This window comes from Marinibactrum halimedae, assembly GCF_021234875.1.
In the GTDB taxonomy this organism is placed as follows: domain Bacteria; phylum Pseudomonadota; class Gammaproteobacteria; order Pseudomonadales; family Cellvibrionaceae; genus Marinibactrum; species Marinibactrum halimedae.
The window spans coordinates 1-57,671 of the sequence record NZ_JAJQVM010000031.1; the positions used below are offsets into that span (position 1 = coordinate 1).

The 57,671-nt window shown below is 43.9% G+C and carries 40 protein-coding genes and 1 pseudogene; 17 read left to right on the top strand and 24 right to left on the bottom strand.

Features of this window, described 5'->3' with window-relative positions; all coding sequences use genetic code 11:
* On the top strand, positions 1-111 hold a 111-nt coding region (locus tag LU351_RS16200; RefSeq protein WP_269783501.1), incomplete at its 5' end, for a transposase domain-containing protein.
* 5 nt (positions 112-116) lie between these two features.
* Positions 117-419: a hypothetical protein gene (locus tag LU351_RS16205; protein WP_232595135.1), complete on the top strand. Its 303-nt coding sequence runs from the start codon at positions 117-119 to the stop codon at positions 417-419.
* 208 nt (positions 420-627) lie between these two features.
* Here the strand turns inward: LU351_RS16205 and LU351_RS16210 are convergent, their stop codons facing one another.
* From LU351_RS16210 to LU351_RS16235, 7 genes and pseudogenes are all read right to left on the bottom strand, one after another.
* Positions 628-1,695 (bottom strand): energy transducer TonB, encoded by a 1,068-nt coding sequence (locus LU351_RS16210; RefSeq protein ID WP_232595136.1) that lies wholly within the window; start codon positions 1,693-1,695, stop codon positions 628-630.
* Positions 1,696-1,947: pseudogene (locus tag LU351_RS21070) on the bottom strand (hypothetical protein); the annotation flags it as partial.
* Positions 1,948-2,128: 181 nt separating this feature from the next.
* Positions 2,129-2,650, bottom strand: coding sequence for a GNAT family N-acetyltransferase (locus LU351_RS16215; protein ID WP_232595137.1), 522 nt, complete (start codon positions 2,648-2,650; stop codon positions 2,129-2,131).
* A gap of 24 nt (positions 2,651-2,674) precedes the next feature.
* Entirely contained in the window at positions 2,675-3,316 is a 642-nt protein-coding gene (locus LU351_RS16220; RefSeq protein ID WP_232595138.1) for a PqiC family protein, read from the bottom strand.
* A 73-nt stretch (positions 3,317-3,389) separates the two neighbouring features.
* On the bottom strand, positions 3,390-5,144 hold the full coding sequence (gene pqiB, locus LU351_RS16225) for an intermembrane transport protein PqiB (RefSeq protein ID WP_232595139.1): 1,755 nt from the start codon (positions 5,142-5,144) through the stop codon (positions 3,390-3,392).
* Positions 5,145-5,250: 106 nt separating this feature from the next.
* On the bottom strand, positions 5,251-6,393 hold the full coding sequence (locus LU351_RS16230; protein WP_232595140.1) for a paraquat-inducible protein A: 1,143 nt from the start codon (positions 6,391-6,393) through the stop codon (positions 5,251-5,253).
* Positions 6,394-6,560: 167 nt separating this feature from the next.
* Positions 6,561-7,016, bottom strand: coding sequence for a potassium channel family protein (locus LU351_RS16235; protein ID WP_232595141.1), 456 nt, complete (start codon positions 7,014-7,016; stop codon positions 6,561-6,563).
* A gap of 1,425 nt (positions 7,017-8,441) precedes the next feature.
* On the opposite strand from LU351_RS16235, the gene LU351_RS20790 reads away from it, so the two are divergent.
* Positions 8,442-10,532, top strand: coding sequence for a S8 family serine peptidase (locus tag LU351_RS20790; RefSeq protein WP_269783500.1), 2,091 nt, complete (start codon positions 8,442-8,444; stop codon positions 10,530-10,532).
* Positions 10,533-10,624: 92 nt separating this feature from the next.
* Here the strand turns inward: LU351_RS20790 and LU351_RS16255 are convergent, their stop codons facing one another.
* Entirely contained in the window at positions 10,625-13,762 is a 3,138-nt protein-coding gene (locus LU351_RS16255) for a DUF5011 domain-containing protein (protein WP_232595142.1), read from the bottom strand.
* A 920-nt stretch (positions 13,763-14,682) separates the two neighbouring features.
* On the opposite strand from LU351_RS16255, the gene LU351_RS16260 reads away from it, so the two are divergent.
* On the top strand, positions 14,683-17,244 hold the full coding sequence (locus LU351_RS16260; RefSeq protein WP_232595143.1) for a protein kinase domain-containing protein: 2,562 nt from the start codon (positions 14,683-14,685) through the stop codon (positions 17,242-17,244).
* 127 nt (positions 17,245-17,371) lie between these two features.
* On the opposite strand, the gene LU351_RS16265 is transcribed toward LU351_RS16260, so the two are convergent.
* The 3 genes from LU351_RS16265 to LU351_RS16275 form a co-directional block, all read right to left on the bottom strand.
* Positions 17,372-19,048 carry a hypothetical protein gene (locus tag LU351_RS16265; protein WP_232595144.1) on the bottom strand — a complete coding sequence of 559 codons (1,677 nt, stop codon included), beginning with the start codon at positions 19,046-19,048 and terminating at the stop codon, positions 17,372-17,374.
* A 561-nt stretch (positions 19,049-19,609) separates the two neighbouring features.
* Positions 19,610-20,530: an FHA domain-containing protein gene (locus LU351_RS16270; protein ID WP_232595145.1), complete on the bottom strand. Its 921-nt coding sequence runs from the start codon at positions 20,528-20,530 to the stop codon at positions 19,610-19,612.
* A 41-nt stretch (positions 20,531-20,571) separates the two neighbouring features.
* Positions 20,572-21,747: a coiled-coil domain-containing protein gene (locus LU351_RS16275; RefSeq protein WP_232595146.1), complete on the bottom strand. Its 1,176-nt coding sequence runs from the start codon at positions 21,745-21,747 to the stop codon at positions 20,572-20,574.
* A 330-nt stretch (positions 21,748-22,077) separates the two neighbouring features.
* Here LU351_RS16275 and LU351_RS16280 point away from each other — a divergent pair, with 330 nt between their 5' ends.
* Positions 22,078-23,973, top strand: a complete 1,896-nt coding sequence (locus LU351_RS16280) for a hypothetical protein (RefSeq protein WP_232595147.1) — start codon at positions 22,078-22,080, stop codon at positions 23,971-23,973.
* 148 nt (positions 23,974-24,121) lie between these two features.
* Here the strand turns inward: LU351_RS16280 and modA are convergent, their stop codons facing one another.
* The 7 genes from modA to LU351_RS16315 form a co-directional block, all read right to left on the bottom strand.
* The gene (gene modA / locus LU351_RS16285) at positions 24,122-24,832 is read right to left on the bottom strand and encodes a molybdate ABC transporter substrate-binding protein (protein ID WP_232595148.1); all 711 of its coding nucleotides are present in this window, start codon (positions 24,830-24,832) and stop codon (positions 24,122-24,124) included.
* A gap of 97 nt (positions 24,833-24,929) precedes the next feature.
* Positions 24,930-26,252 carry a hypothetical protein gene (locus tag LU351_RS16290; protein WP_232595149.1) on the bottom strand — a complete coding sequence of 441 codons (1,323 nt, stop codon included), beginning with the start codon at positions 26,250-26,252 and terminating at the stop codon, positions 24,930-24,932.
* The gene (locus LU351_RS16295; RefSeq protein WP_232595150.1) at positions 26,252-27,007 is read right to left on the bottom strand and encodes an OmpA/MotB family protein; all 756 of its coding nucleotides are present in this window, start codon (positions 27,005-27,007) and stop codon (positions 26,252-26,254) included. Before LU351_RS16295 ends, LU351_RS16290 begins: the two co-directional genes overlap by 1 nt.
* Positions 27,007-28,350: a MotA/TolQ/ExbB proton channel family protein gene (locus tag LU351_RS16300; protein WP_232595151.1), complete on the bottom strand. Its 1,344-nt coding sequence runs from the start codon at positions 28,348-28,350 to the stop codon at positions 27,007-27,009. Before LU351_RS16300 ends, LU351_RS16295 begins: the two co-directional genes overlap by 1 nt.
* Positions 28,351-28,468: 118 nt before the next feature.
* Positions 28,469-29,704, bottom strand: a complete 1,236-nt coding sequence (locus LU351_RS16305) for a class I SAM-dependent methyltransferase (RefSeq protein WP_232595152.1) — start codon at positions 29,702-29,704, stop codon at positions 28,469-28,471.
* A gap of 92 nt (positions 29,705-29,796) precedes the next feature.
* Positions 29,797-30,420, bottom strand: a complete 624-nt coding sequence (locus LU351_RS16310) for a bactofilin family protein (RefSeq protein WP_232595153.1) — start codon at positions 30,418-30,420, stop codon at positions 29,797-29,799.
* A 335-nt stretch (positions 30,421-30,755) separates the two neighbouring features.
* Positions 30,756-31,079: a hypothetical protein gene (locus LU351_RS16315; protein ID WP_232595154.1), complete on the bottom strand. Its 324-nt coding sequence runs from the start codon at positions 31,077-31,079 to the stop codon at positions 30,756-30,758.
* A 502-nt stretch (positions 31,080-31,581) separates the two neighbouring features.
* On the opposite strand from LU351_RS16315, the gene LU351_RS16320 reads away from it, so the two are divergent.
* The 9 genes from LU351_RS16320 (at position 31,582) to LU351_RS16360 (ending at position 44,299) form a co-directional block, all read left to right on the top strand.
* Complete coding sequence (locus LU351_RS16320) at positions 31,582-31,950, top strand: DUF3012 domain-containing protein (protein WP_232595155.1); 369 nt, start codon at positions 31,582-31,584, stop codon at positions 31,948-31,950.
* Between the two features lie 69 nt (positions 31,951-32,019).
* On the top strand, positions 32,020-33,681 hold the full coding sequence (locus LU351_RS16325) for a Wadjet anti-phage system protein JetA family protein (protein WP_232595156.1): 1,662 nt from the start codon (positions 32,020-32,022) through the stop codon (positions 33,679-33,681).
* A gap of 78 nt (positions 33,682-33,759) precedes the next feature.
* A complete protein-coding gene (locus LU351_RS16330) occupies positions 33,760-34,497 on the top strand; it encodes a DUF4194 domain-containing protein (RefSeq protein WP_232595157.1) in 738 nt (245 codons plus the stop codon).
* Entirely contained in the window at positions 34,497-38,144 is a 3,648-nt protein-coding gene (locus LU351_RS16335; protein WP_232595158.1) for an ATP-binding protein, read from the top strand. Before LU351_RS16330 ends, LU351_RS16335 begins: the two co-directional genes overlap by 1 nt.
* Before the next feature lie 150 nt (positions 38,145-38,294).
* Complete coding sequence (locus LU351_RS16340) at positions 38,295-39,086, top strand: lipoprotein intramolecular transacylase Lit (protein WP_232595159.1); 792 nt, start codon at positions 38,295-38,297, stop codon at positions 39,084-39,086.
* Between the two features lie 251 nt (positions 39,087-39,337).
* On the top strand, positions 39,338-40,393 hold the full coding sequence (locus LU351_RS16345) for an agmatine deiminase family protein (protein WP_232595160.1): 1,056 nt from the start codon (positions 39,338-39,340) through the stop codon (positions 40,391-40,393).
* 155 nt (positions 40,394-40,548) lie between these two features.
* Positions 40,549-41,046 (top strand): NADAR family protein, encoded by a 498-nt coding sequence (locus LU351_RS16350; RefSeq protein WP_232595161.1) that lies wholly within the window; start codon positions 40,549-40,551, stop codon positions 41,044-41,046.
* Positions 41,046-41,564, top strand: a complete 519-nt coding sequence (locus LU351_RS16355) for an imm11 family protein (protein ID WP_232595162.1) — start codon at positions 41,046-41,048, stop codon at positions 41,562-41,564. Before LU351_RS16350 ends, LU351_RS16355 begins: the two co-directional genes overlap by 1 nt.
* A gap of 59 nt (positions 41,565-41,623) precedes the next feature.
* Positions 41,624-44,299, top strand: coding sequence for a KAP family P-loop NTPase fold protein (locus tag LU351_RS16360; RefSeq protein WP_232595163.1), 2,676 nt, complete (start codon positions 41,624-41,626; stop codon positions 44,297-44,299).
* 157 nt (positions 44,300-44,456) lie between these two features.
* On the opposite strand, the gene LU351_RS16365 is transcribed toward LU351_RS16360, so the two are convergent.
* A complete protein-coding gene (locus LU351_RS16365) occupies positions 44,457-45,986 on the bottom strand; it encodes a glycoside hydrolase family 26 protein (RefSeq protein ID WP_232595164.1) in 1,530 nt (509 codons plus the stop codon).
* Between the two features lie 428 nt (positions 45,987-46,414).
* Positions 46,415-47,581: a cation:proton antiporter domain-containing protein gene (locus tag LU351_RS16370; protein ID WP_232595165.1), complete on the bottom strand. Its 1,167-nt coding sequence runs from the start codon at positions 47,579-47,581 to the stop codon at positions 46,415-46,417.
* Between the two features lie 85 nt (positions 47,582-47,666).
* On the opposite strand from LU351_RS16370, the gene LU351_RS16375 reads away from it, so the two are divergent.
* Both LU351_RS16375 and LU351_RS16380 read left to right on the top strand, forming a co-directional pair.
* On the top strand, positions 47,667-47,810 hold the full coding sequence (locus tag LU351_RS16375; protein ID WP_232595166.1) for a hypothetical protein: 144 nt from the start codon (positions 47,667-47,669) through the stop codon (positions 47,808-47,810).
* A 222-nt stretch (positions 47,811-48,032) separates the two neighbouring features.
* Positions 48,033-50,327, top strand: coding sequence for a hypothetical protein (locus tag LU351_RS16380; RefSeq protein WP_232595167.1), 2,295 nt, complete (start codon positions 48,033-48,035; stop codon positions 50,325-50,327).
* Positions 50,328-50,522: 195 nt separating this feature from the next.
* On the opposite strand, the gene LU351_RS16385 is transcribed toward LU351_RS16380, so the two are convergent.
* From LU351_RS16385 to LU351_RS16395, 3 genes are all read right to left on the bottom strand, one after another.
* Complete coding sequence (locus LU351_RS16385) at positions 50,523-51,044, bottom strand: DUF934 domain-containing protein (protein ID WP_232595168.1); 522 nt, start codon at positions 51,042-51,044, stop codon at positions 50,523-50,525.
* Positions 51,028-52,689, bottom strand: a complete 1,662-nt coding sequence (locus tag LU351_RS16390) for a nitrite/sulfite reductase (protein WP_232595169.1) — start codon at positions 52,687-52,689, stop codon at positions 51,028-51,030. Before LU351_RS16390 ends, LU351_RS16385 begins: the two co-directional genes overlap by 17 nt.
* 1,202 nt (positions 52,690-53,891) lie before the next feature.
* Positions 53,892-54,149 (bottom strand): DUF2970 domain-containing protein, encoded by a 258-nt coding sequence (locus LU351_RS16395; protein ID WP_232595170.1) that lies wholly within the window; start codon positions 54,147-54,149, stop codon positions 53,892-53,894.
* Positions 54,150-54,796: 647 nt separating this feature from the next.
* Between LU351_RS16395 and LU351_RS16400 the strand changes: the two genes are divergently transcribed.
* The gene (locus LU351_RS16400; RefSeq protein ID WP_232595171.1) at positions 54,797-56,521 is read left to right on the top strand and encodes a di-heme-cytochrome C peroxidase; all 1,725 of its coding nucleotides are present in this window, start codon (positions 54,797-54,799) and stop codon (positions 56,519-56,521) included.
* Between the two features lie 267 nt (positions 56,522-56,788).
* On the opposite strand, the gene LU351_RS16405 is transcribed toward LU351_RS16400, so the two are convergent.
* Positions 56,789-57,490 (bottom strand): fumarylacetoacetate hydrolase family protein, encoded by a 702-nt coding sequence (locus LU351_RS16405; protein ID WP_232595172.1) that lies wholly within the window; start codon positions 57,488-57,490, stop codon positions 56,789-56,791.
* Positions 57,491-57,671 lie beyond the last annotated feature (181 nt).

The following is a 57,671-nucleotide window of genomic DNA, read 5'->3' on the forward strand; positions in this document are numbered from 1 at the left end:
GCCAATGGGCTCAACCCTTACGAATATTTGCAGAACATTTTTAAAGAACTGCCCAATGCCAATGATGTTGAGCAGGTGGAGGCTTTGTTGCCTTGGAATATCAAGGTGTAATTGGTTTGGCGTTTACAAACTTTTTATGGGACTCGGTTTCCTTCGGGAGAGTGGTCGCTATTGATCTCGATACACATGAAACCGAAGTGATTGCCAGTGGCGTGGGCATTTATTACCATTTAGTGGATATTCCTGATGTTGGACCAGCCTTCAGTTTGTTGAAGTTTGGCCCTGCGTTAAGCTACCCGTTTTTGTCGCCAAATTGGGGAGTGGGTATTCAATCTACCGGTACGTATGCGAAGCGTAAGATGAATAAACGAGCGATTTTCCCGCCGTATTCCGTTGGGTTTATGGCTTATCAGTATTAGTCTTATTTTGGGAGCTGAAGATGTTGGTTAGAACATATTTTGCGTAATGGAATTTAGGCTATAAAAAAGGGGCAATTTCACCCCTTTTTTATTCTGGTTTTACCATTGGCGCATTAATAATAAGAGCCACGATAAGGTTCTTGATGTTCATACAATGAAAGCCTTTCTGTTACAAGAGGGATTTCCCAATTCTGTTTTTTAGCTATCTTTAATGCTTTTTTCTGCCATTTGATGGCTTTTTGAAATTACCGAGTTCTGCATAAGTTGCGGCCTTTGTTTCGGCGATACGTAGATCATCGTAAAAATATTCAGATTTTTCGTTAAGAAGTTCTAAGGCTTCTTCGCCATTTCTCAGCCCGTCTAGTGGAGAGGTGGCCAGCTCCCACGCCAGGAGTAACTTTGCTGAATAATGACCAGATTGAGCCGCATTACGAAGCCACCCTAATGCCGTAGTGGATTTCCTTGTAACCTCATCATCACTAAGGAGAGATGATTGGGCAAGGCTTTTTTGGGCAGGCGCAAAACCACTGACGGCCGCTGCAGTAATCCATTTGTTGCCACTGATTGTATCTACTTTGCATCCACGCCCCCCTATCATATTCTTGCCTAATTGGTGTTGGGCATGTGGAAGGCCTTGTTGAGCGGACTGAAGCAGCCAGTGGTTCATGTTTTTATATTCTAAATCGACGTCTTTTAAGTAACCTCTAAATCTGCGAGCAGAAAACATCTCTTCGGCATATCGATATTGTGCAATAGCGTCACCTGACTGAGCAGAACTTTTCAGGTCATTTAAATTGGAGATGAGTTTGTTTTTAAAGTTGCTATTGATTTCGGCGCCACTAATTACAAAAGTACTAATGAATGGGTGTCCGTATATGGGCTTTTGATTTTGAGTAGGTTTGAATAAGCTTTTTTGTAAAGCTCGTATGCTTTCTCTAGTAAAGTTTCTTGAGAAAGCTTGCTTAACTTCTATTTCACGCGGATATCCTTCAGGTGAAATGGTAATCTCTACGACCGTATACCCCATATGGCCTTCTTTAAGTTCTTTTTTGGGGTATTCTGGTATCACTTTTTTTATTGGTCGATGCTCAGGTCGTGACTCTTTGTCTGTAAGAGGTTTGGGTATTAATGCGCTATTGATACCCTTAATGCTATAAAGCGGATTGAGCTCAGTATACAAAGACTCAGCCAGTTGTTTTTGCTGAGTGCTCAAATGATTGAACACAATGGCTATTCGTTTATCTTCATTTTTTACACCTTCGTTAGCAATACGCATTAACACATAAGCTCTAACAGGGTCTTGCTCTACGCCTTCACCTCGAAAATACATAATGCCTAAATTGAATAAAGACGCTCGATCTCCAATGGCGGCGAGTGCTTCAAAGGCCGTTTTGGCTTCTTTGTAGTTTCCTGCTTGGTAGAGGGACAACGCCTTATTAAAATTAGCGTGTGCGGAAGAAACGAAGATAATGTGTATAAGTAGTATGATTATTAGCTTAAAAGGCTGTGATTTGAATGGTTTTTTCATTGCGAGTACATAACAGGTGGTGAGTTGAATTTAAGACTAATCTAATGCCACTTTTTATCGCACCGCCTCTATAAGCTAGGAGAGGCTAGAGTAGAGAAATACTGCCACTTTGGGGTGGTGCTACTATAAATGATGATTAGTTGTTGTCTTGTATTTTAAGTCAAAATTTAACCCTTAAAATTTACGATAAAGTTTTATTGATCCAAATATGAGGGCCAATATCTTCAATATTGAAAATAGTGTTGTCCAGATCATATCCACACTTTTTGTAAAAATCTTGCGCAACTGTTCGAGCATTTGCCCACAAATATTCCGCGCCAAATTGACGAGCATGGTGTTCGGCTGCTTGTAATAACTTTCTACCTAAACCTAAATGCCGGTATTCTGGATCGGTTGCCATGGCACGTATTCGAAAACAACGTGTTGAGCTAATTTTTTCATGTTCCTGGGAAAAAATAGAAACAATGCCGATAACATTGTTGTTGAGTAATGCCCCAAAGTGAAAGGTTGTAGGCTCATCATCACCGGGGAAAACACATTCCGATTCTGGTTGCCCAGGCCGAAGAACGGTGCTGCGTAATGAGAGTGTTTCGTATGCCTCAATCCGGCGTATTTCAACGGTTTCTTTTTGGTTGTTTTCTTTATGATTGTTTTGCTCCGATTCGTTAAGAGATACGCTTGTGTTGTCAGTTGAGGAAATCATTTTAAAGCTTTTCCTTACGTTACATTATAAAGGTGAAGGCGATGGTTTCATTGCTTGAGCAATTATTTCGCTAAGATTTTGTATTAACTGTCGTTGCTGTGTTACTGCAAATTTAAAGCCGGTGCTTTCCAGTATTTCAGTTTCATTAAATGGAATACGTACAGTATGTTGCCCGTTATCTATCCAAAAAGTGCCGGTTAAAATGACTTCTCCGCTATCAGTGGCGCTGAAATGATCGATTTTTACAGTCAGAATGGTGGAGGCCTCTAGTGCATCTGGCTCATTGGGTAACACCAGTAACGCACTCTTTGACTTTGCTAAATCGTGTTGTAATGCTCTTGCCAGGCCAACTTTGATGGGCTCTCCCCAAAGGTGCTGGTTCGCGTAATAGATTTTGTGGTTAGCTTCTAGAATAGAAAGCTCGTTTTGCTCCAAATAATTGGCAATGGTGAGATTTTTTAATAATACCCGAGGCAATTCTGTTGTGTTATGTGCATCATGAGAGTGAATGACAGAATGTGCCTGAGTGTTGTAACCCGTATCCAGCAAATAGTATTCAATGGGTATGGGCGCACTTGAGCAGGCGGCCAGTATTGTCGTTATCAACAGTGCGCCTAAAAGTGTAATCGGTGATTGGCTTGTACTGTGTTTGTTATTTTGTTTCACGTCGAAATCCATAGGTTGTTTTACTTGTTTTTATGGTTTTGTTGTTATGGTTTGGTTTTTATGGTTTTAGTTGTTATGGCTTTAGCGGTGATGCTTGTGGTTGACGGTCTTCCCCTTTTCGCCCTGTAAAGACCAGACTGTTCGGCTTTTCATTTAATTGCCTTAATAACGGTTTTAAATCTAAAAGTCGTTGATTGAGCGACTCCATGGAATTCACAATTTCGTCGTAGCCCGGTGAACCTTGAGAATAACCGGCGGCGAGATGGCGAATGGCGCCCAATGCTTGATTCAGTTGCGAGATTAATTCTTCACTGTGGGCTTGCTCAATCAGTGACTCTATATCTTTGCTGAGGGAGTTGAGTGTAGTAATGGCATCAGCCGCATTAACTAAAGCCGAGTTGGCGGACTCAACGATATTTTCCAGGGGCAATTTATTGAGTTTTTCTAATAAATTGCCGGTGCTTTGTGCAATTTGGCTAAAGTCATCTGGTGTGGTGGGGATGATGGGAAACTCACCATGATGGGCTAACGAGCCAGTGGATTCTTCTGGGTAATGTTGTAATTCGACGAAGAGTTGGCCGGTTAATAAATTACCAGTTTGCAATCGTGCTTTCAGCCCCTGTTCAATCCAGATTTGAATTTGTTCTTTGAGTTGGTTTACGCTTTTTTTGCTGTCAGGCCAGCCTATTTTTCCGGGAATGAGAGAAATCAATACCGGGATTTCGTAATCGTGTTGCAATAAATCACCACGGCCTTCTTCTTTTAGGTTGATGGTTTTGACTTCACCAATATTAATGCCACGGTATTCAACCGGTGCTCCAACCGATAAACCGCGTACGGTATCCGTGACTAAGATAACAAACTCCGCGCTTGCGCGGTAAATGGGTGTGGCGGCAGCCTCTTCGCTGGAGTAGATCAAAAATGACTCTGGTACAGTACCTTTATGACCATTTCTTGAGCCTTTGGGTGTACCGAAGGTGACGGCGTTTGAAAAGACCGATTGTAAACTGGCCGTTTGGACATTAATGCCGTCGGCTGTGAGAGAAACCGAGACACCGCTGGCGCGCCAAAACTGCGTATTATGGTCGATCAGCTCGTGGTAAGGCGCACGGATGAAAACTCGGTAGTGCACTTTACGTTCATCCACATCAAATTCCACAGTTTCGAATTGACCAACGTTCAGGCCTTTATAGACGATAGGGTCTCCGGCGGCAAACTCAAATCGATCTTGGCTGACTAATTGCAAATGGGCGCCAGGGGTACCAGAGGCGGTGACAGGGGGTTCTTCCAGACCGATAAAGGCTCGACGACTTTGGCCACTGGTGCCGGGGGCAAATTCAATGTAACTGCCTGATAACAGTGTGTTTAAGCCGGAAATACCACTGCGTGTGACGCGTGGTGAAACGACCCAAAATTGACTGTCTTCTGTCAACAATGAGGCCACATGCTTATCGAGTCGAGCTTGTACAATGATACCTTGCGCCCCTTCTTTAAGCGTAATAGAGGTCACATGGCCTACATCCAGTTCGCGCGTTTTGATTTTGGTTTTTTGTGCTTCGAGCCCCGTGGCATGTTCAAATTCCAGAGTGATCAGTGGGCCTTGGTTGTACCATTGTTGAAAAACCATCCATAACCCAATAATCAGCGCCAAGAACGGAATAAACCAAATAAGAGAGAGTGAGCGTCGATGACTCACCTCAGCAGTGTGCTCGGTAAAGGGCCGTTGAGTTGCGTTTGGAATAGTTGTCTCTTTATTTGTGGCTTCTTCGTTGGCCGTATTAGCAGGGGAGGCGGTGTTTTTATCTGAGTTAGGGGGCGCTGGGTGCATTACCAATCCTATATTACCAATCCAGTCTAGAAAAAATAAACCAATCTAGAAAACGAAACCAGAGTGAACATTAACGGCCTTTGAGTTGAACATAGGTTGCATAGGGTTAATGGTGTTCACTTTGATGTTGAAATAATTGTGTCGAATCAAACGTCATTGCTGCAATCATGGTGATAATGACAACCCCAGTAAACGCTAACGCAGCAGGGCCGGGGAAAATACTGATGGCATTGCCTAACTGCACAATGCTCACCAAAACCGCGACAACAAAAACATCAATCATAGACCACCGACCCAGTGCTTCGGTAATGCGGTAAAGCTGTAACCGTTGGTGAGGCGAGGTGCTGGAGGAGACGCTCACGGAGTAATTCAGCCACGCCAGTGCACCGATTTTTGCGATGGGCACAAAGACGCTGGCAACAAAAATGATGCTGGCGATAACGTAAGAGCCATGGTGCCACAGTGTTACCACACCGCCGAAAATCGTGTTGGGGTCATCTTGGCCTAAAGTGAGAGTTTGCATAATGGGTAACAGGCTGGCAGGTAAGTAAAACAGTGAGGCGGTAATTAATAATGCCCATGTGTGTTGCACGCTATGGGGGTGCGCTTGAGGGTGAGGCTCAGGTATTTTCAAATGATGGCGGAGCTGCCAAAAGTCGACTCGAAGCAGTGTAACCACCATAAGAATCGAAAAAAGCAAATAAGCGTAAAACGACAGGCCGAAGTTAACGTCTGCAAGCGCCGCAATTTTGGTCAGACTAACCAGTGCCCCAATGAGAAAAATTTCGGCCATGCTCCAGGGTTGCAATGTGGCTACAAGCCTCAGTGCTTTGGCGGCGTAACCCGGTACAGTGTTGAACAGTAAAACGGGTAGGGTAATGGATAAAATTCCGATGAGCAGTACGGCTGGAATGAGAAAAATCGCCACAGACTGAACAACCGCTAAAGCCCAGTAGTGCTGATGTATGAGGGTTTCCATACCGCTGCCTATGTCCATCACTTGATATTGTCCTTGTGCACTTAACGATAAAAAATCAAAAGGCAGAGAGGCTAATAACATCATCAATGCAGCGCTGGCGTAAGCCGTTAATTGGTGCAGACGATCATGCTTGTGCTGGGTTAATACGGATCGGCAACGAGGGCAGTGGGCTTTTTCGCCGTGTCGTAGGGGGGGGATTGTGACAGTAAGGCCGCAATGATGGCAGTGAGCGTGGCTGGCGTGCTGACGAATAAAGCGTGAAGCGGTCATAGTGTATACGGATGATGGTGTTGCCCTGAAGGATACCACGTCCCCTGCATAGACTTCAGTCTTTCCTGTTGCCGAGGTGTTTGAGTTTGCTCAGTTTGTTGTGGTTTTTGTTTAATTTGTTGTGGCTTTTGTTCAATTTGTTGTGGTTTTTGTTCGATTTGTTGTGGTTAAGAGTTTTCCGATTCTTTGGCGTCAGAGGCGACTTGTTGCCAGTGCATTTGCATTCCTAAAAACATAAAACTGGCTGTCCATGTGATTAAGATTAAACCTGTTAGTGCCTCTAAGCCCAAGAGGAGCCTAATGGGGCCGTGAGGCTCAATGTCGCCTAAACCCAAGGAGGTATAGGTTGTGGTGGACAAATAGAGGCTATCAAAAAAAGAGCCGTCAAAGTTTCCGGTATAGCTGCCCAAATCTGGCCAATATTTTACTAAGTAAATGCATGTGCCAAACAATGCAATCTCGATAATATGAATCAGAGTGGCTCCACAAACACCGAATACAAATCGAGCTCGATGACTCAAGCGAGATTGAGGCAGCACTTTTGCCATGAAACTTAAAGCATCGTAATGCAAAACAATCACGGTGAGTATGACAAGTGTGGTCATTAATACGATTGTGGCCATGGCTACCCCTTTTTAAGAGTTTTTGGTGTGAATTAACGATATCAGTCGATTATTGAAAGTATTTAGTACAAATGGATGATGTCAATGCTTATTGGCGGCGTCAATTGCAGTTTTATATTGGCCTTTTAAAGGCCACAAGTAACTCTGAGAGAGCATTTTCGTTTTTATGGCCACTTGGGGAGGGAATCTGGGCAGTTATTTTTTGCTGTTATTTCAGAAAAAATGAAGTGACTATTCAGTCTAACGTGATGAACCATTCCGTATTTCTTGCGATATCTGAGCGTAGTATTAGTGAAATGTTTCTATTTTTTCTATTGAATTTTTTATGTGAATTTGGCTGTTGGTGTAATGTTATATCAAAGTTTTTTTAGATAAAAACATGAGAAGGTTCAATAAAATAAAGAAATGGTTGAGAAAGAGGTGCTTGGTGTTGATTAAATCATGGCTTATTTAAAAGCACCATGTGTTAGGAGATGCTCGGTTATTGAACAAAATAATCATTGTGTGGAAAATAATGGTGCCTCTAATGAGGGTGTTGTGATTTATGTGTGTTAAAATACCCTTTTAGTAATAAACTGAATTCATTAAATACACATGTTTTTTATTTAATTTTTAGGCTTGAAGCCTAAAAATTACGAGAAAAATAAAACTTACTTCTGTATTAAACGAAGTGTTTTACCAATCCCTCAAAAAAAACAGAATAAATTATAAAAATGACTTTTCTTTACGTTTTTTTATACATTTATATTCACTTTCTTACCGAAAACATGATAGAAAGTGTCACATATTGATTTGTAGATATTCGAATTCGCTTATCTTTTAATCGCAGATGTTCATATTGGGGTGCATGAGTATCGACTGTACATTTTTTTGATACTGATCGATATTTTTGAGATAGAAAGTAGAAAATAAGTAAAATTTTGTTCCGCGTTATGGTTTTTTCACAATAGTGGTATGCCTGGGTAAGTCTTAATTTAAGCGGCCTTATCATAGCTTGTTTCATCTGCAATTCATTTTAGGGCAGGTTGCATCAGTGCACCTGCTCAATACGGGATGCCTGAACAAGCAGCCTATGTATTTGTGATCCATGCAAAATGGGTGACTGTCCGTTCATTATACTATTTGTTGATTCTTAGTTAATGAAATAAATAAAAGATAATAAATTGCTCCCCGGGCTGCCCTCTCAAGGATGACTTCTAAAAGATTGGTCTCTGCCAATCTTCATGGCGAACTATTGCTTGGAATCCAAATTTATCGCACTCAGGTGTGATGAGTTCCTTGTTTGATTGTTGTTCAATATTGCTGTTCAACGGTGTTGTTCAATCACTGTTGTTATCCAATATTTCAGCAACCCAATAAGGGAAATTTTCGATGCTAAAACAAAAAAAGTCGTAAAGACTATATATCCACTTAGGAGTCTTAAGTATGGTAAAACAACACTTTAATGCATTTCGTAAAAGTGTTTTAACGGCCGCTATTGCGAGCTGTACTGTTTCTGCGTATGCCACTAATAATAGTGATGCGGATATGCTTTCTTTGGAAGAAGCCGCTGCTTTAGAGCAGCAATCAAATCGTTACATGATTTATCATGGTGGCAGCTCTGCAGCTCCGTATTATGTATTGCGTGCCGCCGGCAGAACCGCAAAAGCCAATCGCGAGCTTATTGAAAAAATGGGTGGGCGATTTATTGATTCCTTCAAGCGTGGCAATCGTAATTTCGATGTAGCTGAGTTGGATGAAAAGCAAATTCGTGAATTAAAAGCGGAAGGCTCCACTGTTGAGAAAGACGGTGTATTGGTCTTAATGAGTGAAGACATCCCTTACGGATTGAGCTTGACCCAAGTATATGACGCCGAAAACCCGGAAGGTGAGTGGATTAGCGATGCCAATGCGGGCACGAAAAAAGTCTGTGTGATCGATTCGGGTCTTGAATTAAATCACGAAGATTTTACGGATCAGTCGGCTAATATTTCGGGCTTTAATAACCCAAATGACGCTTTTGATGCAATTCATCAGAACGACCCCAATGACCCGAATGATAACTTTAGAGTGAGTGCGGGTAACCCCGACTTTTATGTGGCGGACCCCAGCTGGAATACTGACCAAAGTGGTCATGGTACCCACGTTGCCGGTACGATCGCAGCCTTACGCAATGGTGTTGGTGTGGCCAGTGTGATGGGCGGTGGTAATGTAGAGTTGCACATCGTCAAAGTCTTTAGTGATGTGGGTTGGGCTTACAACTCAGATCTAATTAGTGCTGCGACTCAATGTCGAAACGCGAATGCGGATGTGATCAACATGAGTTTGGGGGGCGGAAGCCGAAGCCCTGCTGCTGAGAACTTCTTCCAAGAATTGGAAGACGACGGTATTTTATTGGTTGCGGCGGCCGGTAACGGTGGTGATCCTGAATCTGCCACTGACAGCATGAGTTACCCAGCCAGTTATGATGCGGTTGTGTCTGTCGCGGCGATTGACGAAGATGAAGCTCTAGCGGATTTCTCTCAAAAGAATACCCAAGTTGAAATTGCAGCACCGGGTGTTGGCGTATTATCAACGTACCCAGAAGCCTTAGGTCGTTCGCCTTCTTTCACTATTGAGGATGCCACCTTTGAAGTGAATGCAATGGGTGAAACCATTGTGGCTTCTGCAACTGGTGAGTTGTTTGATTTTGGCTTAGGAACGGCAGAAAACGAAGGTGCTAAAGGGAAAATTTGTTTGATTTCTCGTGGTGAAATTAATTTCTACACCAAGGTATTAAACTGTGAAAACAGTGGTGGTACCGCCGCCATTATTTACAACAACAGAGCCGGCAGTTTCAGCGGCACCTTGGGTGATCGTTACGTTAATTGGCACGAAGGTAGAGATAACTTAACCATTCCAGCGATCTCTTTGAGCATGGAAGATGGTGAGTACGTAAAAGACAATTTTGTAGGCCAGGTTGCAACGGTTGCAGTGGATGGTGGTGAGTATCAAAAACTGAACGGTACCTCTATGGCGTCTCCACACGTTGCGGGTATTGCGGCTCTCGTATGGAGCCAACCTGCGGCGGAAGACTGTACCAATAAGCAAATTCGTAACATCTTAAATACAACTGCGAAAGACCTTGGTCGAAATGGCCGTGATACGTCTTTTGGTTACGGTTTGGTTCAAGCTCGTGATGCCATCAGCGCCATTGAGGAAAATGGTTGTGACGGTTCTACCGATACGCCTCCACAAGATGGTATTTTGTTGGAAGAAACAGGGTTAAGTGCTCCTTGGCTTAGTAATCAGACTACTTATTATGAAGTTGTAGTCTCCAGTGGAACTTTAGAGGTTGAGCTATCAGGTGGAACAGGTAATGCAGACTTGTACGTTTACGAAGGTGGTCGTAACGGAAGAGAAGTTTGTAGTTCTACGAACAGAAACAATAATGAGTCTTGTACTGTTCCTAATGCACGTGGAACTTACACAATTGGTGTGAGTAGTGGATCTTGGTTTGGGTTCAGCGGCGTCACTCTAAGAGCGACTGAAAACTAAAAGATTTTTTTAGTTTACGAAAAAGCCATTTTTTTAATGGCGTTTAATAAAAAACCACTGCAAATGCAGTGGTTTTTTTGTGAATGAAAGGTTTAAAGCTGGTCTGCTTGTTTTTCGGTGGCGCCAGAGGTGGTTTGTGTGCTGCGTTTAAATCCCCATAAGGTATCAAATAAGCCGGGCAAATCTTGTTCCGCTGGATGATCGGCTTCATTGGCGGCATGATAGCGGTCGTTAAAACGTGGGTTCGTGTGATAAATACTTAAATTCGCTTGAGGTGAGTAGGTAAGGCTATTGGCTTCGGTAAAATTGGTGAAGGTAGGCGCGTTACCGCGGTGATTATCTTGATTTTGAACGTGCATAAAATCGGCCCAGTTTCTGCCATTGGCCGAGCGAGTGTCAGGAGATAAATTCACAAAGGTGTTGTTGTACACTTCCACAGGTAATCTGAAATTTTGTTGGCTGGATCGATTGCCCGCAGAGTAATTCTCCCAAAATAAAATACCCACATCGTATCCATTGGTGGTGGGGGCAATGTTGGGTTGAGAAATTACGTTGTTTCTTAAGGTCATGCCGCCATAGGATGCTCGAATACCATTATAAGTGGGTGCGGCACCTGTAAAGATATTTCGTTCTACAACGGCTTTTCCAGGCAGTGTGGCAATACGAGGGTTGGCCGGTTCAAATACCGCTGCCATGGTGCCGCCGCTAATAGTATTTTCGACAATCACACCACTGTGGTTGGCGAAGCCATCAGTGTTATAACGAAATGCGGGGTTGTGATGTACGCCATCGCCAAACCATCCGACGTTGTTGAATAAATCATTGTGTGAAAGCACTAGGTTTTTGGCCTCGGCCACACGAATGGCGCCATGGTCTGCCCAGCGACGGTGATAAATATTCAACACCTCTCCGCGAGAAGGGGGTTGATTGAGTGTGAGTTGTGGTCTTGAGGGGTGTAAAGAAAAATCCTCATTCCGTTCCAGCTCTAATACTGTGCCATGGTCATCCACAATTTGCGCGGCGATATCCTCTGGCGATTTTAATTCAAAATCGTAGGTAAACGTTCGAGCGCGACCGTTGCCGTTATGAGACGTGATTGAAAATAATTTTCCATCAGGTCCACTGATCGCCTTCGGGTGCTGTCGAATACGATTACCGATAAAAGCAAGGTTGTGAGTGTGGGTGGCAAGTGAGCCATAGTCTTGCCAATTACGGCAATGGTTATCGGCATACACATGATTATTGCCGCCGCGAGGGCTAAAACACATGCCAATGCCGGAAATGCTATTGCGATAAAATGTCACGTTATTGGTCGGGTTATTTCTTCCTTGGCCAAAGTAAAATCCACTGCTTGAAAATGACTCACCGAGGCCGGTGGTGGGATCATAATTCCCTTGAATGTTCATATGGGTAACGGTAATGGAGTTGAGGTTGATGGCGTAGGCAATATTAGTATCGGATTCCACTCGTAAAATCGGGTCATGCCCGCGTCCATAGCGGTCAAAAATAAAGTCGCCTTTCCGTAATACAATCTGTTCATCAATCCAAAACTCTTCTCCGGCATGAAGTAATACACGGGCTTTGGTAAGGGACTCAATGGCGTCCCGCACATCGCTCCAATCTTGTAACCTAATTGCCCCAGCAGGGCACCCCTGAAATTGATTGCGAGACGACACGCAATACGTGTCGTTAGCCGTGTAGGTGTTTTCTTGTGGTAGCACATGAATGGTGATCGAGGTGTTGGCATAGCGCCCGTTTTTGGCGGCGGTATGCAGTGCTATGGTGTACGTTCCTGGTTGCTCAAAAACATGGGCAGCGTAAGGCCCTTGTGCACGAGAGGCGCCACGCCCAAAGGGAAAGTCATGGGTTAAAGAACGGTAAGTCGCGTTGTCATCATCAAAGTACCAATGATGAGCTACGTGGTGGAAGTCATCTCGAACGGAAAAATTTTGATTGGTTTGTGCTTGAAAATGAATGCCGCAGGGTGCAGTACACTCTGTACGCGAAGCAACAATTTTGGCGCCATTGGGAAGTTTGCGAGCATTAGGATAATCGCTGGCACATTGCATATGGTGTGCCGCCAATTGAATGCACTCACCACGACATTCTGATGGACAAGACAGGGATTTAACCACCACTGTGCGTTGTGCTGTGATGGCTTTTTGATTTTCGGTTCCTGCTGAGTCGAGTTGATATTGAATGTTGTACACACCGACTTTTTTCGTATCTACGTTGGAGTTGACAGTGACGTGATGATTCACATTTTGTCCAGCTTGGTTTGCCGCCGTAAAACCTGGATCGATAAAGTCTTGCCCCACCTCCAAGGTAATCACACTCTCCCCTTCAAGCGTAATGGTGGCGTTTTGTGAGTCGGTTATGGTGACTGTGCGGTTGTGCGTAGAAGAGAGTCCATCGTGATCTGTCGCCGTGTAAGTGACGGTATATTGGCCTGCAACAGCGTTATTCACACGGGAATAATCAGCGATGACGTTAACTTGTCCATCTTCCGGGTCAAGGGCCGTTGCGCCAGGGTCTCTGGTGGCAATATCGTCGTTAACCGAAAAAGTAGTTACGGCAGGCCTATTCAGTGTAATAGCCGGAGGTTGATTGGAATTAATGGTTACCGTTCGAATGATGGTGGTGTTATTACCGTCGGAGTCTCGGGCTTTGTATCGTATGGGATAAGAGGCGCCTTCATTGTGTGTGTTGATGCCGACTTTAATGACATTGTAAGTAATGTCGCCGTCTTCGTTATCGGTGGCTTTAGCGCCGAATTCTTGATATTGGCCTTTATACGGTAGGCGTAAAGGGTTATCCCCCTTCAATACAATTGTGGGGGCGTTACCAATGTCTTTTTGGGCGACGGTTTCTGTATCGGTATTGTTGTCCGTATTGTCGTTTGGATTGTCGTTTGGATTGTCGTTTGGATTGTCGCTTCGATTGTCTCTTCGGTTGTCGCCTGAATTGTCGTTTAGATTGTTGTTCGAATTGTGAGGCGATGGAGGGTTAGATGATGGAGAGTTAAGCGATGGGTTTTTCGCGCTTGACCAGCGATGATATACATCGAGACACTCTTGCTTGAATTGAGCCCAAACGGTGGAAAAAGACGAATGTGGTGCTTGGGTCTCCATGCTTGTATTTGAAAAAGCCGTTGTGGAAAAACAGATACATAAGAAAAATACAGCAGTCAGTGTACGTTGTCGTCGTGCAGAACGGGGAATGAGTATCATAGGCAGCCTCGAAGGTGTAATAAAGCGGTATAAAAAATGAATCGAGTTCAGTTCCGACGAAACCCATTGCGTAACATAACGCTGTCGTATTTATGAGGAGCGTTTGAGTCACGCCATGGATTGACGAAAATTTAATCGTCTGAGTGGTAAACAAAAAGAAAGTTTTCTGGGTGGAGGCGCGACTGCAAGAGTTGAGAACTAAACCGTAAGTTTATAGAAAATTTGTGATGCCTAATCACTTATTGTCGTGAAGGCGATTCGGACATAATAGGTGGAACGTTAAGTATCAAAGAGAGCGAAAGGTGATGTGAGAGAGAAATGTGAGGAAATAATGTGGAAGGGTAAAGTAAATGAGAATTTGGACGATAAAAATAGAACATTGAATGCCCATATGAATAAAATATCATTATGTTTGCTTTTTGATCGGGTGGGTCAGGGTCGCCTTGTTATGCTGAATTGGCCTGTAGAATGGTATGGAAAAGAGAATGAAATTCTACGGTCTTATGGTTATTAATCGTCTTTAGTTGACGAGTAAATAAAGCTTATTGAAAAGGTGGTATGGGTACAGAAGGTGTTGTATCTCGACTGAGACCGTATTGCTGTTCCTTGAGACAAAGGTTTACGGAGAAAGCTGACCAATTTCGAATGTATAGGGTTTACCGATTGTGAGGTAGACGAATAAGATGCAATATAAGGATTGATTTTTATCAAGGTGGATCGTGGCTCAGATCTATAATGGGATTGATGAGTGGATATAAAATGAGCCAAGCATCAAGATGGCATAATTTATGCGGCAGTCAATAAGTAATTAATACAAAAAATTTGATAAAAAACGCTATCAAGATCGATCTTTATCAGGGCATGCTTCAGTAAGGTGCATTGGTAAAAGAGAATATTTAGGGTGCTGGTTGAGTGGTGTAATGGAAGTTGATAATAATAAGACTGCCTTATCGGTTTCGTTAGGCTCTCGCTATACGATAGGCGATGTGATTGGCGAAGGCGGGTATGGAAGGGTTTATCAAGCCTATGATAATCGGCTTGCTAGGCAAGTAGCCATAAAAGTGATATTGAAGCAACAAGAGGACTCTTTGTCGGAAGCCCAGCGCCTTGCTTCTTGTAAAAGCCAATATATTGTTGATGTTTACGATGTTGTCGTTGATGAATATTTCGTAGCGATTATCATGGAGTTGGTTATTCCAGGTACGCCATTGGATGAACTCCCTCTGACCGATATACCCCTACAGCGCTTTTTACGCATTTTTTATCAATTGTTACTCGGTGTGAAAACCATACATGCCAATGGTTTTCTGCATTTGGATTTAAAGCCCAATAATATTTTGCTAACCCAGGCGGGTGATATTAAAATCAGTGATTTTGGTATTGCAAGGGCATTAGGAAAAGTTGGTGCAGTACTTCGAGATTCGAGCTTCAGTATTAAAGGTTCATGGTGCTGCATTACACCGGAGCAATTGGGCGGGAAAGAAGTCAGCGAAGCAACGGATATTTTCGCGCTGGGCATTATTCTTTTTACATACCTTAATAAAAGGCACCCTTTTTTAGTAGCGGATGATCGAAGTCGATCAAAAGAAAATATTCTTCACGGGCGACTCATTGAATTTGATCTGCCCCACACAGATAATCAGGAGGCTGTTCTAGCAGCGTCTTTTGAAGCATTGAATGCGCTTGCTGTTTCAATGCTGTCTAAAAATACTAAAAATCGCCCTAGTATTCACAAAACTTTAAAATTAATTACCGTATTCATTGATCAATTTCAAGAGCGTTGGAGTGATAATTCTTTTACCCATCAAACCTTAACCAGAACGGAAGTCATTTCACCCTTTCCATTCACAGATAAATATAAACGCCCGTTGATTTATAGCGTTGCATCCAGTTTTTTTATTATGGCTTGTGTGTTTGCGGCGGTGTTTTTTTGGCCAAAGACAATTCTTCGCACTTTGGTTATTCCTACATTAAAAATAGAAAGCACAGAGTTGAATGGCGATTTGGCCCTCAAGTTCCACGATGATAATTTGGTCGTTGCAACCATTATAGAGGATGAGCTAGAAGCAGCAGTTATTAAAGACCCAGGCCGGCGTTTGATCAGTAAAAAAGAATGGAGTGGCGATCAGGATTGGCGGCGTGAGGCCGAAAGATTAAACGCTGATGAAGTTGTCGTCAGTGAAGTTTCTTGTAAGAAAGAGTTTTGTAATTTAAATGCGTATATTTATCAGTATGATATTGATAATAAAGTGAATTATACGAGCTATACCATTCCTCATCACGATTTGTTGGTGTTAACCAATATTGTTGAGTATGTTTCTGTTAATCGTTTGGGGCTGCATTCTTCTGATAGAAATACTTTTTTTATTACAGATGAGAACTTACGGCGCTATCATTATTATCGAAAGCGTTCAGAGGGCCACGATATTTCTGAAAAAGAAATAGAAGAAATTGAATGGTTTTCGGGAGAGAATCCTGATTTTCTAGCGGCACAGTTGTTGTTAATTGAAGTGTATTTGTCGCAATACAACCCTACCTATCCTGTTAATCGCCAATGGCTACATAAAGCCATGGCGGTTGTGCATCGAGTTGAAAAGCAATTCCCCAATGAGCCGTCTGTCGAAAGAGTAAAATTTAAAATAAGTCTGGCCAAGAAAGATATGGCGTCGGCAGAAAAAAGTCTTTCAAGGCTTCAAGGTGTTGCCGGTATAGATGTAAATCAGTTAGTTTTAGATAAATTGCGCATGGTTTTTGATGTTGATGATCCGGAGCGTGCTTATAAAAGTTTGCTAGACTATAAAAAACTGCGTGCCACCAATAATTATTATCGCTTGCGAGCACGTATGGAGTTGCTCTTGGAGTATCATGATAAGTTGCTTGAAACTTCAAAAGAGTGGGTGGGGAAATACCCTGGCAATATTTCCAAATATTACTTGGCAACGGCGTATTTGTATGTTGGAAATTTGTCCGGCGCGATTGAGGTTTATGAAGAATTGTCAAAAGGGAAATTTGATTATGATGTGCACGTCAATAAAGCCGTTGCCCATTTTCTCAATGGGGCTTATGAAAAAAGTTTTGCTGTTTCACAGTTTGTTTTGGAAAACACAGAAGGCGCTGCAGCTGATTTTTTAAACTGTGGAGAATCGCTAAGGGCACTGGGTTCAAGTGAAGCTGATGTCTATTTTCAAAAAGTACTTAATTACTGCAAAATGATGGGCTGCGGTGATATTGATCTTGCTTATAAGGCTTTGGCGTTAGCGCACTTGGGGGAGAAAGATAAGGCATTAATTGCACTGCAAGAGGCGGCTCAATCCGATTTGTATAAACAAACATTTCATTTATACGCTTACTATGTTTACAGTTTACTGGATGAAGAAGCTGCTGCACTGTTTAATGGTAATCAGGCGTTACAGCACGGTATTAAATCTCATTGGTTAAATTTGCCTTGGACAGAAAAAATACTGAAAAAGCTCTCGATGTAACGCAGTGGTGCTGGCTTGAAAGTTTATTTTTAGAATAATTGATTCTGAGTGACGGTATATTATGGTTGTTGAGGGAGGCAAGTGGCCCTCAACAACCTGTAGGCTTTTTCGTTTAGCTCCCCCCTAACTATGGGGCAGCAGCGGGTTTGGGGGCGGGCTTGCTTGGGTCAAATAGAGTGTGAGTGGTACCGCCATCGGGATTGTGTTTTTTGAGTAAAAACGCAAAGCTTTCATTTTTTTTCAGCTCTTCACCAGATTCAAGAGTTACTCGTAATACTTTTCCATCTTGATCGATTTGAGTGTGGGTCCCTGACGGGTCATACCCTTCGTTGAGCCAGATAATAGTGGGTGCTCGTTTTTTTGCTGTTCTGTCTCCCGTTAAAATAGTCATTTGACCGGAGTTATTTTTGGTGTCTGTTGAACAGTATCTATGGGTTAATTGATTTTCGGTAAGTTGTTGCCTAACCAATTGGCTTGTTATTTTACTATCCTTACTCGCAAGTGGAAGTTGATCCACGAGATCTTCCAGGCTTCTGCCACCCTCCCATGCCACATCTTCCAAGTTACTGTTTATCTGTTCTATGAAGGTGTATTGACTATCGTAGCCACGATCATCAATTCGGATTTTATATCGTCTTCGGCTGCTTATATTGTTTTCGCGTGCAGCCGCAATCATCAGATTATCAACGGGAAGGCCATTGGCGAGTCTCATGATGCTGTTATTTTTAACAATATCCTCTACAGAAAGCGTTAACGGGATGTACCGTTCATTGAGATTGAATAGGAATGCGGTGTCATAAGGGGCTTCAAAGGATCGTTGCTGTGTCTTGGCGGTATACTCGAGAAGTCCATTTTCAAGCTCAACACGCTCGTCTAGATTGATATTCAGGGTGTGATAAGACGGGATATCACCATTACTGGAAATCACTTGTTTGTTGATAAGGGTAAAATCACCCGTGGAATTGATCATATTGACTCTCCACAGGGCGCCATCATTTTTTCCAGATAACGCTTTATTTTCTACCAATGATAGGTGGCCGGAGTCACGGTCTTTCACTAAGAACCGATGATTTGCTGCATTCATAATGGTGAAAAAAGGAGGGCTGACATGGTCGAATTTCCATTCTGCTTCCAGTGGCTCATGGTCCATTTGTTGCCAGAAGTCGTATTCTTTAAAAACAGGCTCTTCCTGTTTTGATAGGCTCAACAGTGTTTTTTTTCCTGGAGCGGTCGATGTGCTTGAGGCGCTAATGGTATAACTGTCCAGGCCAACTAAAGAGATTGCGTGATAGTCCTGAAGTTTTGAGTCTCCCCAATTCCTGTCATCATCGGCTCCAATGCCGTATTGATGATCAGAGTTAAAGAAAAGGGGTTTGGGGGATGACCTGTCGTGGGTGTGCAACATTCCATTTTCATAGCAAAACGTAGAGGGTTCTATATTGCGACTCTCTAGTGGGGTTTGTGTCCATTGAAAAGAAATTGGCTTTAAGTTGCCCGATTGGTTTTCGGGACTTTGCATTAAAAAATAGCCCGGTTTATAGGAGGCTTCTAATAGGAAGCAGCTTCTTTTTTTGTTATCTGTTGTGTTATTGCCTAATTGGGAAGTGCGTAGATATAAGCCGGTCGCATTTTCTTCAACGGCGTGTGCCGTCGCGTGGGTAATTGACTCGTCTATACTCAATTCCAAGTAATTTCCTTGTCCATCGCTAAGATAGACCAATTTTTCATACTCAAGTCCAACGGTTATGTGGGCGAATAAGGAACACGTTGCCAAACCGATGATGCTTAGAAGAGTGGATTTCATAAGTATTATCTCCATGGTTTCTCTTTATTAAGAGAGTCTTCCAATTTGTAGGTTGTAGGTTGTAGGTTAATGCTGAAACGACCCGTCAAAGTCGCTGACTGTTGATTTATGCCGAGATGATGAATGCGATGGTGATGATGCATATTGTTTACTCTTGAAAGAGAGCTTTTCCACAGCATACTTTTTGCCACAACATAGAGTGCGAGTACTTGCTGAGCAGTTATTCCTCAAGTTGTCCATAAAACTGTTCATCAAGTAGAAGTGAGTATCTTCCTTAACACCTCTTTGAAGAAGTTCAGCTGCAAACAATGTCGGATAAAGACAACAGAATGTCGGATTTTGAAAAGAGTATTGAGCAGCCTGTGTTTTTTATGATCATATTGGTGAAATAGACAACAGCGTTTTAAGTCGATTTTTTTATTGATTGTTTTCTGTTCATTTGGGTAGAGTGGTCGTCGAGGGTAAAAATTAAACAGGGGGGAAGGCGGGCGGGGCGAAAATAGACTGTTGTTTTTGAGGCTTAAAGAGTGAGTAGAGTGAGTCGCTTAAAAGGTAACCTTGTTACTGCATCATATACTGTTCGTTTGTATTGCCTTTTTTTATTATAAATGGGCAGGTGGATAATCGAAGTTCACCGAATCGTCTCTCTACCGGTGTTTGGGGAAATTTGATTTCTTCAAAGGCTTTTCTTAAACGATAAATATGAGTATTTAAGTGGCTGGTATCAATGCCCAGTTCTGAAGTAAGCACTTCATTGGCTATCCAGCCATGTTCAGAATCTGGAATGCATCGGGCTTCATCCAAAAGGCGTTGTCTTGCTAGTATCAGCAATATGTGGTGATGCGCTTTATAGCCGAAGTCAATAAGGGTGTCATCGTGATGCTGTATGGAAACTTGTACATTTTCTTCGTTCAGGCTCACCGAAAAATACAGGGTGTAACGATGAATGGAAGAGAGCCCATTAATGGCATGAGTCACGGTATCTTGAATGGTGTCATTGGGGAAAAAAACCCAACTTTCCTTATTTAAAGTAATGTTATCATGGCTGTACAGTTTTTTTACTGTTTTATCATGCTCTAACACCCATTCAAAATTGTGGCGATAAATCAATAACTCTGGGTGATTTTCATTCGGCAGTATATTATTCGAGGTTAATTGAATAAAGTGATTCTTGCTCTGGTTGATCAAAAAAGGTTGCGGAGGCTCCGTAGAAATCACGATGAATGACTCACCTCCTTTTTTTGAAAAAGTAAGAGTGTCGTCTTTATTGAGTGAAACTCTTTTGGCTTCTACTTTTTTGTTATTGACATAGGTGCCGTTTTTACTGTGGTCAATAAGTACCCAGGTATTGCCAATATACTCAATAATACAATGGTTTCTTGAGCATAAGGAATCGCTTAATCCTGTATCGCAGTTATTGACATCACGTCCAAAAGAGTGGGTAGAGCGCAACTGAATGAGCGCTTCTGTTTTTGAATTCATAAGAATGCCCATGATGTTAACTCTCCGAACGGTCTCTTTGGCTAGCGTTTATCGTACGGCATTCTGACGCTGAATTCGTCCATGATTGTTGTCAGCTCGTTAATAATGCCGCCAATACTTTTATGATGCTCTTTTGCATTATTTGAAGGGGTGTTGGTGCTTATGTCAAGCTTCAAAAAGTATTGTTTAAGTTCTGAGGTTAGGTATTGAAGTTGTTTTTGGTGAGACTGAAACAACTCTAAGCACTGTTGTTGTTGCGCATGTTTTTCAGCAATACTTTCTTTTTCTTGTTTGATATGAGTGAGAGAAAAATGGTGTTCCTGAAGGGTAAGTGTTAATTCTGAAATCTGTATTTGCTTTTTTTCGAGATCAATGTTTTTTTTGTCTAAGGTTGTTTGTAATTGCTGATGAGTCTGATTGAGTTGGTCTAGCTGAGTTGCTAATGTACGGTTGCTTTCAGTAATCGAAGTAATTTGCTGGTAATTTTTTTCATTTTGCCATTGCAAATTTTTTATATTTTGATCTAGCTGTGAGCATAGTTTATCGTGCTGCGATTGCAGTTGTTTGATTTGTTGTTGGTGTAGAGACTCTTGAGCCTCACTCTTCTCTTCTAACGTTTGATGCTGGCAACGTAACAAAGAAAGCTCAGAGTTCAATTGGGCGTTGTGGTTGGATTGTTCCTCGAGCTGCTGTGCCAATTGCGTGTGTTCTGCGTCTAATCGGCGTACTTGCTCTTCTTTTTGAGAAATTTGTTTTTCTTTTTCAGAAAGATCGTTTTTAAGGTCGCTAATGTCTGCGATTGATTGAGCGTGTTTTGTTTTGAGTGTGTGCAGTTCGGCTTCAAGAGCAGCGGAGTGTTCTTGCAATCGGTGCTGTTCAGAACGATAGTGCTCTTTTTCTTGATTAAGTTGTGATTGCAACGATTGCAAAGAAGCTTCAAACGGCGCTTCTGCCAGTTGCCTTAGGGTTCCGGCAATGGTTTTGCATTGATCCACCAAACTTTGTGTTAGTGCATCCTCTTCTGCGCTATCCATAAGCAGCCCTGCTTTGCGTAGTCGATCAAGAGCACCGTCATAAGTCGCTGCGGCACCCTGATTGCCAAAGGCATGACGGATTTTGTAACCTGTCACTTCTTCTGCGGCAATACCTTGAGAGAGCATAATTTTTTTGGCAGCGGCAAGAATTTGAGTATCCGATTTGTCTGCGGTGCGTGCCATAATAATTCAACCTGTTATCAATATATTCTTTAATTGCCTATTTATATCGTATTTCTATTGTTTGTGCAGCATTGAACTGAATTGGTGTCTATCTCTCTATGGTTTAACACTGAAAGTATGGTTTGAGATTGAAAAATAATTTTGTATGAAAAGTGCCCAGTTTGGTTGGCTTTCTCGATAGTGTATTGAACTGCGTTGTAGCAAATAAAAAAAATGGCGCGATTTTCTTCAATGAGAAAAAAGTTCTGAAAAAATTCGGTAAGATCCGGTTGCGTTTTAATACTGCAGTGACGCATAAGTGAACTGATTTAATCTAAAAGGAATTCAACAATGCAAAAATATTTACAATCTTCCCTTTCTTTGTGTATTGCACTTTCTTTTTCGGCGGCTTCAACTCTCGCTCTTGCCACTCCTTCAATGGATATCGATGCAGATCATGATGGTCTGATTGATATCTCGACCCTTGAACAACTTGATTGGGTTCGCAATAACCCCAATGGAACGTCCCTTATTGATCATGACGGAAATGTATTGACGACTGGCTGCCCAGAAACCGGTTGTTTCGGTTATGAATTAGTCAATGATATTGATTTTGATACAAACGGAGACGGCGTTTTAAATAATCAAGATTGGGTATTTGATTATGAGGGTAATGGTAGTCAACAGGGCTGGAAACCCATTCCGTTATTGTCGAGCACATTTGAAGGCAATGGCTACTCGATTGATAATATTTTTATTAGCAGACCAGATGAGAATGGTGTCGGTCTCATCACTTTGCTGACCAATGGTGAGGCCAATAAAAGCATTGCTGTGCAAAACCTCACTTTATCTCTGTCTTCCTTTGGCATCAGTGGCGGTAGTCGAGTCGGCGGTGTCGCTGGTACCGTCTCTGTATTAGAAGATGGCGAAGTGATGCTTGCGGATGTCAAAGTCGAGGGTTCTATTGAGGGCCAATATGATGTGGGTGGATTGATTGGTCGAGTGTCTAATGAATACGCTGATGAGCAACGTGCGTTAGGCCTAGTGGAGCTGCGTTTACACAGAAATGCCTATAGAGGTTCTATTAAAGCGATCGAGTATGTCGGTGGCCTCGTCGGAGGTATGCGCGACAAGGGAGGATTAAGTGGCTATGGTGTGGATTTCACGAAAAATGCCGTTTCAGTCAGCATTGATGCGGTAGAAAATATCGGAGGTCTTCTGGGGTATTCGAGAACGTATCTCGCTCAAGATATGATATTCACTAATAATTATGGCGATGTGAATATTTCAGCCATTGATGTCGCAGGTGGCTTGTACGGGTATATAGAAAATATCGGCGGGGGGCGCTGGGAAGTTAAAAAGGATACCGTCGTCGGTGTTATTCAGGGGCACGATACGATCGGTGGGCTCATTGCTCATGGCCATTCCCAATTGGGAACAGAGGCCTTGTTTGAAGATGTTAAAGTCGATGCTTTCGTTTTTGCACTGTCTATAGCGGGTGGATTGGCTGCAAATTTATCCGCCTATGAAACCGGTAATATCGTGGTTCGTGATTCTTACGCACAAGGGAATGTGGGTGCTGAGGCCATCGCTGGTGGATTAATTGGCAGATTGTCGAACGAAGGATACTGGGGAACGAATGTCCTTGTTGACGGTTCTTTTGCTGCGGCTCGTGTATCCGGTGATTTAATGATTGGGGGCTTGATCGGGTTGATTCCTGATGCTGGAAGCAATGAACCAGAGCCTTCTGTGACCATTCGAAATTCTTTTTCAATGGGATCAGTCGTAGGTTCAGATCAAGGGTTTGAAAGCGCAGGTGGGTTAATAGGCAAGTTTGAATCTCCACTGTATTTCCCCTCGGAGGGCATTGTCGAGAATAGCTATTCAGTGAGCAAAATGGAATTGGGCGAATTACCGACTTACAGTACCGTGGGAAGTTTTGCTGGAGAAATTCCGGCTAGTGTCATAAATCGAGACCGTAATTACGTTGCTGCAGATGTTAATTCCATTTCCAGTGTTGGTTCAGCATCAGGGGCGTCTTCATCTCTGATTTCTTCGGCGTTGTTGTCTGAGATGGCTTGCCCAGAGTTACCGAATAATACCTCATGCAGCAGTGAAACCTTATTTAAGGGTTGGAACCGCTTTATTTGGAATTTTGGTGATAGCACTCAATTACCCGGTTTGAAAATTCGCGGTAAAATTTTCCGTCCTGATTTGGTGACCGGGGAGTTGTCTGTAGAATATTAAGCCTTATTGAATTGTCTCAATAACAATTTAATAACAGCTCAACAATAAAAAGGAGCACTTTGTGTGCTCCTTTTTATTGTGCTGATTTTTTTGTGCTGACTTTTTTGTGTTGATTTTACCTCTGTTCTAACTATTTACCCTGCTGCTGTCATGGTGGGCCATAACCAAAGTCTTTTATGATGGCGTAGGCTTTCGCTGTTTTAAGGAAATGTAAAAAAGCCATGGCTGCTGCATTGTTTTTGCCATGATTTAACAATACGGCGTTTTGTTTTATCGATGAATGAAAGGTTTCGGGTATCAACCAGTAGGTGCTTTTGTCTTGGTTCGACTTCACTTGTGATAGTGCGATAAAACCCATTGTGGCATTTCCCGTATTCACAAATTGATACGCTTGAGCGACGTTTTCACCCAATACCCAGAGAGGGCGGGTTTGGTCTTTTAATGAGAGGTGGTGCAAGACCTCCATTGCCGCGTTGCCATAAGGAGCAAGTTTAGGGTTGGCGAGTGCGATTTTGGTATAGGGGGTTTGTGTAAGAAGAGTGTGTTTTGTAATGGGGGGCGTGTGTTGGGGTGCCCACAAGGCTAGCCTGCCGACGGCATAGGTAAATTGGGAAGTGGATAGGGCCAATTTATCTTGGATCAGTGCCGCCGGTTTCTCGGTATCGGCTGATAGAAATACATCAAACGGAGCGCCGTGGCGAATTTGAGCGTAAAATTTTCCTGATGAACCCGTGCTTACAGTAACGGTGTGGTTGAAGTGCTGTTCAAATTCTTCAACGAGTGCTTTTATGGGTGCAGAGAAATTGGCGGCCACCGCGATTCTGGTCTGTTCAGCAAAACTGAATGAGCTGAAAAGCACAGTGAGTAAGCCGCTTATCCAAAGGCAACAATAAGAAGTTGTTTGGGTGCGTCTTTTTTTCTTTTTAGTCAACATGTTATTGTGGGTTAGGCTCTTGTTAGTTTCCCAGTGTTTTGAGTACTTGCCCATAGTGCCAAAATTCCCAATTATCTGGCAAATCATCCGCACTGGTGCTATCCGCAATAATACCCTTGCGATGTTGGGGCCAACTCATCACGGCAAAACCAGTGTAGCCAAGAAAGGTCGTAAACAGTTGAGGGGGCTCTAATTGCTGACTGAGGGCAGTGATGAGGGGGTGCCAATTGGGTGGCAGTAGTGAATAGACATCTGACCAGTTGAGCGGAAGCGACTCTGTGGGAGTATCGCTGGTTTGTTTTTTTATTTTATCCGTTGTTTGTTGTTCAGCAGTGGGAGTACTGTTGATCAGATCAGTGTTATTTTCGAGCGCGTCGATGGATGGTGTGACTTGAAGAGGGGGGGTAGATTGAACCAAGGTTTTAGCCTGTGCCTTTAACGCGTGAAATCGACGTCGATGTAATTCTATATTCTCTTGCTCTGGTAATGATATGGCCACAGACGTAGTGTGCTGAGCACAGGGTAGACAGGTATTTTTCGATACATTCAGTGTGCTGGCTAATTCGTCATTGATGATGGTGGGCAATGGATGAGGTTGAGGCGTTGAGCGCTGACGACTTTCATCGTCGACATTGGTTTCCCAACCACATCGATGGCACAGAGTTGTTTTATTGGTGGGTTCGGGTGAGGCCGCTTTGTGGGTGAGTGATCGTATTGTACTTTCAGATTGCCAATATTGTATTTTTTCGTCTAAATGCGTTTGAGGGAAGTAATATTGAGAGAATGCCGAAACATGTTGTTCAAAGGGGCGAGTTTGTTGCCAGTGTTGGTATTCTTCCGTTGATTTTGCAAATGGCGCATCCGCATGAGATTTATTTAAACAAAATTCACACAGTCGTAATGGCTCAGAAGTCCAGGGGCATTGGAGTTTTTGTAAATTTGTGCCAATCCACACGGTCTGTGAGCTTTCTTCAAGGGCGCCGCAGCAAGCCGATAAATGCACACGATGATAAAACTCTTTCCGTAATGCCAAGTCATCACACTCTTTAACATACACGCCAAAAACCATGACAGGAATTTGTCGGTAAAGCCAGCCTGCCGGGGTTGGCGTTAAATCTTTTATGCATACCTCCATACCCGTAGCTAACGTTGCTTCCAGCGATGAAGAAGAGCTCGGCAACGGTGATTCTATCGTTGATTCTTTTTGAGAAGGCGTTGTGGTGGCTAATGTTGTCGGTGTCGGTGTCGGTGTCGGTATGGTGAATAGTGTGTCTTGAATATTCGAGCGAGAAAGAGAATTGGTGACTTTAACCAGCTCATCAAAATGCGATGCCCACTTTGGCATTAAAATGACTCCTCCAAAATACTGTGGATTTTGGTTTCGGAATTGGTAATTACACGAAAGGCGACACGTTTAGATTGTTCGCTGTTTTCACTGCCGTCGTCATTGAGAATTAAGCGAGATGAGGAATACCCCACAGCGGCAATATTGTGCATCATCCATTGATGGTGATTGTCCATGGCCGAAAGCGAGTAAACAAACTTGAGCACAGAGCGGGCGCGTTCTTGGGATAAACGTAAATTATTAAAATAACTGTCCCCTACGTTGTCGCTCGTGCCCCATTGAGAGTTCGTGTGGCCTTCAATTCGCAAGGCTTCTATGGAATCGGTATAGGGCGACAGTACTTTCATATAGCGGGGGAAAAATTCAGTAAAGACGTCTTGGTAAGCGGTGCTTAATTGGGCTTTGCCGGTTTCAAACATGGTATCGGATTGATTAAATGCAATGGTGAGGGTCTCGCGATCAATAAAGGCGCCCCAACGAGGGAGGTCATGACCAAATTCTTCTGTGAGCGATTCGTAAATTGCCAATTGGTTTTCTTTGTATGACATGGCAATGGTGCGAATTTTTTCACGCTCAACCATCACTGAGCGCATCATCGCAACTGAAATACACAAAAACACCATCATAAGCGCCGCCATTAAATCCGCTACGCTCACCCAGCTTGATTCTTCGCCAGAATCGCTAATGGCGTTTGCGGAAGTCAGTGTCGGCTTGGTTGTGGTAGAGAATAATTGTGGGGGTGAAAAACCAGACATTAACTTAACTCTCGTGTGCGTTCCATAACGCGTTGCATTTGATCCACCAATTGTTGATAGTCCCGTGTAAATTGCCCTGAAATAGTCGCTAATGCTTGGCCCATGGTGCCCATGACTTCATCAATTTCACGCTCCATACGTCGTTCAATTAAGGCATACTGTTTTGTGATTACGCCTTCTGATTCATTCAGGCTACGACGAATAATATGGGATAGTGAATCGGTCATTTCCTGATGCGTTTGTGCTTGAGCAATGGCCAACTCTTGCATGCTATTTCGATGGGTGGTGGTGGTTTCGGCAACCAGAGACTGTATGAAGTCGGCGTCTAGGCTCGACATTTTTTCAAACGCGCCGGAAATAGCCGTAATTTGTGCGCCCAATAAATCACTTTGTTGATGTATGGCGACTAGGGCTTGTTTCATATCGCCGGTCATAATGTCTTGAACAATATCGATACCGCTGACGAAGTGATCAATACGTTCACCCAATTCAGGCATGACTTTACTGACTTCTTGGCTGAGTGTTTGGTAATTAGAAAGTTGGGTATTCACGGTCTCAATTTGTGTTTTTGCTTGGTCAATCAGCGCTTGGCTGCTTTCCATAAACTGAGGTAGCCCTTCTAATTTTGTGTGAATGGTTTGTAAGTCTTTGGCTACCTGTACCATACCGACGACGGCGGCATCGCAGTGTTCAGACCAATAAGCAATACGATCTTCATGGCGTTTGTACTCTTCAGTAAGGGTATGAACCATGGCATCAAATTCGCTGAAGTTTTTGCCAAACTGAGTCATGTTTTCGCCAAATTGAAGCTCAATGCGTTGGTTAAAATTTTCAACGACCTGATGCATTTCAGACACAATGGTCTCACTGGCTTTAACGGAAAGTCGCTCTAAAAAAGTCGCCAACGTATCATTGTGTAACCGTTGACCGACTTCTAGTGTGTGCTGAATCTGTTCAAGAGAGTGTTGTAATTCATGAAACCCAACCGATTGATTCGATGCTTTATGAGGGAACACTCGCAGCATAATATTTAATACAATGGCTAAACCAATACCCACTACACTGGTGATAAAAGCGGTTTTTAACCCTTCGAGTAATTGAGCAATGCTCTGATCAATATCGTTTAAAGAAAAGTCAAATAGACCAATAATGATGCCAGTAAAGGTTCCTAAAATGCCTAAGGAGGTCATCAGGCTTGGGGCATGACTGACAAACCCTCGGGCCACACTAATCAGCCGACAGAGTATGGTGATCAAGGCGATGGCCAACATTACATATAGAAACGCGTCAGTAACCTTATCTGGGCTGAGGCTGAGAAAAAACAAGCGAAGATGTTCAGACATAATTAAAGACCGTTAAGAGTTGAATGTGGCGACGAACTTAAGAAAAAAGAGACAGTGATAAAACGTGCAGTGATAAAAGGAGCGTAATTACTGTGTTTATCGTGAGCGGGTAGATTGATTACTGACTTACGCATTGCAATACAAACTCCTGATAGGACTCTCCTGTTACCAGGCGACCGAAGTGATGTGCATGTAATTTATACTTGGGCAATAGCCTCATTAATTCAGCGGTAGATTGGATATCCCTCGGGTGATTTCCTGTCACATCGCCTTTAATAGTAACTTCACCATTATTTTGCATTTCAAAAATAGCCGGAGTGTTGGGTCGGCCCTTTCCTTTAAACATGACAAAGTGCAATAACGTGCCAGTTTGAAGCATGGGCAATAAAGCACTGTTGAGCTGTTGTACTTGAGTTTGCGTACAAAAATTCAGAAAATCCCAGAGGAGAATGGCATCAAAAGTGGTGCCATTGGTGAATCGTAACATCGCTTCACTGAGGTGATTTTTTGTGGAGGGGGCATCGTTAGCATGGTCAGGTGCTATTTTTTTTTGCCAAGACATGGAGGCAAATAAATCTTCCATGAATAATTCTTTGGCGTGCCTAACAGTGGCATCACGATTTTGTGCGGCCTTACGACCACAATCGAGTAAGCGTGCGTTGTCGGGTAGTTGTTTAAACAGTTTGACGATACCTGGAAATTGTGCGCGATCACGGAGTGCTTGATCCGTAAAATACGTGCTGACGCTTCCGCTCAGGCTGCCATGGAGCCTTTGTTTACTGGTAGTGCTTTCATATTCTAATAAATGTTCCGTCACGTTTTTATCCATACCATCACGTTGCATCAAGGTATTGCATAAGCTAAATCTGTGCATACGCTTTAATAGAGTAACGGTGGAGTGACCTTTCGCTTTAATGCGGGGGTAGCTCGTATCGTCTACATATTCGAAACAAAAATCGTCCAGTAATTTAAATCGACGCGGGTGTTCAGGGAGTTGGCCTGTGTAACGCATGGTGTGTAAAACCGTACCGGCCTTCAAGTGTGGTGCCAAGCAGTGAATGAGGTGTTCGATTACATCGAGTTCAAGAAAATTTAAAATATCCCAGCACAGTACAACGTCAAACTTGAGGTTGCTCGGTTTGGGAATGAGGTGTTCGCTCAGTGCCGCAATCGGGTCTTCACCCTCTTTTAATTCGGCTAAATATTCGATTAGGTCTTCCACATGGCACTGACATTTTTGCTTGAGAAAGGCCTGTGTTGTGCCAAAAGACAACGCGCCCAGGTCGAGAATTCGAAACCCTGGCTTCATCATGTCGGAGACTAATTTTGCAAGACCAAATGAACGGTGATACATCGTTAACCACATTAATTGGGGAGAAATACCGACTCCGTTAAAAGCGGAGTCGATAGAGAAGTGACTGTCTGAGTGGTTATTCAGCCATCACATTAATTTTTTTCATTGTCTGGGGTGGTTTTATCCGCTGTTTTCTTTGCATCGGATTTAGCTAAGGCGGCATCAAACCCCATTTTTTTGTTATCCGTCATGGCATTGTTGGATGTCGGCAGGTGAGGGTGAACCAGCTTTTCTTTAAATTCAGTATGACGTTCACGCATTTCCTCATCCGAATCGACCATGTCCATGGAGCCACGGAATTTACCGCCATCGTCTAGCTGAATACGAGGAGCAATAAGGTTGCCTTTTACGACGGCGCTGTTGCGTATTTCAATGATCTCATCGGCAAGGACATCACCGGTTAATTTACCGTTGATGACGATGTTTTGTGCGTGAATGTTGGCGTTAATTTCACCTTCTTGGCCAATGGATAAGTTTTGACCTTCCATAATAACGGTACCCTCTACGGTACCTTCAATGTGGAGATCTTCGGTGCCAATTAATTCACCGCGAAACTTTATGTTTTTACCAATCACGGAATGTTCTTTCACAATGGAGGCTTCGATTTTTTCTGCGAAAGGGCGCTCTTGAGCTTTTGCCGAATGATCTGTCATGCCGGATAAGAAGGGTTTTGCATCGCCCGCTGATTCTGGTTTGGGGTCCAGTGGATTCGCCATAATCGTTTAAAAACCTTTAGTTGAATAAAAAGAGAAAGCGCATTTTTATAATGTTTGCTTGCAAACTTCTAGAGTTGAGTGGCTCGTGAAGTTCTAACTTTGTCTATGTGTGATATGAATCACAATCGTTTAACAAGAAAAATTTTTTTGAATATTGATGATCGCAGTAATTGTGACAATAAAATTACAGTTTGATTTTAAATAATGATATTGGCGCCATTTTTTATTTTTCGAGTTCATCTCATGATTATGTTGGTGAGTGCCTTAACCACCCATTACACCACTCTGCAATTAAAGGATTTTGCTGTATGAGCCCGTTTTTTATTTTAAAAAAGCTATTTTTTCTGATTGAGATAATCCGCCAGAATAAACCGGAATATCTCTTTAATGACCGTTAAAACACCTGCTCCAAAAGGGGTAATAAAAAATAAAAAAACCTCGACGCTGCCCATGGTTTGATAAAAGCTATTTTTAAACGACTCCCAATCTTGGGTAATAATACCTACCAGAATGATGGTTAGCGCTAATAAACTTAATAAGACATACGTCACTCCTGCCGTCATTAAAATACGAATAATAATTTGCCCGGCATGGGCTTGGCGATAACGGTTGTTGGGGTTATCCAATAATGGGGTAGTGTATTTTTCTGCATTCTTCATAGTCATACCTCCCGGTAGGGCGATAACAAAAAACAATTAATGAATCTCTCCTTGAAGGGTGGTGGATGTTTGATCTTTATAATTCCAATGCTGTTCAAATATACAGTATTGGGTGAAAGGGTCAATCATGGTTTTTCATTAGTGGCAAAATTGACGTGTTTCTTAAGGTGTTGATTTGTCGAGCTATTTTGAATGCCTTTTGTCAGCGAAACCAATCTTGGTTTTTAAATGACCAGGCATTGCTATGCTTGGGTTGCCGTGGGTGTAAGTATTTGCATACTGAGTGGGTAATATAGATTGGGTAATACCGAGTGGCTAAGGCAATGCGCATCACTCTTGGGGGTTATGCATTCCCTTTCAACTATGGATACAATGTTTAAGCATGAAGTGTCTAAGCATGAAGTGTCGAAGCATGAGTTGCTCGCTCGAACAGCCCGTGCAAAAGTGGCTAATAACAAATTAATACAAGCAATTGGCAAAAATAAGGATTTGAGACTAAACCATGTTAAACCGTATGACTTCTCGGCAATGGCAACGTTTTGTTTGGGGCGCAATATCACTGAGTGGTGCACTTTTAATCACGGTGGGTTTGTGGTTATCTCAAGTCCCTGAGCCTGCCGAAGGGCCCGTTATGGCTGGCCAAGAGGCCTCTTCTGAGGTGGAAGCATCGGCAGATATGGCGTTGGAGTTTATATTGGGAAAGGACGAAATTCCGTCTTTGGAGAATAATTCTTCGCCTTCAAGCAGCCATTATACCGATGCGGTAAAAGCGTATGATGATGCTTGGTGCGAACAATTAATGAGCAAATCTAATGAGCAATGGGCTGAAGCAGATTTTGTGAATTTTTCCAAGTATTGTCTCAATCCATAACCCGCTTTACAGTGTGCGGCTGTCGCGCTGAATGCGTGTTGTTGAGTAAGTTGTGGGCACCGCCTGAATATGTTTTTTGTTGATCATCGTCGTCAATTTTTTAACCCGCTTACCGGCAAATATCGGGAGGTGGTGGCAGCGTGCCTTCGGTTGCTTTATCAGCGCTTGTACACCGATTTGTGTGAGTACGGTCATTTATTAAACCGTGAACAAGTGATCGATATCTTCCAAGAGGCGGTCACTCGTACGCCGCTGTTGTTGGATGAAGAGCCTTCAGCGATAGAAAAGCCTTCAGCGATAGAAAAGTCTTCAGCGATAGAGAAGCCTTTAGTAATAGATAAGTCCCCAGCGACCGAAAAGATATCAGCCGATGGAAGGTCTTCAGAGGACAAAAACGATAAGGAAGGGCGTTTCCGCAACCAGCGCGAATTGGCGAATTTTATCTTAACGCGATTACTCGATTGTGGTTGGCTCGAGAAACAAGTAGATGACGCCACGTTGCAAAGTAGCTATCGCTTCTCTCGTATGGGGCGATTATTCACTCAGCCGTTTGTGGCCCAGAGTGAACAGAAAATTAAAACCCGCCACCGTAATACCCGAAATACCCGCAACAGCCTTCAGGGTTTTTTAGATCAGGCCGATGTGCACGATTTGCTGGATGCCTATGAATATTCTGAGCGCATTGTCAGTGATTTTACCGATATTATCGCCGAGTTAGATGAGCGAAAGCGTCAGTTGGTAAGAGAGGTGGAAGCACGCCAATTGGTGCAGCAAGCCAGCGATGAGTTTTTCCAATTTATGGAGCACCGTTTTCAGCCCGATGTCTCTATTCGTTTGTCCGCCGACAGTGTTGAAAAGTACCGGGATGAAATTAATCGCTTAATTAAAAAAATTCGCCTCCAACCGAAAGAGTGGAAAGCCGAAGCCGAATTTCGATTACGCGAGCTAATGCCCGATCATATTACTGAGGGCCAATCGTTATTGTGGGTGCTGTTAGATGGCATCGACCAGCGCTGCCGCAATGCCAGTGAAGTGATGCTACCCGCATTACGTCAAGCCTTACAAAGCTTCACTCAACGTGCCGATATTATTATTCGACAACTCAGTTATTTGTCTTCGGGTAATCAGAGTCGTGTCTTGGATTTTTGTCAGTCCTTTAAACAGATGGATTGTACCGAGCAAGATCAATTACTGGATAAAGCCGCACACGGGCTAGAACGAATTGATGTGGGGTATGTAGATCCAGCACACGTTCGCTTACAGCAACCGCGCAGAGCGAAAATTAACCATTGGGTGGATGACGCACCCGATGTGGATTTTGATCTCGAAGCGCGGAAAGACCTTTATGTACAAACTCTGCTCGACCAAGCGTTTATGGTGTGCGATGCGGATATTCGCGATTATTTAAAAACCTCCTTTGATGCCATTAAAGCCGCGCTTAGCCGGGGTGATGCCATCAACAGTGAAGATTTGCCGGTAGAAAGCGCACGGCATTTATTGGCCGCCACCCATGCCATTGAAGTGGCCAATAGCAATAATTTGTCTAATCAAGCCAATAACAAAAACGGTGTGCCTGCATTGCGATTTGAGGTGACCCCCAATGGCCGTTCTGTGAGTAATGAATTTTTATCTCAATGCGACAGTTTTTCCATTCGCTTAGTCATTGCCAGTGACTCGAATAAAGCGTCTATCGATGATTCTGTTGATGAATCTATTGAAAAAGCGATTTAAACCATCCTGTAAACGTATCCGCCAATCAGTGTATCCGTTAATAAGCGTACCCGTTAATTAAGAGAGTATTCGTAAAACATGAGCAACCTGAAAGAATTTTACGCACCCACTCTAAAATCGTTGAGTATTAGCGAAGATCGTTTTCGTGAATTGCTGTTGCGATTGTTGGATTACGGAATACTGTGCCGGAATGAAAATCAAACAGAGCAACAATACTACGATGTGTATTTACGCACACAAGCGCTGGTGAACGATTATTTTGAGTGGATGGGCATTCGAATTTTGCACGACAGCCGTTTTCAAACCGTCCGTTTACTGCCACCGGGGGCGGTGGTGCCGGGGGTAGAAGACGAATCTACCTTACCTTTTAGCGGTGGCTTGCGTTCGCGCCTCACTCAAGCGGAAGTGGCCATGGTTTTGGCATTGCGAGCCGAATACGAAAAAGCCTTACGGGAAGGGCAAATTGATGATGCCGGCTGCGTGCGATTATCGTTAGAAGCCTTGGCCTTATCCATGAAAAACGTGGTGGGCAGGCCCTTATCGGATAATTTGACCGAGCGAAAAAATCAATTGCGACGTTTACGCCAATTGCGATTGGTGGACGTGAATTTGGACGATATTTTAGAGAACAGCGATGGCTGGCTAAAAATACGCCCGATGATCATCAGTTTTGTTTCCGACGATGTGCTTGCGGGATTGATGCAAGCAGACGACGATCACGCTCAGAGTGGCGATACGGATAACGAAGAAAAATCGAATCAAGAAAAACAGACCCCAAAGTCTGAAAGTCAAGACGTACACGAGGACGACCACTGATGTATCTGAAAAAATTTATGTACGTCAACTGGGGCAATATTCCGCAGCTGGAATTTGAATTTGGGCCCATTTGTTTGTTTTCTGGGGGCAATGGCTCTGGTAAAACCACAGCTGCCGATGCCATTCAAACGGTCATGACCGCCGCTCACGATCACTTGTTCCATTTTAACCCAGGGCAAGATGAAGCCACCCAGCGTGGCCGGGGTAAACAAGTACGAACGCTGGCCTCTTATGTATTGGGTTGTGACGATGGTTCTTATGCACGCCCGAACGGGTGTGATGGCTATCTTGCAGCGGTGTTTCATCCGACCCAAGGTGAAGATTCCGAGCCTTTTACCGCCATTATTGCCATGCGCGCGCACATTGATGGCGCTGGCGAAAAATCCGTTGCCCGCTTAGACGATTTGCAATTTTATATTTTGCCCAGCGAACAATTGCATTTATCGCATTTTGTGAAAGACGATACCGGTGGCCGATATGTGGTGCCGACAGATCGCTTATTTAAATTATTAAAAACCGAATTTGGCCCCAATGCGGTTGAAAAATATGATAAGAAAAAATCCTATTTATGCCGATTATATGGGGCATTGCGTGGCCGCAGTGAAGCCGTTAATGAGCGTGAAGCCATGACGGCCGCGCGGGCCTTTTCGCGTTTTATGGCTTACAAGCCCGTACGCAGTATTAACGATTTTGTGGCCACCGAAATTTTAGAGCCCCGTGATTTAGGCGAGGCCATTCGCAGTGTATCCAGCCTGTTAAAAACCATTCATGGGATGGAGCAAGAATCTCGACATTTACGTGAGTCGATACATACCCTATCCAATGCAGATGGCGTGGCAAAATCGTACATTCATCAGTGGTTGGATTTTACGGTATTACGCTATACCCAAGCCAAAGCCCACAGTTTGGTAGACCAAAAAAAATACATTGATGCCAAGCGTGAACAAAAACAATTGCGGGACAGCTTAGCCAACAACCAAAAAGAACGAGGCGTTGCCGAACAGCGTCGACGTCAATGCCGAGAGCAAGCCCGTGAAATGGAAGCCAAGCGTTTGGGCATTCCCGCGTTGCGCTCTAAAGATGAGTTAGAACAAAAAATTCAAGACGCGCACAACCAATTGCATCAATTGGTGCCGGTGTTATTGCAGCAAGATCAAGTGCGCCAAAATAATATTGAGGCGGCGAAAGAATTATTAAGTGCATTGGAATCCACGTCCATTGAATTAACCGTTCCCGGTTTAAATGATAAATCGCTGCACAAAGCGTGTTCGGCGGTTCAGCAATCGGCGGATGCAGTGGATTTGGATTTGCATCATTTACTGGCAAAAGACTGGGTGGATATTACCCCGTTGGAGTCGAAGCTGGACGACACCTTGTTGTTGCAACAAACCCATAATCGTTGGCACAGCTTATTGTTTGAAGCCAATGGAGAGGCGGGTGCAGACAATTCCAGCAGTGTGCGTGATCAATTGCGGGCTGAAGGGCAGCGCGTAAAAGGCGAAGAGGCGGCCTTGCAGCGCGCCATTGAGCGTAAGCAGCAGGATATTCATACCTTGCGTGGGCGACGCTCCAGCTACCCAAGTTTTGTGAATGTGGCGTTGGAGGCCATTCACCGTAAATTGCCGGAAGCCGATGCGCGTGTGTTGTGTGACTACGTTGAGGTGCTCGATGGCGCCTGGCAATCGGCCATTGAAGGTTACATCGGCGGTGCGCGTTTTGGCATTATTGTGGCACCAGAGTGTGAAGCGGAAGCCATTGCCATTGTGCGTGGTTTGCCCGGCAGAGATTCCCGTGCGCGTGTGATTCAAGGCAGCAAAGCTCGGCGCGATGCGGAAAAAATTCATTTGCCCACCCATTCTATTATTGAATTAATGGAATTTGATCATGCCACTGCGCGGGATTATTTAATTGCCAGTTACGGCAATGTTGAACAGGTGTCGGATACGCAAACCCTCCGTAATACCCGCCGAGGCTTAACCCGCGATTGTATAGGTTCGGGCAACTACGCCATGTTCCGTTGTGATATGGACGACAGCGAATTGGTGTTTGGTAAATTAGGGCGCGAACGGGCACTATTGGCGAAAGAATCGGAAGTAACGTCGCTAGAGAATCAGTGGGCCGAACTGCAGCGGCAAAGTCAGTGGTGTGCCGAGATGCTGTCTTTGGTGGATCGGTGCGCGCCACTAACGGTGTTTGATACCTTACAGGAAATGCTGCGCTTGCATCGCAGTGCCACCGCCGCTGAAACGGGGTTGGATCAACTGGACATCACCGACTTTACCCAGTTGGATGACGCTCTGGCCGAATTACATCAACAAGAAGAGTCTTACCTCAGTACGTTAGGGCAATTACAAAAGCAAGCAGGCGAAATTGAAGCGCGCACCAAAGTGCTAGACAAACAGTGCAAAATACTGGCAGATGCTCAAGAGCAATCCGTAGACGAAGCCGAACTTGCCGAACAAGGGGTGCGTGCTATTGCCGCCGACTGGGGTGAGTTTGATGTAGAGCAGCGATTAAATGAGGCCGATGACACCGCCGCCAACACCAATTTGGCGGTATTGGTAAACAGTTTCACTCAATTGCAAACTGAACTCAGCGGTGCTGCTCATCAGTTAGTCAAAGCAGTAATGGCACACAATCAGATTTGTCGCCCGTCTGATGCGCTCAATTTTGAGCCGGATTTTGGTGTGGAACACGGCGTGAATTTCTTCAGGCAAATTGTGCACCTGCAGCGACAGCTCGACAGTATTCATAATCGCTTAAAAAATAACGTTTTGGCAGAAAAACACACGCAACTCGGTACTTTAAAAGACAGCTTTAACAACACGTTTGTGACGAATTTATGCCACTCGATTTATCAGTCTATTAACGATGGTAAAAAAACCTTAGAAGACCTTAACCGTGAGCTTGAACACCACCGGTTTGGTGCCGACCGCGAAAGCTTTCGTTTTGGTTGGGAATGGATACCCGAATACAAAGAATATTGGCAATTCTTTAAAGAGGTGATTGATAGCCCAGCCTTGGCCGATGGCAACACTCTGTTTGAAATGAAGCTCACGAAAAAAGCCAGTGCAGTGCGTGAGCGCATGATGTCGATGTTATTGGATGACGACGAAAACGCGGCCTTGCGTGAATTAGAGCGGGTGGCGGATTATCGCAATTACCGCAATTACGAAATTTACAAAGAACCCGAAAGCAAAGCGCCCATTGCCCTAAGCCAATACGGCACGGGCTCGGGTGGGCAATTAGAAACACCGGCGTACATTATCCGCAGTGCGGCCATTACCTCAGCGTTTCGATTTAATGAGGGCAAGTCCCACTTACGTATGGTGTTGGTGGATGAAGCCTTCAGTAAAATGGACGAACATCGTTCACGAGAAGTGATTCATTATTTAACCGAAAGCTTAGGTTTGCAGTTAATGTTTATTATGCCTACCAGTAAATCCGGGCCCTTTATGGATTTAATCAGTAATCAATTTGTCTTCACCAAGTGCCCGATTAATGGCACCATCGGGCAATTAAATACCCGAGTCTTGGTGGATCGACAAGTGTGCAATCGAGAGCGCATTAAAGAATTATGGGCGCAGCATCGCCGTACCATTCGTCATCAAGGCGCGTTAGACTTTATGGCAGAATTTGAAGCCTAGTGTTTTGAAAGCCAGTGTTTTGAAAACCAGTGTTTTGAAAACTAGAATCGGCTCTCGAAGACGTTGTGTTGCCAACGTCTTCGCTGAATAATAAAAAAGAACAAGAAGAGAAAAAGGGGAGCACCCATCACGACGTCAAAAAACAGCAATGTGTTAAGCGTATCTCGTTCATTGGCTGCCACGTTATTGTGGGTGCCGATGATTATCGCCAGCATTGTGTTAAGTCTGTGGTTATCGTGGCAGGCACTATCTCAGGTGGATTTCAGTTATGGCGTTTGGTACGACGTTTTAGGTATTCACGAGCATATTGAAAAGTATGGCCCGCAAAATCGTCATCGGCGCGGTTTTGAAACCACCACCGTAGAAGAGCGCAAGCGTGTGTTTGGTGAGGTGGTGAAAAGCATTAACCACCATGGCGATGGTTTGGCCAATATTACGTATTATGGCCCACCAAAAGCCAATGGTGCTCTTTCCCCTATTGATCGCCTTTTTCATCGTGATGAAGTCGGGCACCTGCAAGATGTGGCCAATTTAATTACCGTTTTTGATCGTTGTGCGTACGGTGCGATGGGAGTGTTATTGGTTTATGTTGCATTACTCCTATGGCGCCAACGCTGGTTATCGGCAATGTCTTTATCCGTTGCGGATTTGCCTTGGTGGCAGCAAAAACCCAATTGGCGTAATGCTCACTTGTGTTTAGTCGCCATTGTTGGATTGTTAACCGTAGCCGTCTTTATTATCGGGCCGGTTGAGGTGTTTTACTGGTTGCACGAACACATTTTCCCACCAGATCATCCATGGTTTTTCTATTATCAAGATTCTCTCATGGCGACGTCCATGAAAGCCCCCGATCTTTTTGGTGCCATCGCCGTAGAGTGGTTTGCGTTAACCGCTTTGGTGTACAGCCTTTGGCTTTTTTTGTGGATAAAAGTGGATCGATAGCCTAAGCCGATGATAGCCTTGCGCGGTTTTTGCCTAATTCGAAAAAATCGCGTTTTACTACGACAATAAATCAGTACGGGTGCAACTCAACCCCTCTTGCGCTGAAAAGTATGGCAACATCAATATTGCTGATGAGTAAGTGTTTGAGAATAAACCATCGTGTGCATATTCGGTTGGGCGATGTGTGCCAATTTTAATTGCATGACTCGGTGTGAAAGTGAACAACACCGACTTTGTGGAACGCTATTTACATGCCAAATGATTCAAACTTCGCGTCCAAAACGCGTTTACCGGCGGAGTGGGAGCCGCAAGATGCCGTTATGGTGACCTGGCCCCACGCCAACAGTGATTGGGCGCCATGGCTAAACCAAGTAGAGGATTTATACGAGGGGCTGGTAAAATTGCTGTCGCAGTATGTCAATGTACTGGTGGTCAGCCCCCCAGAAACCCATTTGGATATTGCTGAGCGCTTGGTCGAAGGCGGCGCTGACCAAGAGCGGGTATTTATGCAACCCATTGCCACCAACGATACGTGGGCACGAGACCATGGCCCAATTACCGTCTATGTGGGTAGAACCGTTCAGATTATGGACTATCGTTTTAATGGTTGGGGCAATAAATTTGCGGCGCACTTGGACAATAAAATTACCGTCTCTTTGTATGACGCCGAATCCTTCCCTGGTGCGTATTATTTGGCGCGCAATTTAGTGCTTGAAGGGGGCGCGATTGAGTCAGATGGCCAAGGTGTTTTAATGACCACTACCGAGTGTTTATTAAACGAAAATCGCAATCCTCGGCTCACGAAAACAGAAATCGAAGAGCATTTATTGTCTGATTTTGGGGCGCAAAAAATACTCTGGTTAGAACACGGTTATTTAAGCGGTGACGATACCGACAGCCATATCGATACCTTGGCGCGCTTTTGCCCAAATAATACCATTGCTTATGTGAAATGCGATGACCCGGAAGATGAACATTACGATGCCCTGTCGGCCATGGAAGCCCAATTGCATACGTTTACAAATGCGCAAGGCGAGCCATATCGTTTATTGCCTTTACCGTGGCCGGAGGCGAAATTTGATGCAAACGGTGAGCGTTTACCCGCCACCTATGCCAATTTTTTAATCACTAATAACGCAGTATTAATGCCTACCTATAACGACAAGCAGGATGCTTTAGCACTCAACCTTCTTCAGGAAGCGTTTCCTGATCGAGATGTACACGGCGTAGATTGCTCGGTATTGATAGAGCAGCACGGCAGTTTGCATTGCATTACCATGCAAATTCCCAAAGGCGCATTGGATTAAGGATTGTTTTATTGATCTGAGTCACCGTGTTATTGGCAATACCCAATTATTGGCGACATTGCCCTCGGTACAAACGTTTGATCTTTTCTGTGGTACGGCATAAGGCCGTGCTGTCATAGTTAACCCATTATTAATTAGGGTGTTGGTAAAGCAGTATGTTTCAACACGACGACACTTTGGTGGAGGCAGTGCACTTTTCACGCCTCGACCCCGACAATGTATTCTCCACTGTTTCTAGCCATGAATTTGAGTTAGAGGGCCAATCGTGGCCGACGGTGGAGCATTACTATCAAGCAAAAAAATTCCAGAGATCTTCAGATATGGAATCCATCCTCGCCTCACCCGATGGCCTACAGGCCTATCGCCGGGGCAATCGCTGGTGGAAGCGCGGTCGCCTGCCCACCTGGAAGCAAAACCGCCGCATTATGATGACCCGCGCTTTGTACACCAAAACCATGGCGCATAAAGCGGTGCGTGAAGCCCTCTTGGCCACCGGCGACGAAAAAATCGTCGAGACCTCGTTGTACAGCCCTTACTGGGGGATTGGCCGTGACCAACGGGGCGAAAATATGCTCGGTCAAATCTGGATGGACATTCGCGCCAAAATTCGGGCGGATATGCGGGTGTCTGAATTGAAGATGGTGAAGGAGTAATGTGGCTAACGATTGGTCATATCAATAATTCTCCTATCTCTTATCAAGGAGTATTTTCTGTGCCCTTGAAAGTAGATTTTCCAATTTTAAGCCGAAATGATAAACATAAAACAATACCAAATATTGCTTTATTTCAAGCCCGCCTTTTTTTAAATGAAAACGCATTTCAAGTTTTACATCCTTTATTAAAGGATGACGGAGAATTTATTCCAGCGATTTCTGAACAGGGTTCTGGTTACTTATTTAACCCTCTTAGAGTTGCAGAAAGTGTTCAAGCGTTAGACCTCACATTAAGCAAGAAAAACACATGGGGTCATCTTGAAAATATGGCATTTCATGAAGAAAAATTAGAAGGCTGGAATGTGTTTCGTTCGGAATTTAATGCGTTTATGTCATTGCAGTGTTCAGATGAATTTAAACAAGTGATTGAAGTGGCCGATTTAACGGGTGTTTATTTTACGGAAGAGTTGGGCAATGCAGCGGCAGATAAAACGATTGGTAGCCGCTCTTTAAATTAGTGATGCAAAGTTTTACAAGCAAATTTTAAGAACAAAAATAAGAAAGTGAGGGTGCGGGCTTGGATGCTAAAGAACAGGATGTGCTGCTTGATAAAGAGGAATTGAAGAAGCGCTTTAAAAAGCTGTATAAAATTGATAAACAGTGGCCGGCTTTAATTGCAGCGCGTTTAGCACTTCGGGTATGGCCGTTGATGGGTGTACAGCAACATTTTGATTTTTGGAAGCAGGAGCGCACTCAAGGTGATCGAACTGCAGGCCCGGTTAAGAAAAAAAAGAATGTTTTAACTGAAGAACGTGAAAAAGTAGAACCTGCTGTTGTTGATCGTCGAGTTGATTATATTTTGGCGACGTTTTGGACAAGTGGTTGTTTTGTATTTAACAGTGATGAGGTAGTTTCTCAGAAAGAGAGGTCTATTGCTAGAATTGCCTATGTCGCCGCCGACGCCGCCGCCAGCGCCGCCTACACCGCCGCCGCCAGCGCCGCCGATGCCGCCGCCTACACCGCCGCCTACACCGCCGCCACCGCCGCCACCGCCGCTAACGCCGCCAACATCGCCGCCACCACCGTCGCCTACATCGCCACTAACACCGCCTACACCGCCGTCACCGCCGCCGCTAACGCCGCTAACGCCGCCAACACCGCCGCCAACACCGCCGCCGCCAACGCTTTCTCCTTCGCTCAAAAAAATCAATTGTTCACAGACCTTAACTTTGCAGAAACAGGAAACGCGTTCAGGGAATTGGTCGCACAGCCTTTATGGGATTCTGTCCCAGATGAAATTAACACCATCTATAAAGATAAATTTCTACCGGCTGTGAATGATTTAATTGAAGAAGTAGGGGGCACTTCTTCAGAAAGTGTTAAAGCTCTAGAGCACGCCTTAGAGCTTTATGAATCTCTACTGGTTGACCCAAAATCCCAGTGGCAACCCACTTCCAGCGTATCCCCAGAAAATACCCGCAATAATCTCGACCGCCTTAACCGAGAAAAGTTAGTCCAAGGGTTAAATTCATTACTAACGGATAACGATAACACCGAGCACATCACGATAGGCTTAATGGGCCACTGGGGCGTGGGGAAGACGCGTGTATTGGATTTATTGCGGGAGTCTTTAAAAAATAATAATGACTCTGGCGAGCCGTTTTTATTTGGTGAGTTCAACGCTTGGGCCTATGAACATGCGAAAAACAGCCAAGCCGCCATGGCCCATGAAGTGATTAAAGCCATGACGTCTTGCCCACATCGTGTACCGGTAGGGCATGATTTGCCATGGAACATTCGGTGGCATCGCTCTTTTATGAATGGCGGTAAAAGCCTTTCTTGGAAAATACTGATTCGTACCCGTCTTTTATTTGGTTTCGCCGTACGTAAATACCCAGTAAAGATGTGGGTGTTTGTGGTGTGGTTAGGGCTATTTGCTTACTTAATTCCAGAATTTATTCTGCCTTTATTGAGTGAAGGCGGAGAGTTAAAAAACGTATTGGATAAAAAAGGCGTTTTGGATTGGGGTATGATTGTCGGGTTGCTGTTGGGGAGTTGGCAATTGCCTCGTCAAGTACGCATTTTATTTTCTCAACCCATGACGAAGGAATTTCTCACTTATTTAAAATTACCCAATTACCTGGCGCATATTGGTGATATTGCGCAAATGCAAAAGGACATTCGCTTAATGGCTAATATTCGCTTGGGCGCCATGGTGGAGGGTAATCACGATTGGCTGGGTAAAGTTTTACCTAAGCGTCGGTTATTGTTTGTGGTAGATGATCTCGACCGGTGTGGCCCCCAAGGCATTGTCAAAACCTTTGAGGCAATTCGTTTGGTGTTGGATATCCCACAAATTTACGTGGTGGTTGCCGTAGACCACCGTATTGCGCTGGCGGCGTTAGCTCAGCACTACGAAAAGTTGGAGAACCACCACAACCTGCAAGACGCCAAAGCCATTGCACGGGATTACTTGGCGAAGATGATTCAACTGCCCATTGTGTTAGGGGATGGCGATGGGGATACGCTAACAGGGTATCTAAGTCATTTGTGGAGTGATGAAGAGCAAGATAAAACCCAATGGTTGCATTGGCTGAACCCCCAAGAGCCAAACTTGAAAGAAAAAGGGAGCACTGCTAAACCCCCAAAACCCGATGACATTGGCGAACAAAAAGAAAATTCAAACCATGAAAAAATCACAGAAGCTGAACTGGCACAGCGGGTGTTACAAGCCAAACCCCGAGAGGTGAGCTCGAAAAGCGAAGTGGGGATGAGTGATCAGCAAAAAGCGGCGTTTTATTATTGGTCTTCTAACTTTAAATTAACCAATGCCCGACAACTGAAACGTTTGCACAACAGTTACAATTTGATTCGTTTGGTCTCTCATAATGAAGACGCAACGGTAGGTGATCCCACGGATGAAGCGTACTGTTTTCATTACGGTTATTTGGTCACGTTATTGGCATTGGAGTGCGTGAATAGCATGGAGATGGCACAACATCGCCAACACTGCGCGCAGTTTTTGCGGGTGGGAAATGCAGAGCTGTTGCAGTGCTTACCAAGTGAAGAGCAACGCATTCATTTGGTGGCCGCACGAAACATTATTCAACAAGCTGCACAGGTTTTCTATGCGAACGAAGGGGGTAACGCCTTCGATCAATTACTGCATTATATAAGCAGTTTTGTACTGCCTGCCATCGATAATGTATCGAAAATAGAACCTCAAAGTGTGATCAAAGAGGATGCCGATTGAAAGTGAAATACCGTAATAAAAAACCTCTCACGTAGGTGGGAGGTTTTCGTATTCCGGTTTAATATAAACTCAATCAATACTAAATAGTTTAACTCAATGGTTTAACTAAGTGGTTTAACTAAGTGGTTTAACTAAGTGATTCAACTAAATAGTCTAATTAAATAGAACAATTGGCACTGGCGGCTTGTGCGTCGCTCTCAAAACACTGATTGCAAGAGGCCGAGTAAACCGGGTGGCTGCTCGAACAATGATTCGACGTCGGTGTTGGCATAATTGGTGTTGGCGTCGGTGTTGAGATCGGTGCGGGTGCCGGAGTGAATACGGGTGTTGGTGGCGTATTGGGAACCGAGCAATAATCGTTCATTTGTTGCTCCGTGAAACAAGCGTTATTGGTTGGGCAACGGTATGGGTGTGAGCTTGCACAAGACGAATCCAAATACTGTCCTAATCCAGTACCCGGTGCAGGTGCAGGTGCAGGTGCAGGTGCAGGCGTTGGTGTAGGAGTGGGCGCTGGAGTAGGCGTTGGTGTTGGTGTTGGAGCTGGCGTTGATGCGTTGTCGCTACCCAGTAACTCAAACAGGCCTGGAGACGCATTTAACCAATCACTACCAGAGATCTCATTGACCCATAGATTTTGAATCGTGTTGTTCGTTTCAACTCGTGAATCACCCCAGTAACCTTCGTTATATGGGCTTGCCCACTTGCCTTGGCTATCCCAGTCAGCATTGATGTAAGCGACCGCTTTAATGACATCATCATTGGCATCAATGTAGTTGAAGAAACCGCTAAACCATTCATCCCAAATTTGCTGAGCCGATTTATTGTCATCGGGTATTTGACGCTGAACGTTTGTGTTATGGGTTAAATCGCTGATGTCGAAACGCTGTGGTGCAGATTCTGCAATAATAACAGGCTTATTGTGTTGGCGAGCGAAATCAACAATGTTATTAATGGCGGAGTTCTGAACTTGGCAGTCGTCTGGGCGGAAATAAGAAAAGGCAACCCAATCAACGTATTCACTACCCGGCCACCAGTCTTGGAAGTCATAACCACCGTAAGTTTGAATTGCACCGCCTAACCAAGGAGCACAATAACTTGAACTCTGCCAAGTCATAATAATGTTCTCGGCATCGGCTTGCTCAATTTTATTGTGCATACGAACCCATGCTTGTTTGAAGGCGGTAGGGTCGTAGGTATTCCAATTGCCGTCAAACTCATAACCCCAACGCAAGAAAACAGGGCGCTCCCAAGACTTCAGAATACGGACCATTTCATCCATATTCTCATCCAATTCACCATTGTTGATTTGATCTAATTGATTAACGAGGTAAACACCAATCGCCAGGGTGCTGTTTGGATAGTCAGCATAAAGTCGCCCCATATTATTGGGGCCTGCTTTATTATCCACATCGGTAATCAGTCCGCTTAAATCCGCTAGGCTAACATAACCGGTTACGCCGCCAGGGGTAACACTTACTTGAGCGTTGTAGTTATCAATGCTTAGTAAATCTTGGCCAATAATTAATAATTTTTGGCCTTCAGGTGGTAAAAAAGGGCCTTCTACTGCATGAGACATGCTCGATGTAAGAGCAGCGGTGGCGATAGTGATGGCAGCCGGTAATAATTTGAATCGTTTACTTTTATTAAACAATTTACTTTTACTAAACAGATTACTTTTATTGAACATAGTTTCACCCTGTTTTTATGGCGTTGTTAGGAATAAGGCCTTGCTTTTAAAGCCTTGTTGTTAAGAACGCTTGTTAGACCTTTTCGTACAGAACAACGACGACGGAGGCGTTTGCTGTCGCGATTGGAGATTTTTATGACTGAGAGGTCAAACGCTGGCGAGGACATTATGTCTGGGTTGGAAAATCTTTTGTATGTATTATTGTTTCATTTAAATAGGTTGTGATGATGTCTGGTTAATGAGTTTGCTTTGCTTCTCATTTTGCAGGGAATATATAAAGTACTTCACATAGGTAAGTCATGTTAAGGTTTATTTTTTAGAGATGACTCGTGAATTATTTTTTCCATGGTGACGAAGCCGAATGAAAATTCAACGTTTATCGGTTTTTAACTTTGGTTTTTTAACTTCGGTTTTTTAATTTTGACTTTTCAATCTCGACGTAAATGATCTTTTACGGCAACGGGGTTGGGTAAGTTAAAAATCACTAGATAACTGGAAACGATAAACGTAATAATAGCGGCGGCTTGGATAAGTGTTGAGGCTTTTTCGCCAATCATTTCCCCTTGGGTGGCGACAAAGGCAATCAGTAAAGAAAATTCACTGATTTGCCCAAGTCTCAGGCCAATATCCCAAGACAGAGAGGCTTTTTCGCTGTGGCTTTTCAGTAAAAGTCCAAAAGTGACAGGTTTAATGACCAGCATGGCAATGGCCAACACGATTGAGGCAATAATGACATCTGACAGTAAAGTAATATTCAGCTGCGCCCCCAGAGAAAAGAAGAAGAGAATAAGGAAAAAGTCTCGTAAAGGTTTTAAGCTAATGGCAATGTATTGAGAGATGGGGCTGGTGGCGAGACAGACGCCTGCGATAAAAGCGCCAATTTCAGCGGAAAGGCCAACGAATGCAGCAGCTTCGGCCACCCCTAAACACCAGCCAATCGCCAATAAAAAAATAAATTCATGGATGCGATCAAAACGAGCGATCAAGTACAGTAAAATGTATTTTACAAACGCCCAGGAGCTTACGCCTAACAATGGCAGTGCGACTAGGGTTTGACCAAGCTTTTGTACATCGACTTGCCCGAGGTCGCCGCTGAGCAGAAACATTAAACATAGAATGGCAATAAAATCTTGAAACAGCAGCAACCCAACCATTAATTCGCCGGCGTGTTTGTGATGTAACACCGTCGTGGGCAGTAATTTGATCCCAATGATGGTGCTGGAGAACATCATCGCGATACCAATAATGATATTTTCTACATGGCTAAAGCCAAATACCCACCCAATACCGTACCCTCCGATGGCAAACACGATGGAGCTAATGATCCCCACATTGGTGGCCTGCTTAAGCACGGCAAACAACGCTTTGGGCTGCATGTCCAGCCCGAGTAAAAACAATAAAAAAATGATGCCAATATGTGCGATCTCGCTGATCAAATGCACTTCTGTGATCAGCTTAGTGCCATGAGGGCCAATTAAAATCCCCAGAGCGATGTAGGCTACCAATAAAGGCTGTCGAGTGTAGAGGGCAAAAGTGGCGAAAACGGCGGCACCTGAAAAAATCAAGAAAAACACTTGAAAGAGACTCTCACCCATGGCTCGTTCACCGAAATGATTGGAATAGTATTTAGACTAAACGAAAAGGTGGTTTCCTGCGAACGTCAATCTTTATGAATGAAGAATGAATAAAAATCAAATAAATAATGAAGGGGATCAGTGCTTTTTGATCGGTGCTTTTTTATGGCTTAGATCAGGCATGAATTCAGTAGATGAGCGTTATTTTTATGACAGATTGATCAAAGCCTTTTCTGGAAAAATTAATTAAAGCCGCCAATACTGATTGTAATTCTGAATAATGAATTTGACGCAATATTTTAGGATTTTTTGCGTCAATGGTTCTTACGCTGTGGTCATTGTCTGATGGCCAATGGTTATTCGTATTTCAACAAACAATTTTCACTGTTTATCCACCACGGTTATTCTTCATTGGCATTTTTGGGTACGTGATGCGTAGAGCGTGTCAAATGAGGCGAGGAGACGATTTAATATGAAACAGTTTTCACCGAGCAAAAGTCTTTTTAATGAAAGCCCTTTTAATGAGAGTCCTTTTAATGAGAGCCCTTTTGACGACAGTCCTTCGAGTAAGACCCAATGGAGTTGGGGGCAACATTTGCGTGCAGCGAGTATGGGGTTATTTGTCTTAAGCCTCTGTGCTTGTGGCGGTGGTGGCGGTGGTAGCTCGTCTTCCGGAGCGACGCCTACACCGGCGCCGGTACAACCGTCATTCGACATTTCCGGTACGGCCGCAAAAGGGGTCATTGTGGGCGGTGTGGTGAATGCTTACCCCATTGTTGAGGGGATTGTGGACACCAGCAATAGTTTGGGTTCGGCTACCTCGGATGAAAATGGCAATTACAGTATCACCATTGATAACTTCGAAGATCAGCCCATTGTTGTAAGAATTCAACCCGCTGAAGATGGCTCTACCATTATGAAGTGTGACATTACAGGCGGTTGTGGTGATGGTATTCCTTTTGGCGGCGATTTCCCCCTTACGGATACGAGTTTTGTCTTGGATGCAATGATTCCTACGCCCACCGGAGAGGAAATTGTTACAAACATTTCCACCATGACCAACGTTGCCACCAGTGTTGCCCTAGAGGCCATTGCCGTGGGCGATGACGTTGATGATGCCATTGAAGATGCCAATACCAGTGTGGCCAATCGTTTTGGTTTAACCGGTGATGTAACACTATTTTCGATCGTGGATTTAACCGATCCGGCCGCAGTGGCGGAAGCCGATGACGATGACCTTGAGTTTAATTTATACAGCAGTGCCATTGTGCGAGCCGTATTGACCGACAACGCCTCGGCGGATTTGGTCAGTGCGATTGCCTTATTTGCAGAGCAATACGTAGAGCAGGACGGGTTGGCGGATCGGGAAGAAGACGGTGCTGAAGGCGTGACCTTGGCGGATATTTTAACCGCTGCATCGTTGGTGATCGACGATATCGAGCTTGAAGCAGAAGATGAGGGTATTGAAATTGACATTGCTGGGCTGGAAGTTGAGTTTGATACCCAGGCGGATTTCTTTTCCATGTTCGGCAGCTTTACGCCCTCTGAAGGAACGCCGATAGACAGTGATACCGATGGTTTGCAAGTCACTAAAGATTTCGTGGCGGACATTCGTACCATTGCTTTGAGTACCGACTTAGTGGGTGAGGAACCTTTTGCTGATGAGTTAGCGTTGGTGGAGGGGGTTTTTAATGACGATACGGCTTTATTGCTGGAGGCGGTCGAAATGGCTGTTTCTGCCATTGAGGGGGCGATGAATCCTAATGTTGCTGTGCCTGGGCTTCCTGTGGATGGAGGGTTTACGGACCTGCCCCCCATAACGGATCCCTCGATTGGCTTGCAGCCAGTAACTTATACAGATTCGGTGAGTGGCGTTGAAGTCGCGATTTCGGAGGAGGCTCAGGGCACACAATATCAGGTTAATCAGATTGTGCCGGTGATGAATGACGCTGGGGTTGCGGTTGATGTGTCTGTGGCTATCACCATTTTCGACGAAGGCTCATTGATCGATGATAGTACGGGTGATGAAAGTTTACGCTTCGATGTTTCGGCCACTATTGGGGAAACGGTGTCTCTGGTGTCAGAAGCTGGATATTTGAGCTTACTAGAAAGCGCTTCTGGTGAAGACTCCACCATTGAGTTTGGAGCTTTATCCATTGCGCCAATGATTACTCAGTTATCTGGTGCAGACCCAATAACGTTTGAAGGCTTTTTGGAATTATCTTTGATTTCTGCTGAGCTTGATGACATTGATGTTGAAGAAGAGCTAGACGAGGAAGACCTTTTTGAAGATTTATTGGAAGCGTTTGAGGGAGAATTTTTCGAGTTATCTTTGGGGGGAACATTCAGTTCGGCCTCTGGGAGTCGTGTGAGTGGTTCAATATCTTTACTTTCGGCTGGCGCCGGTGAAGAGGATCAATTCAACAGCGTGGCGGTGTCTTTCTTAACGGCCATTGAAGGTGTCAGCGATGAAGTGGCCGTGTTGTTTTTCTTAGAAGACGGTGAGCTGGAAGAGAGTGCAACCTTTTCGATTCATTTTGATGACGTCAGTTTATCTGTACAGGCGTTTGAATCGGATGAGGCGTCTCAGGTTTTCATCGTTAACCAGGACAACGTTGTGCTCTCTTATTCTGAAGTTGAAAATGACGATAACACAATCAGCGCTGAAGGCTTTATTGTTGTTGGTGAAGACGTATTCGCAGATATTTCTGCACGAGATGGTGTGATTATGATTGCTTATAGTGATGGATCGTTTGAATCACTGTAAGCGGGTATAAACAGGCTTTATTAAAGAAGAGAGCATAAAAGCCGTTTATTGAGAGAGTTTATTTGTAGCACTCAATAAACGGCTTTTTAAGTTTTGAATTGTGGGTCGTACTTTAAATTGTGGGTCGTATTTTAAATTGTGGGTCGTATTTTAAATCGTCAGTTGTATTTAAATTTTTTAAAACCGCCTACGCGTTTAAGCGCGGCGACGAAAAAGAGGAACCGGCTGATCCACAGAGGTTTGATAGCCATCACTAAAATCATTCAGTGATTGCATCGCCTTTTCCAGTTCGTTTTCGTCGTACTGCTCGCCAAAATCAAACGCATTAAATCCGCAGCGTTTTAAATAAAACAGTTGATCACGAATAAAATAGCCGCAAGCGCGAAGCTCACCAGTAAACCCATAGCGTTCACGTAATAAGCGCGCTGTACTAAAGCCGCGACCGTCCATAAAAACGGGAAAACGCAGGGCAATTAATGGTAACTCAGCTGCGTCTGAACCCAGTGTGTCGGCCAGTTCTGTGCTGTTGAGCCATACACCGATTTCATTGCGGCGACCTTTTAATGTTTCCTTTTGGGCTTGCCAAACCGCCAACGGCACAATGATGTTACCTGTGGGGAGTGGGGCTGTGGGGAGTGGGGTATTCGCGTCTTCGGCGGTATCGATAAATTGCCACGTATTGTCGGCAATGGCGCCATCTTTAATCAGCTTTGGCATAGACTCGCTCCTTAAAGGGTTTCATTCCCATACGACGATAGGTATCGATAAACAGTTCTTCTTCCGTTCGATTCTCAACAAAAACATCAAGAATCGTTTGAATTACATCGGGCACTTCTTCGCGGGTAAAGGCTGGCCCAAGGACTTTACCAAGAGACGTATCATTACCGGCGTTACCACCCAGTTGCACCTGATAAAACTCTTCCCCTTTTTTGTCGACGCCCAAAATACCAATATTGCCCACATGGTGATGGCCACAGGCATTCATGCAACCGGATAAATTGACGTCTAACTCGCCTAGGTCATAAACGTAATCCATATCATTAAATTTGCGCTGTAAATCTTCGGCGATAGGGATGGATTTGGCATTGGCTAGCGAACAGAAGTCGCCGCCGGGGCAACAAATCATGTCGGTTAAGGTATTGATGTTGGGGGTGGCGAAGCCCAGTGCTTTGAGTTGTTCCCACAAGGCAAACAAATCGGACTGTTTAACATCCCCCATCACGATATTTTGTTCGTGTGTAGTGCGGACTTCTCCAAAACTGTATTGCTCACAAAGATCGGCAATGGCCTCCAATTGTGAGTCGGTCACATCTCCAGGGGCAACACCTGTGGGCTTTAACGATAAAGTCACGGCAGCATAGCCGGGAACGCGATGTTCCGACACATTCCGGGTGAGCCATTTACTGAACGCTTTATGCTCTGAGGCCACCGCTTTAAGCGCAGATTCTTCCGCTGCTGCATCGAGAGTTTCGTAGGCCGGCTCGGTAAAAAAGCCCTGAGTGCGTTCGATTTCTTCACGGGTTAACTTCGCGTAGCCGTCTTTAATGTGTTGCCATTCTTCTTCTACTTTCGTCGTGAATACATCAACACCCAGTGCACGAACCAAAATTTTAATGCGCGCTTTGTATTTATTTTCACGGTTACCCAATTGGTTATACACACGCAGAATAGCGTCTAGGTAGGACAGCAAATCTGCTTCAGGAAGAAACTCACGAACGACTTGGCCAATCACAGGGGTGCGGCCAAGGCCGCCGCCCACAAAGACTTTAAACCCGGTTTCGCCATTGAGTTGAACGAGTTGAAGGCCGATATCATGCACTTGAATGGCTGCGCGATCAGAAGTGGCGCCGGTGACGGCAATTTTGAATTTACGCGGCAGGAAGGCGAACTCTGGGTGAAAACTGGACCACTGACGAATGATTTCACAGTAAGGGCGAGGGTCGATGAGTTCGTCAGAAGCGATACCGGCAAATTGGTCAGACGTAGTGTTACGAATACAATTGCCGCTGGATTGTGTGGCGTGCATATCCACTTCGGCCAGTTCCGCAAGAATGGCCGGGACTTCGGGTAACTCTGGCCAGTTAAACTGAATGTTCTGGCGGGTGCTCACATGGCAATAGCCTTTATCATAGTGACGGGCAATATGCGCCAGCTTACGAAGTTGGGCGGCGTTGAGCATGCCGTAAGGCACATTAACGCGGAGCATGGGTGCTAATCGTTGAACATAAAGGCCGTTTTGGAGGCGAAGAGGTAGGAATTCTTCCTCTTTTAATTCGCCCGCAAGATAGCGCTCTGTTTGACTTTTAAACTGTGCAACGCGATCGCGCAAAATGTGTTTGTCGTGTGCGTCATAAATGTACATGGCTGTGTACCTGCTGCTGTCGGCTTTGGCCGATTTCTTCTTTGTTGGTGAAAGCGCTCATCCAATTACTCGTTGCTTAAGCGTTATATCGACAGAAAACGCCGTATCGAGTCTTTTTAATCGGCCTTACCAATCACGGAGTTTGGTATTGCTAGCGTTCTGTGGTGGCTTCACCAAGTTTGGCGCGCAGAATACACCAAAAGTAAGGGGTGAGCCATGTGTGAAGAATCTCCACACAAAGACACTAAACGTAACAGGGATATCATGTTTTTAGCGCAGAAAACAATCAAATCCTTTTTTAAATAGACCATATTGACATAATGCGTAAAACCACTTGTCAAACAGGTTGTGCTGTTTTAATACTTGTCATTGTATTTTTTAGAACATTTTGAGCTAGAACTATTTTTGCTCAAACGTTCTAAAGTATTGACTTTTATGAAGTGCATTAAAACCTGGCCCATACAAAATAGGTTGTTGGCCTCTTTCTATAACTCTATATAAAAATAATGTTGGAGTTGCTATGAATAATAATATCGAAGTGCAAGAAGAGGGAGACAGCATTGCCGATTCGGTAGCTGCTGTAGTACTGATTGTAATTTTTGTGTCTACCTGCATTTTTTGGATCAGCGGGCAGTAGTCATTAGTTACAGTTAGGGGCCGTTTCTGAGTGCGACGAATCTCAATGGGCATGGAGAATATAGAATTGCGTGTGTTGTGGTGTTAGTTTCACACGCAGTATATCGATATTCCACACATACAGGTTACACGGACAAATAGTCTACATAATGTATTGAAACCTCATGTAGGCGCTCCGGGCCGGTGCACAATGAAGTTGTTGTGCTGGCCCTACATGGTTGTTTTTTTATTTATCTTTTTTGTAGAAAAGTCAAAGACTTTATGAATATATAATCGATCTATTCAATATGTTTTGACATCTACTCTTTTCTTAACTCAATTTGTTCTCACCTTAATTATTTTCATTTCTATCGTTCATTACACGTGTTTTTGTTTGTGATGTTCTATGTACCCCCTTTCTTTTTGCTGCTGTTTTTCGATCCGATATTGGGTGGGTATTAAGTGAAAAAAAGTAACAGTCACCATGAGCGTCAGAGGGCTACCTTTTATGTCTTTCCTCCTGAAATTTTCCAATGAGGCTTATTGAGTTAATAACTGCTTCGTTATTTCTACCTCCTCGATTTCTGTTATTGATTCACTCCGTGCAGGGAAAGTACGAAATGGACAAGCCAGTACACAGCGCCAATAAATATGCTCGTAAAGAGAATGCCCGCTGTAATGAACACAAAAATATTGCCATGCTTAAAATCTCGTTCTTGGTTGCGACGACTTTGAACACCAAAGGCCGCGCAGAGGGTGCTCAGAATAATATGGTTTAATTTGGGTTTGGTAGGGTGATCTTGAGATTGAGGTGAGGGTGTGTTGGCATCTGTTGGGTGGTTCATTTGGTGCTCCGATCCAGTCGATGTTTACGATTTAATCATGGAGTAACCATGCCTTTGAGTCAAAGAAGGTTGAGTCAATTGTGTGCGTGTCGAATAGTTGTGTTTTGAATCTAAATTTGAACTTTTCTGAAGGCTCTCTGTGTTGATGATGAAAAATTGTAATAAATAAGATGATTTGGTTTCATGAGAGGCTTTGGATTTTTCTGGTTGTAAGAATTTCTCTAATAAGATCATTTTCCTTGTAATTTTTTGTTAAGGCCTTCTTTGGTTAATGCTGTCTGGTTTTCTAAATTAATTTCTTATAATTTTTGGTTTTTTCTGATTCTTTTTTCTCGTTATCAAAAGATGACCTTTTGCTTTTTTTACACTTTTTATTGTTTAAAAATAAAAGTGGGTGAGTAAAATAAAGTTAAGCTTTGAAAGATCGATAGTTTGCTTTTTTCAGTGTGGTAGGATGTTTGTGCTGCCTTTCTGTGGTTGTTTAGTATTGGTCGGGCTGTTTTTTTTGAAGTTGTTTTTTTGCTGTAAATAAATTGGCGTGTTTAATATTTTTTTTTGGCGCCATTAATATTTTGTTGTTGTATGATTTTCTTGTGTTGTTCTTCTGTTCGCATCAATACCTAAAAAATTTATAGAAGAGGTTAGCCATGTTTCAGTCTCGTAAGACCCTTTTGTGCTGCCTAAGCGCATGTGGTGTTTTGTTTTCAGTGCCTTCGGCTTTTTCTGATGATGACTTCGTTTCAGAAATGGTGAGTGAAAAGGCTGCAGTTTCCGTTAAAGATAAACGCTCACATTCTTATTGGAGAAAGCCCTCCATTGATAAAATAGTGTCGAGTTGGTTATCTAGAATTGACCCATTAGATGGTCGTTATGAAAATAAGACGATCATGCATCTAGACGACGGAATGAGCTCTAGTGCTCGTGAAATTTATTTGCATGCCACACAATACCCAGAAAATGTACAAATAGAAGAGGGTTGGTTTCCAATGGCATGGTTTGAAGCCTTGGAAGATTTGGAAACCGGTAAGCCCTATTTAGAAAATTTGAGTCGCTTAGGTTTATTGGAAGATCCAAACGATCCTAATGGATTGCCAGTGGGAATGGGGGTTACCAATGGTGTTGTGGGTGTGAGTTGTGCCATGTGCCATGTCTCACAACTGGATTTTAAAGATACTCGTGTCAGGGTAACGGGTTCGGGAACACCAGTAACGGGTCAGGTGAGATTGTTACCTGATCTTCAATTCACGTTTACCAAAACCTTGGCCACTCCTGAATTACTAGAAGAGTATCTTGACCGAATATTGGGTGATGATGCGTTGCCAGAAGACAGAAGTGCTTTGAAGGCGGATATGGTTGCGTGGTTGCAAGCCAATATGTCGGCAGGGTTAACTCCAGAAGAATTTTTACCTGCATTGTTAGCGGGTATCGAGATGAATGAAGGGAATTATCAAGCGCCCGGCGGGCATCCGTTTGAAGTTACTCGTCTTTTATTCTTCGGGTTTGAAAATGCTTACTTCACTAACGTTATGGTTGACCGTCCTCCTATCTGGGGATTGCAATTTACTGAGAATTTACATTACAACGGCAATACCAACTCTAAGGTAGAGCGAAATTTAATTTCTTCTTTAAATACGGTTCGGCAAGTGACAGTTGACGCGGTTACCAATAACGATCCGAAAAAATTAAACCAGATTGAATTAGCCGCGTGGCAAATTCAGGTGCCTGCTTGGCCGGAAGATGCATTTGGTAAAGTGAAACCTTATTATGCTGCGAAGGGTGAGCGACTTTACGATAAGCATTGTGTTGACTGCCATGCAAAAACACACCCGAAAGAACTCACTCGACTACCCGAGTATCCACTTGAATTAATCAAGACCGATAGCGCATATTTTGACGTCTTTGATCAGCCTATTGTGCTTGGCGATGAAGTTTTGCCCTATGATGTAGCGATTAACAGTAATATAGATGCGGTGAAATTTGAATGGTATGAAAAACAAGGCACAACCGCCGCAGAAATTGACCCAATTGAACAAGGATTAGATCCTGAGTGGTCATTCCGTCGAGTTTTGGTTGCAGAGCCAATGGCAGGAATTTGGGCAAGCCCTCCTTATCTTCATAATGGTTCGGTGCCAAGTATTTATGAATTATTATTGCCGGCAGAAGAGCGTACGAAGCAATTCCCTGTAGGACACACCAATTATGACCCAATTCGTTTAGGTTATCGTACGGATTTAAAACCGGGTGATGATAAGTTTGTATTCTCTGTGGATACTACACAGTATGGTGCAACCAATGTAGGACATGAGTTTGGTACGTCTATGTCTGACTACGAGCGTTTTGCTTTGATTGAGTATTTGAAAACCTTGAGATAAAGGCATGTTGAAATAGCCACTTTTTTAAATGGTGGCTATTGAAAGGTGTTGTGAACAAACATTTGTGTATAAAAAAAGGCCACCCTTTGTTGAGGCTGGCCTTTTTTATTTTCTCTCTTTCCTCCGGCTCGTTTGTCATCCACCATGGTTGATACGGTCTATTAATACTAAGAATTTAGTCAGCGATTAGTCTAATTTTTCAAATCGGGTAACGTTTTTCCGGAAACCTTGAGTCGTCTGATTAGATGCTTATTTATCGCTCATTTATCACATTCTTCTTCGCCCAGTCACTACCTTATTGGTTAATTTTTCTAGCCCATCAATAGATGCTTCCAGTCGATCTCCAGGAATTAACGGCCCAACGCCTTTGGGTGTTCCGGTGAAAATCAAATCGCCCGGTTGTAATTCGAAGTATTGTGATAATTCCACAATAATATCGACGGTTTTCCAAACCATATCTTCCAGTTTACCGTGTTGGCGAATTTCTCCGTTAACGCTGAGTTTAATATCGCCTTCGGTTTTATGGCCGCAGTCGCGTTTTGTACTGATTGGACCGACCACGGCGGAGTGATCGAATGCTTTGGCGGTACACCAAGGGCGGCTTTTGTCTTTGGCGTCGCGTTGAAGGTCACGACGAGTAAGGTCAAGCCCGACGGCATAACCAAAAATACAATGTGACGCTTCCTTCGTATTGAGGTTGATGCCGCCTCGCTCCAGAGCAACTACTAACTCTACTTCGTGATGCAACTCATTGGTTTTTACGGGGTAGTAGATCGGGTGATTAGGCGGCACCACGGCATCGGCAGGTTTGGTGAAGAAAAAGGGCGGCTCCTTCGGGTCTGAATTCATTTCAAGAGCATGATCGGTGTAGTTGCGACCCACACAATAAACTCGTCTTACAGGGAAGCGGCTGTCTTGACCGGTAACGGGCAATGTTGTGGGTGGGTTCGGTGGGAATACCATGCTCATAATGAGGCTCCGTGACGTTTTACGGTTTTGGCTCAACCGCTTTCTTGTTCTTTTTCGTATAGCAGCTTGCGATACGTCGATGAATGGGGTGTTATAACACATCTTAAGCTATCCGCGCCGGTAGATCATGATGAGTGATGATTGCGGGCGAAGGAATAAAACATAATTTTGGAGCTAGGGG

Excerpts from the sequence above, each read along its gene's own strand:
- LU351_RS16210 (WP_232595136.1), bottom strand. The coding sequence starts at position 1,695 with ATGCGTATTGCTAACGAAGGTGTAAAAAATGAAGATAAACGAATAGCC.
- LU351_RS16215 (WP_232595137.1), bottom strand. The coding sequence starts at position 2,650 with ATGATTTCCTCAACTGACAACACAAGCGTATCTCTTAACGAATCGGAG.
- pqiB (WP_232595139.1), bottom strand. The coding sequence starts at position 5,144 with ATGCACCCAGCGCCCCCTAACTCAGATAAAAACACCGCCTCCCCTGCT.
- LU351_RS16230 (WP_232595140.1), bottom strand. The coding sequence starts at position 6,393 with ATGACCGCTTCACGCTTTATTCGTCAGCACGCCAGCCACGCTCACTGC.
- LU351_RS16235 (WP_232595141.1), bottom strand. The coding sequence starts at position 7,016 with ATGGCCACAATCGTATTAATGACCACACTTGTCATACTCACCGTGATT.
- LU351_RS20790 (WP_269783500.1), top strand. The coding sequence starts at position 8,442 with ATGGTAAAACAACACTTTAATGCATTTCGTAAAAGTGTTTTAACGGCC.
- LU351_RS16255 (WP_232595142.1), bottom strand. The coding sequence starts at position 13,762 with ATGATACTCATTCCCCGTTCTGCACGACGACAACGTACACTGACTGCT.
- LU351_RS16260 (WP_232595143.1), top strand. The coding sequence starts at position 14,683 with ATGGAAGTTGATAATAATAAGACTGCCTTATCGGTTTCGTTAGGCTCT.
- LU351_RS16265 (WP_232595144.1), bottom strand. The coding sequence starts at position 19,048 with ATGAAATCCACTCTTCTAAGCATCATCGGTTTGGCAACGTGTTCCTTA.
- LU351_RS16270 (WP_232595145.1), bottom strand. The coding sequence starts at position 20,530 with ATGAATTCAAAAACAGAAGCGCTCATTCAGTTGCGCTCTACCCACTCT.
- LU351_RS16275 (WP_232595146.1), bottom strand. The coding sequence starts at position 21,747 with ATGGCACGCACCGCAGACAAATCGGATACTCAAATTCTTGCCGCTGCC.
- LU351_RS16280 (WP_232595147.1), top strand. The coding sequence starts at position 22,078 with ATGCAAAAATATTTACAATCTTCCCTTTCTTTGTGTATTGCACTTTCT.
- LU351_RS16290 (WP_232595149.1), bottom strand. The coding sequence starts at position 26,252 with ATGCCAAAGTGGGCATCGCATTTTGATGAGCTGGTTAAAGTCACCAAT.
- LU351_RS16295 (WP_232595150.1), bottom strand. The coding sequence starts at position 27,007 with ATGTCTGGTTTTTCACCCCCACAATTATTCTCTACCACAACCAAGCCG.
- LU351_RS16300 (WP_232595151.1), bottom strand. The coding sequence starts at position 28,350 with ATGTCTGAACATCTTCGCTTGTTTTTTCTCAGCCTCAGCCCAGATAAG.
- LU351_RS16305 (WP_232595152.1), bottom strand. The coding sequence starts at position 29,704 with ATGTATCACCGTTCATTTGGTCTTGCAAAATTAGTCTCCGACATGATG.
- LU351_RS16310 (WP_232595153.1), bottom strand. The coding sequence starts at position 30,420 with ATGGCGAATCCACTGGACCCCAAACCAGAATCAGCGGGCGATGCAAAA.
- LU351_RS16315 (WP_232595154.1), bottom strand. The coding sequence starts at position 31,079 with ATGAAGAATGCAGAAAAATACACTACCCCATTATTGGATAACCCCAAC.
- LU351_RS16320 (WP_232595155.1), top strand. The coding sequence starts at position 31,582 with ATGTTAAACCGTATGACTTCTCGGCAATGGCAACGTTTTGTTTGGGGC.
- LU351_RS16325 (WP_232595156.1), top strand. The coding sequence starts at position 32,020 with ATGTTTTTTGTTGATCATCGTCGTCAATTTTTTAACCCGCTTACCGGC.
- LU351_RS16330 (WP_232595157.1), top strand. The coding sequence starts at position 33,760 with ATGAGCAACCTGAAAGAATTTTACGCACCCACTCTAAAATCGTTGAGT.
- LU351_RS16335 (WP_232595158.1), top strand. The coding sequence starts at position 34,497 with ATGTATCTGAAAAAATTTATGTACGTCAACTGGGGCAATATTCCGCAG.
- LU351_RS16345 (WP_232595160.1), top strand. The coding sequence starts at position 39,338 with ATGCCAAATGATTCAAACTTCGCGTCCAAAACGCGTTTACCGGCGGAG.
- LU351_RS16350 (WP_232595161.1), top strand. The coding sequence starts at position 40,549 with ATGTTTCAACACGACGACACTTTGGTGGAGGCAGTGCACTTTTCACGC.
- LU351_RS16355 (WP_232595162.1), top strand. The coding sequence starts at position 41,046 with ATGTGGCTAACGATTGGTCATATCAATAATTCTCCTATCTCTTATCAA.
- LU351_RS16365 (WP_232595164.1), bottom strand. The coding sequence starts at position 45,986 with ATGTTCAATAAAAGTAATCTGTTTAGTAAAAGTAAATTGTTTAATAAA.
- LU351_RS16370 (WP_232595165.1), bottom strand. The coding sequence starts at position 47,581 with ATGGGTGAGAGTCTCTTTCAAGTGTTTTTCTTGATTTTTTCAGGTGCC.
- LU351_RS16375 (WP_232595166.1), top strand. The coding sequence starts at position 47,667 with ATGAATAAAAATCAAATAAATAATGAAGGGGATCAGTGCTTTTTGATC.
- LU351_RS16380 (WP_232595167.1), top strand. The coding sequence starts at position 48,033 with ATGAAACAGTTTTCACCGAGCAAAAGTCTTTTTAATGAAAGCCCTTTT.
- LU351_RS16385 (WP_232595168.1), bottom strand. The coding sequence starts at position 51,044 with ATGCCAAAGCTGATTAAAGATGGCGCCATTGCCGACAATACGTGGCAA.
- LU351_RS16390 (WP_232595169.1), bottom strand. The coding sequence starts at position 52,689 with ATGTACATTTATGACGCACACGACAAACACATTTTGCGCGATCGCGTT.
- LU351_RS16395 (WP_232595170.1), bottom strand. The coding sequence starts at position 54,149 with ATGAACCACCCAACAGATGCCAACACACCCTCACCTCAATCTCAAGAT.
- LU351_RS16400 (WP_232595171.1), top strand. The coding sequence starts at position 54,797 with ATGTTTCAGTCTCGTAAGACCCTTTTGTGCTGCCTAAGCGCATGTGGT.
- LU351_RS16405 (WP_232595172.1), bottom strand. The coding sequence starts at position 57,490 with ATGAGCATGGTATTCCCACCGAACCCACCCACAACATTGCCCGTTACC.